A 42,538-nucleotide genomic window follows, 5' to 3' on the forward strand; every position below is an offset into this window, starting at 1 on the left:
ATCAAATACAGGCACAGCGCGCCAAAGGCGATCAATGCACCTTCCTTGAGCCGGTAGTGCAATTGCTGCCGCCAGAGCGGAACGGGGCTGGGTACTGCGGTGGATTTCTTCAAAACGCTTTTATTCCTGCGCTAGAGCGCGAACATCTGGTGATTGACTACCAACGACTGAATCTGCAAAACAATTTGCCATGCCATACAGCTTGAACGGCAGCTTGCAAAGCGCGCATTGTACGGATTTGTACGCCTGATGCCACGGTAGCATCCTGCCTTGTAAACGGCGTTCTGGCCGGGTAGTTTCGGATTGTGCTGTCGGACGAAGCCAGCCTTGGCTGATGGTCAAACGCCCGCTGCTCGCCAAACATTAGTCTGGCGTGGACATGGCCCATCTTCAAGCCCCGCCGCAAACGTTGAATTTGAGCATGCATTCTCTTTTGTGACAAAGACTTATGCCGTATTTTTTAACCGAACGATCAATTGTCCATACGGCTTCACGTATAAAGGAGCACGCGCAAGACGCTTGCGTGCGACAGACGACCGATTATGACCACGACTGCCGTATGGAGTTGCAATCGCGCTGGTTCCCCCGCCCTCCCCTTCCGTAAAGTGCTGCCCTATGCTGACCTGGCTAAAACGTGACAACCTGATTTTTCCGCCGCTGGAAAAAGCCTTGCGTGAACCCGATGGCCTGCTCGCAGCAGGGGGCGATCTGTCTGCCGACCGACTGGTGCAGGCTTATCGTCATGGCTGCTTTCCCTGGTTTCAGGATGGGCAGCCCATTCTCTGGTGGTCACCCGATCCAAGAACCGTGATCTTCCCTGATGAACTCCATGTTTCACGCAGCCTTGCCAAACTGATACGTCAGGAGCGCTATCGCGTGACCTTCGATCAGAATTTCGCGGAGGTGATACGGGCGTGCGCCGGACCACGTGCCTACGCTGACGGCACCTGGATTACCGGCTCAATACAGGCCGCTTATCTGGAATTGCACCAACGCGGCTACGCCCACAGTGTCGAAGTGTGGGAAAACGACGTGCTGGTTGGCGGGCTTTATGGACTGGCGATGGGGCAGCTGTTTTTTGGCGAGTCGATGTTCAGTCGGGCTGACAATGCCTCCAAGGTTGGCTTTGCCACACTGGTGGAGCGCTTGAAAGCCTGGGGATTCGTGCTGATTGACTGCCAGATGCATACCAGTCACCTGCAAAGCTTCGGTGCCAGGCCCATTTCACGCAAAGCGTTTTCCGATTTCCTGACTCGGCATCTGGATCAGCCTAATAACGCCGACTGGCTGCCTAGGCGAGTTCAGCAGGCTGACATACACTCTTGATAACGATTTATTTTTTGCGGCGGGGGCAATCATGACAGAGCTGGCACGGCTGAAGTTTTATGCCACTCAACCCCACTCGTGCAGCTATTTGCCGGAAGAGCAAGCCACCACGCTGTTTCTGGACCCCAGCCAGCCGATGGACGTGGAAGTTTACGCCGATCTTTCGGACATGGGCTTTCGCCGTAGCGGCGACCATCTTTATCGACCCCATTGTCAAAACTGCAGTGCTTGCGTGCCTGCGCGCATCCCGGTCGATCTTTTTTCGCCTGACCGGCAACAAAAGCGTATTTTCAAACGCAACGCCGACATTGAAGTGCGCTGCACTAAACCGCGTTTTACTGAAGAATATTTCGACCTCTACCAACGCTACATCGAACAGCGCCATGCTGACGGCGACATGTTTCCACCTAGCCGCGATCAATTTTCGACTTTTTTAGTACGCGACCTGCCGTTCTGCAGATTCTATGAATTTCGCCTGGATAATCGCCTGCTGGCAGTCGCTGTTACCGACGTACTGCCCAACGGCCTTTCTGCGGTTTATACCTTCTACGAACCCACTGAAGAACGCCGCAGTCTGGGGCGCTACGCCATTTTGTGGCAAATCGCCGAAGCTGCACGCCAGCAGCTGCATGCGGTGTACCTGGGCTACTGGATAAAGAACTGCCAAAAGATGAATTACAAGACCCAATATCGGCCCATCGAGCTGCTGACAAACCAAAGATGGATCACTCTTTATTGAAGACCTTGGCTTAACCGGCATTTTTCGGGCACAATGCACGCCGCTTTTGCCTGGCGCCACTTGCACCGGGCCACTCATTAGATACCGAGGGCTTTACTGCATGTCGAAAGAAGACAGCTTCGAAATGGAAGGCACTGTCGTCGACACCCTGCCCAACACCATGTTTCGTGTGGAGTTGGAAAACGGGCACGTCGTAACCGCGCATATCTCCGGCAAGATGCGCAAGAATTACATCCGTATTCTTACCGGTGACAAGGTGCGTGTTGAACTGACGCCCTACGACTTGAGCAAAGGGCGCATTACTTACCGCGCTCGATAAGCAAGTCTTAACAAAAACGCCCGGCTTCTGCCGGGCGTTTTTGTGTGCCCGGTTTTTATGGAAAAACTCGTCATCCTGTAGGAGCTGCCGAATACTGCGAAGCGTTCATTCTGAAACCTCGCAATCGCAGCCTTCGGCAGCTCCTACAGTTCTGTGTTGGCTGCAACACAGCGCAGCGCCAACAACACCGTCAATCTGTACACAACAAAAAACCCCGCACCTCTTTCGAGATGCGGGGCTTTGGTGGGCCGGTAAGACCTAGGCCATTTCTGCTGTGGTTTCGTAGTCGAAGGTGATCTCGCCGTCCCTGAAGTCGATGTGTACCACACCGCCATGGTCGGCCAGCTCGCCAAACAGGATCTCCTCGGCCAACGGACGCTTGATCTTGTCCTGGATCAAACGCGCCATTGGACGGGCACCCATTGCGGCATCGTAACCACCTTGTGCCAGATAGCTTCTCGCCGCCTCGGTCACCTCAAGCAGCACACGCTTGTCTTCCAGCTGCGCCTGAAGCTCGGTGAGGAACTTGTCCACCACGCTTTTGATGACCTCATGACTGAGGCGACCAAATTGAATGATGGTGTCCAGACGGTTGCGGAACTCAGGCGTGAAGCTCTTCTTGATGACTTCCATCGCATCAGACGAATGGTCCTGATGAGTGAAGCCAATCGAAGCCCGGGCCGCCGATTCAGCACCAGCGTTGGTGGTCATGATCACGATCACATTACGGAAGTCCGCTTTGCGCCCGTTGTTATCGGTCAGCGTCCCGTGGTCCATCACCTGCAAGAGCAGGTTGAAAACTTCCGGATGCGCCTTCTCGATTTCATCGAGCAGCAGCACGCAATGCGGCTGCTTGGTGATCGCTTCGGTCAGAAGACCGCCCTGATCAAAACCGACATAACCTGGCGGAGCGCCGATCAAGCGAGAAACAGTGTGCCGCTCCATGTACTCGGACATGTCGAAACGCACCAGCTCGATACCAAGCGCCTTGGCCAACTGACGAGCGGCTTCGGTCTTGCCGACACCGGTAGGACCGGCGAACAGGAACGAACCCACTGGTTTGTCAGGTGACTTCAGGCCGGCACGAGACAACTTGATCGCCGTGGACAGTGAATCGATCGCCGCATCCTGACCAAATACGGTCAGCTTCAGGTCTCGCTCAAGATTCCTCAGCAACTCCTTGTCGGAGCTGTTGACGTGTTTAGGCGGAATTCGTGCGATTTTCGCGACGATGTCTTCAACCTGCTCCACTTCGATACGTTTCACGCGCTTCTCGACCGGTTGCAAGCGCTGGTAAGCCCCTGCCTCGTCGATCACGTCGATCGCTTTATCGGGCATGTGACGGTCATTGATATAGCGCGATGCCAGTTCAGCAGCGGCACGCAACGCCTCATCGCTGTACTCGATGTCGTGATGCGACTCGAAACGCCCTTTGAGGCCTCTCAGGATGCCGATGGTGTCTTCAACCGACGGCTCCGAGACGTCGACCTTCTGGAAGCGCCGGGCCAAAGCCCGATCTTTTTCAAAGATGCCACGGAATTCCTGGAAGGTCGTCGAGCCGATACAGCGAATATCACCTGACGAAAGCAGCGGCTTGAGCAGGTTAGACGCATCCATCACACCACCGGACGCAGCACCTGCGCCAATGATCGTGTGAATTTCATCGATAAACAGGATCGCGTGAGGACGCTTTTTCAGCTCGCCGAGCAACGCCTTGAAGCGCTTCTCGAAATCACCGCGATATTTGGTGCCCGCCAGCAGTGCTCCCAGATCAAGGGAATACACCACACTATTGGCCAGTAGATCAGGCACCTGATTGTCCACAATGCGCTTGGCCAGACCTTCAGCAATAGCGGTTTTGCCGACACCAGCCTCGCCTACCAGAAGCGGGTTGTTCTTGCGCCGACGCGCCAGAATCTGCGCGACTCGCTCGACTTCCTGCTCACGGCCGACCAGAGGGTCAATACGCCCCTGACGCGCTAATTCGTTAAGGTTGCTGGCATACGCATCCAGCGGATTACCTGAAGCAGAAGACTCACCACCCTCGTCGTCCTGCATATCTTGCTCACCTTCAGAGTGATCGCCCTGCCCAGGCACTTTGGATATGCCGTGGGCAATATAGTTGACGACATCTATGCGAGCCACGCTCTGCTGCTTGAGCAGAAACACTGCCTGGCTTTCCTGCTCACTGAAAATTGCAACCAGCACGTTTGCGCCGGTGACTTCACGCTTGCCCGAGCTCTGTACATGGAATACAGCACGTTGCAGGACGCGTTGGAAGCCCAGGGTTGGCTGGGTCTCGCGATCCTCGTCATGGACGGGAATCAGCGGCGTGGTGGAGTCGATGAACTCCTGCAAATCATGCTTGAGCTTATCGAGGTTTGCGCCGCAGGCACGCAGAACAGTGGCGGCAGCCTCATTGTCCAATAAAGCCAGCAGAAGGTGCTCGACAGTCATGAATTCATGACGTTTCGAACGAGCCTCCTTGAAGGCCAGATTGAGGGTGACTTCGAGCTCACGGTTTAACATAGCTTCACCTCATACCCAAGTGGTCGGCGATTAACCGTCCTTCTCGATCTCACAGAGTAGCGGATGCTGGCTTTCCCTGGCGTATTGGTTGACCTGCATTGCCTTGGTCTCGGCGATGTCGCGGGTAAACAATCCACATACTGCCCGCCCCTCTGTATGGACGGCCAGCATGACCTTGGTTGCCAGCTCACGATTCAGGTTGAAGAACACCTCGAGCACTTCGACAACGAAATCCATCGGGGTGTAATCATCATTAAATAAAACCACCTTGTACATCGGCGGCGCCTGTAATGTCGGCTTGGCATCCTGAACCGCGATGCCAGCCGCGTCATCCTCATGGGAATCCGGACTGTCCTGATTTGATATTAGTCGAATCTTGCTGATTGCATGCATGGAAAGAAAAGTTCGTAAAGGGCGGATTGAATAATGAGTCGCAGTCTGACCGGTTTTCAAATGGACCGCCGCGTGACCTTGACTATCGGCTAATCAGTGTTACAAACAATAGAACCCACATTGGGTAAAAAGGGTCCGCGCAGTCAACCAAAATTTTTTTCGGTCCGGCGGATGAGGTTGATGATACTCCCAACGGAGTCCTTTGCAGAAGGATATGACTATGTATAGCGGTAAGGTCAAATGGTTCAATAATGCGAAAGGCTATGGCTTTATCGTGGAGGACGGGAAGACCGAAGACCTGTTCGCCCACTATTCTGCTATCAAAATGGACGGTTACAAGACCCTCAAGGCAGGTCAGCCCGTCAACTTTGAAATCATCCAGGGCCCCAAGGGAATGCATGCTACAGAGATCAAGGCAGCAGTCACAAATGAGCCAGCAGGGTCGCCCAGCCCTGTCACCACCCGGGCAGGAGTGCAGGAGAAGGTCACCGCCTGATCCGAAAACCTGCCAGATACGCCAATCCTGAAAAATCGGCCGGTTCCGTTATCTGAACCGGCCGATTTCGTTTGTAACGCCTGTTTACAGATGCTCTGCGCGTGTACCGCGAGCCCGCGCTTCCCGCCTACCTCGACCAACGGCCAATACCTTGTGCGACATGGAGCGCTTAGCATTAATGCTTAGCGCCAAGGGTTTGATATACTCCCGCCGTGACTAACGGGTCATAGGGGCGAACCAGTCTGGAAAGAGACTTTGCGCCCTTGTATGCGTTGGGCAGCAACTGCCGTCCGACCGCTTGACGCTCGACTGATGCACCTACCATCATCATCGCGAATAAACCTCGACTCAGGCTCAAGAAAAAGAGACTGCGAGCAAAGTGCATACCCTGCGCGCATCGAGATTTTGTGCATGCTCAGCAAAACAGAGAGTTCATACGAAATGTCCAACCGTTCGAAGATCATCTACACCTTTACCGACGAAGCTCCAGCACTCGCCACCTACTCGCTTCTTCCTATCATCGAAGCCTTCACTGCCTCCTCTGATATCGACGTTGAAACGCGAGACATCTCTCTGGCGGGCCGCATTCTTTCCAGCTTCCCTGAATCCCTGAGCGCTGATCAGCAAATCGGCGACCACCTCGCCGAGCTGGGCAAGCTGGCTACCACACCAGAAGCCAACATCATCAAGCTGCCAAACATCAGCGCCTCGGTCCCTCAACTCAAGGCGACCATCAAAGAACTGCAAGACCTGGGCTTCAAGATCCCTGACTACCCTGAGTCGCCAAGCACAGACGCGGAAAAAGACGTCCGTGCACGCTACGACAAGACCAAAGGCAGCGCCGTGAACCCGGTTCTGCGTGAAGGCAACTCGGACCGCCGCGCACCGTTGTCGGTCAAGAACTACGCTCGCAAGCACCCGCATAAAATGGGCGCCTGGGCTGCAGACTCGAAATCCCACATTGCCCACATGAGCAATGGCGACTTCTACGGCAGTGAAAAGGCCGTTCTGATCGGCGCTGCCGATAACGTCAAAATCGAATTGATCGCTCAAGACGGCACAGCCACCGCTCTGAAAGAAAAGACCGCCGTGAAAGAAGGCGAGATCATCGATTCTTCGGTCATGAGCACCAAAGCGCTGCGCAGCTTCATCGCCTCGGCTATCGAAGATGCCAAGGCACAAGGCGTGCTGCTGTCGGTTCACTTGAAAGCCACCATGATGAAGGTCTCTGACCCGATCATGTTCGGCCAGATCGTCGCTGAGTACTACAAGGACGCGCTGACCAAGCACGCCGATGCACTCAAGCAGGCCGGCTTCAATCTGAACAACGGTATCGGCGATCTGTACGACCGTATCAGCGCGCTGCCTGCCGAAAAACAGGCTGAAATCAAGGCTGACATCCAGGCCGTGTACGCCTCACGCGCCCCACTGGCAATGGTCAACTCGGACAAAGGCATCACCAACCTGCACGTGCCAAGCGACGTGATCGTCGACGCATCGATGCCGGCAATGATCCGTGACTCGGGCAAAATGTGGAACGCTGCTGGCGAACTGCAGGACACCAAGGCCGTGATCCCGGATCGTTGCTACGCAACCATCTACCAGGCTGTGATCGACGACTGCAAGAAAAACGGCGCTTTCGATCCGACCACCATGGGCAGCGTGCCAAACGTTGGCCTGATGGCGCAAAAAGCTGAAGAGTACGGCTCCCACGACAAGACCTTCCAGATCGCCACTGCTGGCGTTGTCCGTGTATCGGACAGCAGCGGTAAGGTGCTGATGGAACAGAACGTCGAAGAAGGCGATATCTGGCGCATGTGCCAGGTCAAGGACGCGCCGATCCAGGACTGGGTCAAACTGGCCGTCAACCGCGCTCGCGCCAGCGACACCCCTGCCGTGTTCTGGCTGGACCCGGCTCGTGCTCACGACGCCGAGATGATCAAGAAAGTCCAGAAGTATCTGGCCGATCACGACACTGCAGGTCTGGATATCCGTGTGATGTCGCCGGTAGAAGCCATGGCGTTCACCCTGGAGCGCACACGCGCTGGCAAGGACACCATTTCGGTCACCGGTAACGTACTGCGCGACTACCTGACTGACCTGTTCCCGATCATGGAACTGGGCACAAGCGCCAAGATGCTGTCCATCGTGCCGCTGATGAACGGCGGTGGTCTGTTCGAAACCGGCGCGGGTGGTTCGGCTCCGAAGCACGTTCAGCAACTGGTTGAAGAAAACTTCCTGCGCTGGGATTCCTTGGGTGAGTTCCTGGCTCTGGCCGCTTCCCTGGAGCACCTGGGCAATACCTACAACAACCCGAAAGCCCTGGTTCTGTCGAAGACTCTGGATCAGGCAACCGGTGAGTTCCTGGACCGCAACAAGTCGCCTTCGCGCAAAGTCGGCAACATCGACAACCGCGGCAGCCACTTCTACCTGGCGCTGTTCTGGGCTCAAGCCCTGGCTGCCCAGAATGACGACGCAGCCCTCAAGGCACAGTTCAGCCCAGTGGCGAAAACCCTGGCCGACAACGAAGAAAAAATCGTTGCCGAACTGAACGCTGTACAAGGCAAGCCAGCGGAAATCGGCGGTTACTACTATCCGAACCCTGAGCTGACCAGCAAAGTCATGCGCCCAAGCGCAACCCTGAACGCAGCGATTGCTTCGCTGAACTAAGGTTTTTGCTGCACACAAACCCCGGCCTTGTGCCGGGGTTTGTGTTTGCGCGACACCCGATTTTCTGTAGGAGTGAGCTTGCTCGCGATAGCGTTCTGTCATTCAAAGCATTCATTGCCTGACAGAACGCTATCGCGAGCAAGCTCACTCCTACAGGAAAGCATTACAACTCCACCACCCGAGGAGCAACCACCCATGAACTGGCAAGCCCACGTCACCGTCGCCACGATCGTCGAAGATCAAGGCAAATTCCTTTTTGTAGAAGAACTCAAGGGCGGCAAGGCAGTACTCAACCAGCCTGCCGGGCATCTTGATCCAGACGAATCCCTGCAGCGCGCCGCGGTACGCGAAACCCTCGAAGAAACCGGCTGGGACGTCGAACTGACCAGCGTCATCGGCATTTATCTCTATACCGCGCCGAGCAACGGTGTGACCTATCAGCGCATCTGCTTTGCCGCCAAACCGCTGCGCCACAATCCAGAGTATCAACTGGACGACGGCATCCTCGGCCCGCTGTGGCTGACCCGGGATGAACTCGTGGCCCAACAGGAGCGCTGGCGCAGCGAGCTGGTGCTGCGTTGCGTGGACGATTACCTGAACGGCGAACACTTCAGTCTCGACCTGCTACGCGACAAGGCGTGAGACTCCCGCCGCCGGGCCTGTTAGAATCGCGTCCTTTTCGAAGCTACCCATTGAATTCCTATGCCTGATTCAACCCTTTCCGATACTGCACAGAAGCGCGTCATCGTCGGCATGTCCGGCGGCGTAGACTCTTCGGTTTCTGCCGTTCTGCTCATGGAGCAGGGCTATCAGGTGGAAGGCCTGTTCATGAAGAACTGGGAAGAAGACGATGGAACGGAATACTGCACCGCCCGTGAAGACCTGGCCGACGCCCAGGCCGTGTGCGACAAGATCGGCATCAAACTGCATACCGCCAACTTCGCTGCTGAATACTGGGACAACGTGTTCGAGCACTTCCTGGCCGAATACAAGGCCGGTCGCACGCCGAACCCGGACATCCTGTGTAACCGCGAAATCAAGTTCAAGGCGTTCCTCGATTACGCCCTGATGCTTGGCGCCGACCTGATTGCAACCGGTCATTACGTGCGCCGCCGGGATATCGATGGCCGCACCGAATTGCTCAAGGGTCTGGACCCGAACAAAGACCAGAGCTACTTCCTGCATGCCGTGGGTGGCGACCAGATCGCCCGGACCCTGTTCCCGGTCGGCGAACTGGAAAAGCCAGAAGTACGTGCCATCGCTGAGAAACACGGTCTGGCGACGGCAAAAAAGAAAGACTCAACCGGCATCTGCTTCATTGGCGAACGCCGTTTCACCGATTTCCTGCGCCAGTATCTGCCCGCTCAACCCGGCGAGATCAAGACCACCGAGGGTGAAGTCATCGGTCGCCACAGCGGCTTGATGTACCACACCATCGGCCAGCGCCAGGGCCTGGGCATTGGCGGTCTGAAAGACGCCAGCGATGACCCGTGGTACGTGCTGGTCAAGGACCTTGAGAACAACGAGCTGATCGTGGGTCAGGGCAACGATCACCCCTGGCTGTTCTCCCGGGCCCTCGTGGCTTCGCAGATCTACTGGGTCAACCCGATTGACCTGAGCACGCCGCGTCGCCTGACTGCTAAAGTGCGCTACCGCCAAAGCGATCAGCTCTGCACGCTGGAGCAGACCGCCGACGGCTATCGCGCCACCTTCGAAGAACCGCAACGCGCCGTTACACCGGGCCAGTCCGTGGTGTTTTATGACGGCGAAATCTGCCTGGGCGGCGGCGTGATTGAAATCGCCGAAGCCTGGCACAGCAAGGACAAGCGTTGATGACCCCGATTCAGGAGCAATTGGTCGCACTGGCTGGCGTATTTCAGGCCGCCGTACTGGTAGACCGCATAGCCAAGACCGGTCAGAGCAGCGAAGCAGTCCTGGGCTGCATGCTCGGCAGCCTGCTGGTGCAGGATCCCAAAGACACGCTGGACGTTTACGGTGGCGACGACCTGAACCTGCGCGAAGGCTACCGCGCCCTCGCCAGCGCACTGGAACGCGATCCGTCGACGCTGCAGCGCGAACCTCTGCGTTACGCCCTGTCGATGCTGGGCCTGGAAAGACAACTGGCCAAGCGCGACGACATGCTGCAAACCGTAGGCAACCGTCTGCCGCAAATCCAGTCTCAGGTTGAACACTTCGGCATCGCCCACGAAAACGTTATCGCGGCCTGTGGCGCTTTGTATCAGGACACCCTGAGTACCCTGCGCCAGCGCATTCAGGTGCATGGCGACATGCGCAACCTGCAACAGCCGAGCAATGCCTCGAAAATCCGCGCCCTGCTGTTGGCAGGTATTCGCTCTGCTCGCCTGTGGCGACAAAATGGCGGCCATCGCTGGCAACTGGTCGTAAGCCGTCGCAAGTTATTGAAAGAACTGTACCCATTGATGCATGGCTGATTCGCCACGCATTTGCAGAAACTGCTGACAAACATCGCGTGACATACGCTGGTCAGGCCGACCCGATCCAGCCTGGTTTTCATGTATGATACGCGCCCCTTTTCGTTGCCTGACTGTCCGAGAGCACCCTATGCAGCTTTCTTCGCTCACTGCGGTTTCCCCTGTTGACGGCCGCTACGCCGGTAAAACCGAGGCCTTGCGCCCAATTTTCAGCGAATACGGTCTGATCCGTTTTCGCGTCATGGTTGAAGTACGCTGGCTCCAGCGTCTGGCCGCACACCCTGAAATCACTGAAGTCCCAGCGTTTTCAGCTGAAGCCAACGCCATCCTCAACACGCTGGCGGAAGACTTCTCGATCACCCACGCCGAGCGCGTGAAAGAAATCGAGCGCACCACCAACCACGACGTCAAGGCCGTGGAATACCTGCTCAAGGAACAGGCTGCCAAGCTCCCTGAACTGGACAAAGTGAGTGAGTTCATCCACTTCGCCTGCACCAGCGAGGACATCAACAACCTGTCCCACGCCCTGATGCTGCGCGAAGGCCGCGACAATGTGATGCTGCCCCTGATGCGCAAGATCGCTGATTCGATCCGCGAGCTGGCCATCCGTTTTGCTGACGTTCCAATGCTGTCGCGCACCCACGGTCAACCAGCCTCCCCGACCACTCTGGGTAAAGAACTGGCCAACGTTGTTTACCGTCTGGAGCGTCAGATCGCCCAGATCGCTGCGGTACCGCTGCTGGGCAAGATCAACGGTGCAGTCGGCAACTACAACGCACACATCTCGGCTTATCCGTCCATCGACTGGGAAGCCAACGCGCGCGCCTTCATCGAAGACGAGCTGGGTCTGGGCTTCAACCCTTACACCACCCAGATCGAACCGCACGACTACATTGCCGAGCTGTTCGACGCCATTGCGCGCTTCAACACCATCCTGATCGACTTTGACCGCGATATCTGGGGCTACATCTCTCTGGGTTACTTCAAACAGCGCACGATTGCTGGCGAAATCGGTTCGTCGACCATGCCGCACAAGGTCAACCCGATCGACTTCGAAAACTCCGAAGGCAACCTGGGTATCGCCAACGCACTGTTCCAGCACCTGGCGAGCAAGCTGCCTATCTCCCGCTGGCAGCGCGACCTGACCGACTCCACCGTGCTGCGCAATCTGGGCGTCGGCTTTGCTCATAGCGTTATCGCTTACGAAGCCACTCTCAAGGGCATCAGCAAGCTGGAGCTCAACGAGCAGAAAATCGCCGCCGATCTGGACGCTTGCTGGGAAGTCCTGGCTGAGCCGATTCAGACCGTCATGCGTCGCTACAACATCGAAAACCCGTATGAGAAGCTGAAAGAACTGACACGCGGCAAGGGCATCAGCCCTGAAGCCCTGCAGACGTTCATCGATACGCTGGACATGCCTGCCGAGGCCAAGGCCGAGTTGAACAAACTCACCCCGGCCAATTACATCGGCAATGCGGTAGCTCAAGCCAAGCGCATCTGATCTGCGGAAACCATTGCACACGCCCGGCGATGCCGGGCGTTTTTATTGCAGTCTCGAAAAGACAAACTTTCAATAGGTTACACATGAATCCTGATATTCCTCTTCAACTTCTGGGCGGCATCAGCGCGCGCGTTTTCCTGCGTGACTACTGGCAGAAAAAGCCACTCCTGATCCGTCAGGCCCTGCCGGACTTTCAGAGCCCGATCGATCCTGACGAGCTGGCTGGCCTGGCCCTGGAAGAAGAGGTCGAATCGCGACTGGTCATCGAGAACGGTGAGCGCCCATGGGAACTGCGTCGCGGCCCGTTCGCGGAAGACGAGTTCAGCAAGCTGCCGGAAAAAGACTGGACGCTGCTGGTTCAGGCGGTTGACCAGTTCGTGCCGGAAGTCAGCGAACTGCTGGAAAACTTCCGCTTCCTGCCAAGCTGGCGCATCGATGACGTCATGGTCAGCTTCGCCGCACCGGGTGGCGGTGTCGGCCCGCATTTCGACAACTACGACGTGTTCCTGCTACAGGGCCACGGCAAGCGTCACTGGCAGATCGGCCAGATGTGCGACTCCGATAGCCCGCTGCTGCAACACGCCGACCTGCGAATCCTGTCTGACTTCCAGATGACTGAAGAGTGGACGCTGGAACCGGGCGACATGCTTTACCTGCCGCCGCGCCTCGCCCACTGCGGCGTCGCCGTTGATGACTGCCTGACGTACTCGGTCGGCTTCCGCGCCCCGAGCGCTGCCGAAGTGCTGACCCACTTCACCGACTTCCTCAGCCAGTTCACGCCTGATGAAGAGCGCTACACGGATGCAGATGCCCAACCGGCCAACGATCCTCATCAGATCCAGCACGACGCGCTCGACCGCCTGAAAGCCTTGCTGGCTGAACACATGGGCGACGAGCGCCTGCTGCTGACCTGGTTCGGCCAGTTCATGACAGAACCACGCTACCCGGAACTGGTAACAGGTCCGGAGCTGGAAGAAGAAGACCTGCTGAGCAGTCTCGAACAGGGCGCAGTTCTCATTCGCAACCCAAGCGCACGTCTGGCGTGGTCCGAAGTTGATGACGACCTGCTACTGTTCGCCAGTGGTCAAAGCCGTCTGCTGCCGGGCAGCCTGCGGGAACTGCTGAAAATGATCTGCGCTGCCGATGCCCTGCACAGTGACAACCTCGGCCAATGGTTGGCCGATGAAGAAGGACGCAACCTGCTCTGTGAGCTGGTAAAACAAGGAAGCCTGGGGTTTGCCGATGAATAGAACCAACGTGCGTGTTGCCGACTGGCACAAAGACAACGCTGACATCCGCCGTGTACGCGATGCTGTGTTTGTTGCTGAGCAGTCGGTGCCGCCGGAGCTGGAATGGGATGCTGAAGACATCGACGCTATTCACTTTCTGGCACTGGAGGGTGACTTTGCCATTGGCACAGCCCGCCTGTTGCCGGACGGTGAAATAGGTCGGCTGTCAGTGCTCAAGGACTGGCGCGGCATGAACGTCGGTGAAGCGCTGCTCAGCGCCGTCATCAACGAAGCCGAGCGACGTGATCTGAGGCAACAAAAACTCAGTGGTCAGGTACAAGCCGTGGAGTTTTACGAACGCTTCGGCTTTACCGTCGTCAGTGAAGAGTTTCTTGAGGCAGGACTGCCTCACGTGAATATGACCCGCCACTCAGGCTGAAAGACCTGAATTGACGCCCTGCCCGCCTGCGCCAGCTGTCTATGCTGGTAAAGGTCGGCAGGGCGTTTTGCGTTTGAAGATTCAACTTGCGCGTCCACAGGCCGACAAACTGGCAAACTCAGGTCTTTTAGACGTTCCAGGAGATTGGATTTATGTTCCTGCGCCCCCTGCTTACCTCGCTGCTGCTGATATGTAGTGTCGGTGTCATGGCCGCTACCGAAGTGGTTCCCCTCAACTACCGGACCAGCGATGACCTGCTGCCAGTGGCCAAATCCTTCCTCGGCCCGGACGGTACGGTCAGCGCTTATAACAACCAGCTGATCGTCAATGCCGAGCCCCGCAAAATCGAAGAACTGCGCGCGTTGCTCTCACAACTTGATGTCGCCGCCAAACGCTTGCTGATCAGCGTCGACACCAGCGATAGCGCTTCACGTAGCAGCAATGGCATCAATCAGAACCGCGTCATCAACTATGGCACTGCCAGCCGCGAAGGTGGCGTGCAACAGGTGCAAGCCAGCGAAGGCACGCCAGCGTTGATTCAGGTGGGTCAGAGCGTGCCCGTTACAACGTCACGGACCGACAATTACGGCTATGCCCAGAGCAACACCGAATATCGCAACGTGACTCAGGGCTTCTACGTTACAGCCAGCGTGACCGGCGACATCGTGCACCTGAACATCAGCACCAATCGGGATCGCGTCAGCCAGGAACGGTCCGACACCTTCAAGGTGCAAAGTACCGACAGCCAGGTCAGCGGCCGCCTCGGTGAATGGATCACTCTGGCGGGCGTGAGCGATCAGTCAGTTGCTGACCGCCAAGGCAATACGCAGCAGTATTCAACCCAGGGTCGAGAGGACATGACATTGCGCGTCATGGTGCAAACCCTTGAGTGAGAAGGCTCCCGCAAAATCGGGCACTACAGGGCCTTTTACTGACTGACCAGTCGCACCGGAGCAAATATGTAGTGATAACAAAAAAGCACTACAAAACGTTTGACGGGTCAAAAATGGCGAGGCATGATTGCCTCGCTCCCGCTAATCAGAGGCCCTGAAGAGAGCCTTCGGGTCGCGCTCAAATCCTACGAGCCGATTCGTGTCTGTATCGCCCACAAGGCAGTTTGACGAGGTTGCGACTGGAACGAAGTTGTCCTGAGGGACGGAAGCGTATTACGGTCCATCGGCAAAGCTGCTGAGTGACGAAATCGGGCGTCCCAGATGTCCGACTGCACGCCACAGCTACGCCCTGAACTCGCCTTTCCCGCCTCGAACGACCTCTTCCCGCCGCCACCGCGCAAATCAGGCTCATAGCCAGACATCTGATCAGCGAGCAGCCATCCATGTGCCTTCGATATCCGGGGCGTTTTGGCGGAGCAGGACATTCCAACAAAACCTATGTGAAAGGGGTTTCGCTCATGGCACTGACACGCGAACAACAAATAACAGCTCTCGAGAAAGACTGGGCTGAAAATCCGCGCTGGAAAAATGTGACCCGTACGTATTCCGCCGCTGACGTCGTCCGCCTGCGTGGCTCGGTTCAACCTGAACACACGTTCGCCAGGAATGGCGCAGAGAAGCTCTGGAATCTGGTCACCCAAGGTGCCAAGCCTTCCTTCCGTCCTGACAAGGACTTCGTTAACTGTATGGGCGCTCTTACTGGCGGTCAGGCGGTACAACAGGTCAAGGCCGGTATTCAGGCGATTTATCTGTCTGGTTGGCAGGTAGCCGCCGACAATAATTCGGCCGAATCGATGTACCCCGATCAATCGCTGTACCCCGTGGACTCGGTGCCGACCGTAGTCAAGCGCATCAATAACTCCTTCCGCCGTGCCGACCAGATTCAGTGGAAAGCAGGGAAAGGTCCGGGCGATGAAGGCTACATCGATTACTTCGCGCCCATCGTAGCGGATGCCGAAGCCGGGTTTGGCGGCGTACTCAACGCTTACGAACTGATGAAGAGCATGATCGAAGCGGGTGCCGCGGGCGTGCACTTCGAAGACCAACTGGCATCGGTCAAGAAATGCGGCCACATGGGCGGCAAGGTTCTGGTACCCACTCAGGAAGCCGTACAAAAACTGGTGGCAGCTCGCCTGGCAGCGGACGTTGCCGGTGTACCGACGATTATCCTGGCGCGTACCGACGCAAACGCTGCTGACCTGCTGACGTCTGACTGCGATCCGTATGACAAACCTTTCGTAACCGGCACCCGAACGCACGAAGGCTTCTACAAGGTACGCGCCGGGCTGGATCAGGCCATCGCTCGTGGCCTGGCGTACGCGCCTTATGCCGATCTGATCTGGTGTGAAACCGCCAAGCCGGATCTGGACGAAGCCCGTCGTTTTGCCGAGGCGATCAAGAAGGAGTACCCGGATCAGTTGCTCTCCTACAACTGTTCACCGTCCTTCAACTGGAAGAAGAATCTGGACGACGCGACCATTGCCAAATTCCAGCGCGAGCTTTCGGCCATGGGTTACAAGCACCAGTTCATTACCTTGGCGGGTATTCACAACATGTGGCACAGCATGTTCAACCTGGCGCACGACTACGCCCGCAACGACATGACCGCCTACGTGAAACTGCAGGAGCAGGAGTTCGCCGATGCCGCCAAAGGCTATACCTTCGTGGCGCACCAGCAGGAAGTGGGCACCGGCTATTTCGATGACGTGACTACCGTGATTCAGGGGGGCGTGTCTTCGGTGACGGCGCTGACGGGTTCGACAGAGGAAGAGCAGTTTCACTGATTGAAATGTGCGGCGCCCTTATCGCGGGCAAGCACCGCTCCCACAGGAAAAACTTGATCCCCTGTGGGAGCGGTGCTTGGTCTGGGCGGCATTCCGACGATAAGATCAATAGAGAATTATCAGAAAACCGCCTAAAGCAGCAACTACCTCACATTTAAAGCTATTAACCTCGCCCAACAACAAATGATACTTATTATCATTTAGAAAACAGTCCTTCTTCCGTAACTTTTTAGAACGAAACATAATTAGCTTAAACCCCGCCAAGCCCCGCCCCGCCTGCTCCAAACCCTCAACTCAGGGCTGTAAGTGATTAATTGCACAAATTAATTTGATATAGAAAATTTACTTGCCCTGTTTTTGCACATAAAATCATCGAAATTGATTTCGCTGCGACATATCGTCGCTGCATATACTATTTTCAAGCTCAGAGACCATTGATCTCTGTCAAGGAATGCCAGCATGTCCGAATCGACAGGTTTGATTGCCCACAACTGGGGCTTCGCCATTTTCCTTTTGGGTGTAGTCGGCCTGTGCGCCTTCATGCTCGGTGTTTCCAGCCTCTTGGGTAGCAAAGCCTGGGGCCGCAGCAAAAACGAACCGTTTGAATCCGGCATGCTGCCTACCGGCAGCGCCCGCCTTCGCCTTTCGGCAAAATTCTATCTGGTCGCGATGCTCTTCGTGATCTTCGACATTGAAGCCCTATATCTCTTTGCCTGGTCTGTGTCCGTCCGCGAAAGCGGCTGGACCGGATTCGTCGAAGCACTCGTTTTCATAGCAATTCTGTTGGCAGGTCTTGTCTACCTATGGCGGGTTGGAGCGCTGGATTGGGCTCCTGAAGGTCGCCGTAATCGGCAAGCGAAGCTAAAACAATGAGGCTTTGGCGATGCAATACAATCTCACCAGGATCGACCCGGATGCTCCAAATGACGAGTATCCAATCGGCAAACGGGAAACTGTTTCCGACCCGCTAGAAGATCAAGTCCACAAAAACATCTACATGGGCAAGCTGGAAGACGTGCTGAGTGGCGCGGTCAACTGGGGGCGTAAAAACTCCCTGTGGCCGTACAACTTCGGCTTGTCGTGCTGCTATGTGGAAATGACAACCGCCTTCACGGCGCCCCACGACATCGCCCGCTTCGGCGCCGAGGTTATCCGGGCATCGCCGCGTCAGGCGGATTTCATGGTTATTGCCGGTACTTGCTTCATCAAGATGGCGCCGATCATTCAGCGTCTCTACGAGCAAATGCTCGAACCTAAATGGGTTATTTCCATGGGTTCGTGCGCCAACTCCGGTGGTATGTACGACATTTATTCCGTGGTTCAGGGCGTGGACAAGTTCCTTCCTGTGGATGTCTATGTGCCCGGCTGCCCGCCCCGCCCCGAAGCATTTCTGCAAGGCTTGATGCTGTTGCAGGAATCCATCGGCCAGGAGCGTCGCCCTCTTTCCTGGGTCGTCGGTGACCAAGGCGTATATCGCGCCGAGATGCCGTCGCAAAAGGAACAGCGCCGCGAACAGCGAATTGCAGTCACCAATCTGCGCAGCCCCGACGAAGTCTGATCCAGAACTGTTCCTTTTAAAGAACGAATAGCTGGCTTCATTCTTTACGTTGACCGAAAGCGATAAAAAACCATGACTACAGGCAGTGCTCTGTACATCCCGCCTTACAAGGCAGACGACCAAGACGTCGTCGTAGAATTGAACAACCGTTTTGGCGCCGAGGCGTTCACCGCCCAATCGACCCGCACTGGCATGCCTGTGCTGTGGGTCGAGCGTGCGCGCCTGATCGAGGTGCTGACCTTCCTGCGTCAGCTGCCCAAACCTTACGTCATGCTGTACGACCTGCATGGCGTGGACGAGCGTCTGCGTACCAAGCGCCATGGCTTGCCGGGTGCTGACTTCAGCGTGTTCTACCACTTGCTGTCGATCGAACGTAACAGCGACGTGATGATCAAGGTAGCGCTGTCCGAAAGTGATCTAAGCCTGCCGACCGTAACCCGCATCTGGCCCAACGCCAACTGGTACGAGCGTGAAGTCTGGGACATGTTCGGTATCGACTTCCCAGGTCACCCGCACCTGAGCCGCATCATGATGCCGCCGACCTGGGAAGGTCACCCGCTGCGCAAGGACTTCCCGGCGCGCGCCACCGAATTCGATCCGTTCAGCCTGACGCTGGCCAAGCAGCAGCTTGAAGAAGAAGCCGCGCGCTTCAATCCGGAAGACTGGGGCATGAAGCGCTCCGGCACGAACGAGGACTACATGTTCCTCAACCTGGGCCCGAACCACCCTTCGGCTCACGGTGCGTTCCGTATCATCCTGCAGCTGGACGGTGAAGAAATCGTCGATTGCGTTCCGGACATTGGCTACCACCACCGTGGTGCCGAGAAAATGGCCGAGCGTCAGTCGTGGCACAGCTTCATTCCGTACACCGACCGGATCGATTATCTGGGCGGCGTGATGAACAACCTGCCGTACGTGCTCTCAGTCGAGAAACTGGCTGGCATCAAGGTGCCTGAGAAAGTCGACACCATCCGAATCATGATGGCCGAGTTCTTCCGGATCACCAGCCACTTGCTGTTCCTGGGTACTTACATTCAGGACGTGGGCGCCATGACTCCGGTGTTCTTCACCTTCACCGACCGGCAGAAAGCCTACACGGTGATCGAAGCCATCACCGGTTTCCGTCTGCACCCGGCCTGGTATCGCATCGGTGGCGTTGCCCACGACCTGCCACGCGGTTGGGAAAAACTGGTCAAGGATTTCGTTGACTGGCTGCCGAAGCGTCTCGACGAATACACCAAAGCGGCTCTGCAAAACAGCATCCTCAAAGGCCGGACCATTGGTGTCGCTGCCTATAACACCAAAGAGGCCCTCGAATGGGGTGTCACCGGTGCAGGCCTGCGTTCCACCGGTTGCGATTTCGACTTGCGTAAAGCGCGTCCTTACTCCGGCTACGAGAACTTCGAGTTTGAAGTACCGCTGGCGGCCAATGGTGATGCCTACGACCGCTGCATGGTTCGCGTCGAAGAAATGCGCCAGAGCATCAAGATTATCGACCAGTGCATGCGCAACATGCCGGAAGGCCCGTACAAGGCGGATCACCCGCTGACCACGCCGCCGCCGAAAGAGCGCACGCTGCAGCACATCGAGACCTTGATCACGCACTTCCTGCAAGTTTCGTGGGGCCCGGTCATGCCAGCCAACGAATCCTTCCAGATGATTGAAGCGACCAAGGGCATCAACAGTTACTACCTGACGAGCGACGGCGGCACCATGAGCTACCGTACCCGGATCCGCACCCCAAGCTTCCCGCATCTGCAACAGATCCCTTCGGTGATCAAAGGCAGCATGGTCGCGGACTTGATCGCGTACCTGGGTAGTATCGATTTCGTTATGGCCGACGTGGACCGCTAAGCATGAGCATGAACAGCACGCTTATCCAGACAGACCGTTTCGCCCTGAGCGAAACCGAGCGCTCGGCCATCGAGCACGAGCTGCATCACTACGAGGACCCGCGCGCGGCGTCCATCGAAGCCCTGAAGATCGTTCAGAAGGAACGCGGCTGGGTGCCGGACGGCGCGATCTACGCCATCGGCGAACTTATTGGCATCCCTGCCAGCGACGTTGAAGGTGTGGCGACGTTCTACAGCCAGATCTTCCGCCAGCCGGTTGGCCGACACATCATCCGTGTCTGCAACAGCATGGTCTGCTTTATTGCCGGCCATGAATCAGTGGTCGAAGAAATCCAGAGCTCGCTGGGCATCGCCCCGGGCCAGACCACGGCCGACGGCCGCTTCACCCTGCTGCCGGTCTGCTGCCTGGGCAACTGCGACAAAGCCCCGGCCGTGATGGTCGACGATGACACCTTTGGCGACGTGCAACCCGGCACCGTGGCCAAGATGCTGGAGGGTTACCCATGACCATCACTTCCTTCGGCCCTGCCAACCGCATCGCGCGCACGGCAGAAACCCATCCGCTGACCTGGCGTCTGCGTGACGATGGCGAGCCGGTCTGGCTCGACGAATATCAGGCCAAAGACGGTTATGCGGCGGCGCGCAAGGCGCTCACCCAGCAATCGCCTGACGACATCGTCCAGTCCGTCAAAGACTCCGGCCTTAAAGGTCGCGGCGGCGCGGGCTTCCCCACTGGCGTGAAGTGGGGCCTGATGCCCAAAGACGAATCCATGAACATCCGCTACCTGCTGTGCAACGCGGATGAAATGGAGCCCAACACCTGGAAAGACCGGATGTTGATGGAGCAGCTGCCACACCTGTTGGTGGAAGGCATGCTGATCAGCGCTCGTGCGCTGAAAGCCTATCGCGGTTACATCTTCCTGCGCGGCGAATACGTCACTGCGGCCAAGCACCTCAATCGTGCCGTGGCAGAAGCCAAAGCAGCCGGTCTGCTGGGCAAGAACATTCTGGGCACCGGCTTTGATTTCGAGCTGTTTGTGCACACCGGCGCCGGGCGTTACATCTGCGGTGAAGAAACCGCACTGATCAACTCCCTGGAAGGCCGTCGCGCCAACCCGCGCTCCAAGCCGCCCTTCCCTGCCGCCGTTGGTGTGTGGGGCAAACCGACTTGCGTGAACAACGTCGAGACGCTGTGCAACGTGCCGGCCATCGTTGGCAACGGTAACGACTGGTACAAATCCATCGCCCGCGAAGGCAGCGAAGACCACGGCACCAAGCTGATGGGGTTCTCCGGCAAGGTGAAAAACCCTGGCCTGTGGGAACTGCCTTTCGGCGTGCAGGCCCGTGAGTTGTTCGAAGACTACGCAGGCGGCATGCGCGACGGTTACAAGCTCAAGTGCTGGCAGCCAGGCGGCGCCGGTACTGGCTTCCTGCTGCCAGAACACCTGGAAGCGCAAATGTATGCCGGTGGCATCGCCAAGGTCGGCACCCGGATGGGTACCGGTCTGGCCATGGCCGTTGACGACAAGGTCAACATGGTCTCGCTGCTGCGCAACATGGAAGAGTTCTTCGCTCAGGAATCCTGCGGTTTCTGCACCCCTTGCCGTGACGGTTTGCCATGGAGCGTGAAGATTTTGCGTGCCCTGGAAAAAGGTGTGGGCCAGACGGGTGATATTGAAACCCTGCTGGGACTCGTTGGCTTCCTTGGCCCGGGCAAGACCTTCTGTGCTCACGCACCGGGTGCCGTGGAGCCGCTGGGCAGTGCGATCAAATATTTCCGCCCGGAGTTCGAGGCCGGTATCGCGCCCACCAGCGCAGCCGTTCCCCCTCTGGCAAGACCGATCATCGTCGGCGCGTAACCGTTTGCAAGGCCGGGGGACATCCCCCGGTTCATCGCACGATGACGCCTTAAAGGCTGTTTAGAGTCGTGCGAATAACAAGATTCCATTAGCCACGCCCGCTGACACCGGGCCAACGAAGACCTTTGAACCATGGCCACTATCCACGTAGACGGCAAAGCGCTCGAAGTCGATGGGGCAGACAACCTGTTACAGGCATGTCTGTCGCTAGGCCTCGACATCCCGTATTTCTGCTGGCATCCCGCCCTTGGCAGCGTTGGCGCCTGTCGCCAATGTGCGGTCAAGCAGTACACAGACGAAAACGACACCCGTGGTCGTATCGTCATGTCCTGCATGACTCCAGCCACCGATAACACCTGGATTTCCATCGAAGATGACGAATCCAAGGCCTTCCGGGCCAGTGTCGTCGAATGGCTGATGACCAACCACCCCCACGACTGCCCGGTCTGTGAGGAAGGCGGTCACTGCCACCTGCAAGACATGACCGTGATGACTGGCCACAACGAGCGCCGTTATCGCTTCACTAAACGCACCCACCAGAACCAGGAACTCGGCCCGTTCATCGCTCACGAGATGAACCGCTGCATCGCCTGCTACCGTTGCGTGCGTTTCTACAAAGATTACGCAGGCGGCACTGACCTCGGTGTATTCGGCGCTCACGACAACGTGTATTTCGGTCGCGTTGAAGACGGCGTTCTGGAAAGCGAGTTCTCCGGCAACCTCACCGAGGTCTGCCCGACCGGTGTGTTCACCGACAAGACTCACTCCGAGCGCTACAACCGTAAGTGGGACATGCAGTTCTCGCCAAGCATCTGCCATGGCTGCTCCAGCGGTTGCAACATCAGCCCGGGCGAGCGCTACGGTGAAATCCGTCGCATCGAGAACCGCTACAACGGTTCGGTGAACCAGTATTTCCTGTGCGACCGTGGCCGTTTCGGTTATGGCTACACCAACCGCGAAGACCGTCCACGTCAGCCGCATCTGGCCGATGGCAGCAAACTGAGCCTGGATCAGGCACTGGATAACGCTGCTGATCTGCTGCGCGGTCGCAACATCGTCGGTATCGGTTCGCCGCGTGCCAGCCTGGAAAGCAACTACGCCCTGCGCGAGCTGGTAGGTGCCGAGCACTTCTATTCAGGTATCGAAGCCTCAGAGCTTGAGCGTATTCGTCTGGTCGCTCAGGTGTTGAAAGACAGCCCGCTGCCGATCCCTACCCTGCGTGACATCGAAGACCACGACGCTATTTTCGTCCTTGGTGAAGACCTGACCCAGACCGCTGCTCGTCTGGCTCTGGGTCTGCGCCAAGCGGTGAAAGGCAAAGCCGAGGACATGGCCGCGGCGATGAAAGTCCAGCCATGGCTCGACGCGGCAGTGAAGAACATCGGTCAGCACGAGCTGAACCCGCTGTTCATCGCCAGCCTGGCCGAAACCAAACTGGATGATGTTGCCGAAGAATGCGTCCACGCAGCACCGGACGATCTGGCGCGTATCGGTTTCGCGGTCGCTCATGCGCTGGATGCCACTGCGCCAGCCGTTGAAGGCCTTGAGCCTGAAGCCCTTGAACTGGCCCAACGTATTGCCGATGCCCTGCTGGCCGCCAAGCGCCCACTGATCATCGCGGGTACTTCGCTGGGTTCCAAAGCGCTGATCGAAGCCGCCGCAAACATTGCCAAAGCGCTGAAGCTGCGCGACAAGGCAGGCTCAATCAGCCTGATCGTGCCGGAAGCCAACAGCCTCGGCCTGGCACTGCTGGGTGGCGACTCTGTCGATGCCGCGCTGCAAGCAGTAATCGACGGCAAGGCCGACGCTATCGTCGTGCTGGAAAACGATCTGTACACCCGCACCGATGCTGCCAAGGTCGATGCAGCCCTGAGCGCGGCGAAAGTCGTGATCGTGGCTGATCATCAGAAAACCCCGACCGGTGATCGTGCTCATCTGGTGCTGCCTGCTGCCAGTTTTGCTGAGGGCGACGGTACGCTGGTCAGCCAGGAAGGCCGTGCTCAGCGCTTCTTCCAGGTGTTCGACCCGACTTATCTGGACGCCAGCATTCTGGTTCACGAAGGCTGGCGCTGGCTGCACGCCCTGCGCGCCACCCTGCTGAACAAACCGGTGGACTGGACGTTGCTGGACCACGTGACGGCTGCCTGCGCTGCAAGCAATCCGCAACTGGCCGCCATCGTCAACGCTGCGCCATCGGCTGCGTTCCGTATCAAAGGCTTGAAGCTGGCTCGCGAACCGCTGCGTTACAGCGGCCGTACCGCCATGCGCGCCAACATCAGCGTGCACGAACCGCGTACTTCGCAAGACAACGACACCGCGTTCTCCTTCTCTATGGAAGGTTACTCGGGTTCGGTTGAGCCACGTCAGCAAGTACCATTTGCCTGGTCACCGGGCTGGAACTCGCCACAAGCCTGGAACAAGTTCCAGGACGAAGTCGGCGGTCACTTGCGTGCCGGTGATCCGGGTACCCGTCTGATCGAAACCCAGGGCGATAACCTGAGCTGGTTCACCAGCGCACCTCGCGCCTTCTCCCCGGCCCAAGGGACCTGGCAAGTGGTACCGTTCTATCACCTGTTCGGCAGCGAAGAGAACTCGTCGAAAGCCGCTCCGGTTCAAGAACGCATTCCTGCGCCGTATGTGGCTCTGGCCAAGTCGGAAGCTGATCGCCTGGGCGTCAATGAAGGTGCGCTACTTTCCTTGAACGTTGCTGGTCAGACCCTGCGTCTACCGCTGCGTATCAACGAAGAGCTGGGCGCGGGTCTCGTGGCGTTGCCTGCCGGTCTGGCCGGTATTCCGCCGGCGATTTTCGGCAAGTCCGTTGACGGTCTGCAGGAGGCAGCGCAATGAGTTGGTTCACCCCTGATGTGATCGACGCGATCATTGCGGTCGTCAAGGCCATCGTTGTGCTGCTGGCCGTTGTGGTCTGCGGCGCACTGCTGAGCTTTGTGGAACGTCGTCTGCTGGGCTGGTGGCAGGACCGTTACGGTCCGAACCGCGTCGGCCCGTTCGGCATGTTCCAGATTGCTGCCGACATGTTGAAAATGTTCTTCAAGGAAGACTGGACCCCGCCGTTTGCCGACAAGGTGATCTTCACCCTGGCCCCGGTAGTTGCCATGAGCGCCTTGCTGATCGCGTTCTCGATTATCCCGATCACCCCAAGCTGGGGCGTGGCGGACCTGAATATCGGTCTGCTGTTCTTCTTCGCCATGGCCGGGCTGTCGGTTTACGCCGTTCTGTTTGCCGGTTGGTCGAGTAACAACAAGTTCGCCCTGCTCGGCGCGCTGCGTGCCTCGGCACAAACCGTGTCCTATGAAGTGTTCATGGGCCTGGCGTTGATGGGCATCGTGGTGCAGGTTGGCTCGTTCAACATGCGCGACATCGTTGAATATCAGGCGCAGAACCTGTGGTTCATCATTCCGCAGTTCTTTGGCTTCTGTACTTTCTTCATTGCTGGCGTCGCCGTGACTCACCGTCACCCGTTCGACCAGCCGGAAGCAGAACAGGAACTGGCTGACGGTTACCACATTGAATATGCAGGCATGAAGTGGGGCATGTTCTTCGTTGGCGAATACATCGGCATCATTCTGATCTCGGCATTGCTGGTAACGCTGTTCTTCGGTGGCTGGCACGGTCCGTTCGATATCCTGTCTTCGCTGTCGTTCTTCTGGTTCGCCATCAAAACTGCGTTCTTCATCATGCTGTTCATCCTGCTGCGTGCATCCATTCCGCGCCCACGCTATGACCAGGTCATGGATTTCAGCTGGAAATTCTGTCTGCCGCTGACCCTGATCAATTTGCTGGTGACTGCTGCGGTTGTGCTGTTGAACACACCAGCCGGCTCGGTTCAGTGAGGATTTGACCCATGTTCAAATATATTGGCGACATCGTTAAGGGTACTGGTACCCAGTTGCGAAGCCTGGTGATGGTATTCGGTCACGGCTTCCGCAAACGCGACACCCTGCAATATCCGGAAGAAGCGGTGTACCTGCCGCCGCGCTATCGCGGTCGTATCGTACTGACCCGCGATCCTGATGGTGAAGAACGCTGCGTAGCCTGCAACCTGTGCGCCGTGGCCTGCCCGGTTGGTTGCATCTCGCTGCAGAAAGCCGAAACCGATGACGGCCGTTGGTACCCAGAGTTCTTCCGCATCAACTTCTCGCGTTGCATTTTCTGCGGCCTGTGCGAAGAAGCCTGCCCGACCACGGCGATCCAGCTGACACCGGATTTCGAAATGGCCGAGTTCAAGCGTCAGGATCTGGTTTACGAGAAAGAAGATCTGCTGATCTCCGGCCCCGGCAAGAACCCTGACTACAACTTCTATCGCGTCGCCGGTATGGCCGTCGCTGGCAAGCCCAAGGGCTCTGCACAGAACGAAGCCGAACCGATCAACGTCAAGAGCTTGCTGCCTTAAGGAAGTAAAGATGGAATTCGCTTTCTATTTCGCATCCGGCATCGCTGTAGTGTCCACCCTGCGGGTGATCACCAACACGAACCCGGTGCATGCCCTGCTCTACCTGATCATTTCGCTGATCGCCGTGGCGATGACTTTTTTCAGCCTTGGCGCTCCGTTCGCCGGGGTTCTGGAAGTCATCGCTTATGCGGGCGCGATCATGGTCCTGTTCGTTTTTGTGGTGATGATGCTCAACCTGGGCCCTGCCTCGGTTCAGCAGGAACGCACCTGGCTCACACCCGGTATCTGGGTTGGCCCGGTGATTCTGGGCGCGCTGCTGCTGGCTGAATTGCTGTACGTGCTGTTCGCCAACCAGACAGGCGCCGCTATCGGTCACACCACCGTCGACGCCAAGGCAGTCGGCATCAGCCTGTTCGGGCCTTACCTGCTGGTCGTCGAGCTGGCCTCGATGCTTCTGCTGGCTGCTGCAGTGACGGCATTCCATCTGGGCCGCAACGAAGCGAAGGAGCCAAGCCAATGAATGCTATCCCTCTGGAGCACGGTCTGGCGGTTGCCGGGGTCCTGTTCGTTCTCGGCCTGGTCGGTCTGATAGTGCGCCGTAATATTCTTTTTGTGTTGATGAGCCTGGAGATCATGATGAACGCATCGGCTCTGGCGTTCGTCGTTGCCGGTAGCCGCTGGGCTCAGCCGGATGGACAGGTCATGTTCATCCTGGTGATCACCCTCGCGGCGGCCGAGGCCAGTATTGGCCTGGCGATCCTGATGCAGCTGTATCGCCGCTTCCACACTCTCGATATCGACGCTGCCAGCGAGATGCGCGGATGAACCTACTCTTTCTGACTTTCGTATTTCCCCTGATCGGTTTTCTGCTGCTGTCGTTCTCCCGTGGACGTATCTCGGAAAACCTTGCGGCATTGATCGGCGTCGGCTCTATCGGCCTGTCAGCCATCGTTACTGCATGGGTTATCTGGCAATTCAACGTCGCTCCGCCTGAAGGCGGTCACTACACTCAGGTGTTGTGGCGCTGGATGGCCGTGGACGGCTTCGAGCCCAACTTCGCCCTGTATCTGGACGGCCTGTCCGTGACGATGCTGGGTGTCGTGGTTGGCGTCGGCTTTCTGATCCACCTGTTTGCTTCCTGGTACATGCGTGGTGAGGCCGGTTACTCGCGCTTCTTCGCGTACACCAACCTGTTTATCGCCAGCATGCTGTTCCTGGTACTCGGCGATAACCTGTTGTTCCTGTACTTCGGTTGGGAAGGTGTAGGTCTGTGCAGTTACTTGTTGATCGGTTTCTACTACAGCAACCGCAACAACGGTAACGCGGCACTCAAAGCCTTCATCGTGACCCGTATCGGCGACGTGTTCATGGCCATCGGCCTGTTCATCCTGTTCCAGCAACTGGGTACGCTGAATATCCAGGAGTTGCTGGTGCGTGCGCCTGAGCACTTCAAGGTAGGCGACTTCTGGATCGTGCTGGCCACTCTGCTGCTGCTCGGCGGTGCTGTCGGTAAATCCGCGCAACTGCCGCTGCAAACCTGGCTGGCAGACGCAATGGCTGGCCCGACGCCGGTTTCGGCACTGATCCACGCCGCAACCATGGTGACCGCAGGTGTTTACCTGATCGCCCGGACTCACGGTCTGTTTGCTCTGGCTCCGGACATTCTGCATCTGGTAGGTATCGTCGGCGGCGTGACACTGGTTTTGGCAGGTTTCGCAGCACTGGTACAGACCGACATCAAACGTATCCTCGCCTACTCGACCATGAGCCAGATCGGCTACATGTTCCTGGCACTGGGCGTCGGTGCCTGGGAAGGCGCGATCTTCCACCTGATGACTCACGCCTTCTTCAAGGCGCTGCTGTTCCTCGCCTCCGGTGCGGTGATCGTTGCCTGCCACCACGAGCAGAACATCTTCAAGATGGGCGGCCTGTGGAAGAAACTGCCTCTGGCCTACGCCAGCTTCATCGTCGGCGGCTCGGCCCTTGCGGCCTTGCCATTGCTGACGGCGGGTTTCTACTCCAAAGACGAAATTCTCTGGGAGGCTTTCGCCAGCGGCAACAACGGTCTGCTGTATGCAGGTCTGGTCGGCGCATTCATGACTTCCCTGTACACCTTCCGCCTGATCTTCATCACCTTCCACGGTGAAGCGAAAACGGAAGCGCACGCAGGTCACGGTATTGCCCACTGGTTGCCATTGAGTGTGCTGATCGTGCTGTCGACTTTCATCGGCGCGCTGATCACCCCACCGTTGGCGGGTGTGCTGCCGCAAAGCGTCGGCCATGCCGGTGGCGATGCCAAGCACAGCCTGGAAATCGCCTCGGGTGCTATCGCTCTCGCCGGTATCCTGCTCGCAGCGTTGCTGTTCCTGGGCAAGCGCCGCTTGGTCACTTCCATCGCCAACAGCGCACCGGGCCGTTTCCTGTCGGCCTGGTGGTTCGCGGCATGGGGCTTCGATTGGGTGTACGACAAGCTGTTCGTCAAGCCGTATCTGGCTATCTGCCAGTTGCTGCGTAGCGACCCACTGGACCACACCATTGGTTTGATCCCACGTCTGGTCAAGGCAGGTCATGGCAGCATGACCCGTACCGAAACCGGTCAACTGCGCTGGTATGCCGCTTCGATCGCTGTAGGTGCCGTACTGGTACTCGGCGCCGTCGTCGTGGTTGCGGTCTGACATGAACCTTGCGAATTTGCGAAAGGAATTGAGCCCGTCATGATTCTGCCTTGGCTAATCCTGATCCCCTTTATCGGTGGCCTGCTGTGCTGGCAAGGTGAGCGCTTCGGCCCTACCCTGCCGCGCTGGATCGCGCTGCTGACCATGTCCCTCGAACTGGCCCTGGGCCTCTGGTTGTGGAGTACTGGCAACTACAGTTACGCACCAGCGCCCGGCGTCGACCCAACCTGGGCTATCGAATTCAAGCACTTGTGGATCGCTCGCTTCGGCATCAGCGTCCACCTGGCCCTTGATGGTCTTTCGTTGCTGATGATCCTGCTGACCGGCCTGCTCGGTGTGCTGTCGGTGTTGTGTTCGTGGAAAGAGATCCAGCGTAACGTTGGTTTCTTCCACCTCAACCTGATGTGGATCCTCGGTGGCGTGATTGGCGTGTTCCTGGCCATCGACCTGTTCATGTTCTTCTTCTTCTGGGAAATGATGCTGGTGCCGATGTATTTCCTCATCGCGCTCTGGGGTCACAGCTCGGCGGACGGCAAGAAGACACGAATCTACGCCGCGACCAAGTTCTTCATCTTCACTCAGGCCAGCGGCCTTATCATGTTGGTGGCGATCCTCGGTCTGGTCCTGGTCAACTTCAATCAGACCGGAGTGATCACGTTCGATTACGCCACACTGCTGAAGACCCAACTGGCACCGGGCACCGAATACATCCTGATGCTGGGCTTCTTCATTGCCTTCGCGGTGAAGCTGCCAGTGGTGCCCTTCCACTCCTGGCTGCCGGATGCTCACGCCCAGGCACCAACCGCGGGTTCGGTCGACCTGGCCGGTATCCTGTTGAAAACTGCAGCTTATGGCTTGCTGCGTTTTGCACTGCCGCTGTTCCCGAACGCGTCTGCAGAGTTCGCGCCTATCGCGATGATTCTGGGTCTGATCGGCATTTTCTACGGCGCTTTCCTCGCGTTCGCACAGACCGACATCAAGCGCCTGATCGCGTTTTCCAGCGTCTCGCACATGGGCTTCGTGCTGATCGGGATCTATTCCGGCAGCCAGCAAGCGCTGCAAGGCGCTGTGATTCAGATGCTTGCTCACGGTCTGTCGGCTGCCGCACTGTTTATCCTCAGCGGTCAGCTGTACGAGCGGCTGCATACGCGTGACATGCGTGAAATGGGTGGTTTGTGGTCGCGCATCGCCTACCTGCCAGCGATCAGCCTGTTCTTCGCGGCGGCCTCTCTGGGTCTGCCGGGTACCGGTAACTTTGTGGGTGAGTTCCTGATCCTGCTGGGCAGCTTTGTCAGTGCGCCATGGATCACCGCAATTGCCACGTCCGGTCTGGTGTTTGGCTCTGTCTACTCGCTGATCATGATCCACCGCGCCTACTTCGGCCCGGCGAAATCCGACGAGCCTCTCAAGGGCATGGACGGGCGGGAAATGATCATGGTGCTCGGTCTGGCCGTATTGCTGGTACTGGTCGGGGTTTACCCGCAGCCATTCCTCGATACGTCTGCAGCGACCATGCACGGCGTGCAGCAATGGCTCGGCACTGCCTTCACTCAACTCGCTTCGGCCCGGTAAGAGCGCTATGGACCTGACGACTCAACATTTTATTGCGCTTGCCCCACTGCTGATTACCAGCCTTACCATTGTTGTGGTGATGCTGGCGATCGCATGGCGCCGCAATCACTCGCAAACCTTCCTGCTCAGCGTGGGGGGGCTTAACCTTGCCCTGCTGTCGATCTACCCGGCATTGAAAGTCGCTCCGCTGGTAGTGACGCCCCTGCTGCAGATCGACAGCTTCGCCTGCCTGTACATGGCGCTGATCCTCGCCTCGACTCTGGCCTGTGTGACCATGGCTCACGCCTATCTCGGCGATGGCAAAGCTGGCTATCCTGGAAATCGTGAAGAGCTTTACCTGCTGATCCTGCTCGCCGCTGCTGGCGGTCTGGTACTGGTCAGCGCGCAACACCTGGCAGGCCTGTTTATCGGTCTGGAGCTGTTGTCGGTGCCGGTCTACGGTCTGGTCGCTTATGCATTCTTCAACAAGCGCTCGCTGGAAGCCGGTATCAAATACATGGTGCTCTCGGCAGCCGGTTCGGCGTTCCTGCTGTTCGGCATGGCGCTGCTGTATGCCGAAGCTGGCACGCTGGGCTTTGAAGGCATTGGTAAGGCGCTGGCTGCAAGCGGTCTGCCAAGCCCGATCGCCAGCCTGGGTCTGGGCATGATGCTGGTAGGTCTGGCATTCAAGCTGTCGCTGGTGCCTTTCCACCTGTGGACTCCGGACGTCTACGAGGGCGCGCCTGCCCCGGTAGCGGCTTTCCTGGCCACTGCCAGCAAGGTTGCTGTGTTCGCAGTGCTGGTGCGTCTGTTCCAGATCTCCCCCGCGGCCAACAGCGGTGTACTGCATGACGTACTGGCGGTCATCGCCGTGGCGTCGATCATCGTCGGCAACCTGCTGGCACTGATGCAGAACAACTTGAAGCGTTTGCTGGGTTACTCGTCCATCGCCCACTTCGGCTATCTGATGATTGCCCTGGTGGCGAGCAAAGGCATGGCGGTTGAGGCTATCGGCGTGTATCTGGTCACTTATGTACTGACCAGCCTGGGCAGCTTCGGTGTGATCACCATGATGTCGTCGCCGTACAGCGGCCGTGATACCGATGCGATGTTCGAATACCGCGGTCTGTTCTGGCGTCGTCCATACCTGACAGCGGTAATGACCCTGATGATGCTGTCCCTGGCGGGCATCCCGCTGACGGCTGGCTTCATCGGCAAGTTCTACATCATCGCAACAGGCGTTGAGTCGAAGCTGTGGTGGTTGCTCGGTGCGCTGATCATCGGTAGCGCTATCGGCGTCTTCTACTACCTGCGCGTGATGGTCACGCTGTATCTGGTGGACTCCAAGCTGCCACGCCACGATGCGGCCTTCAACTGGGCGCAACGTACCGGTGGCGTGATGCTGCTGGCGATCGCCATTCTGACCTTCGTACTGGGTGTCTATCCGCAGCCGCTGCTGGAACTGGTCAAGCATGCGGGTCTGATGGGCTGATCTCTCAAGGATCAGGCATAACGGGACGCATAAAAAAACCTGCTCGATTGAGCAGGTTTTTTTTCGCTTGGAAGTTTACCCAGGCAAACGCACCGTCTTCTTGGCGCTGACAAACAAACCCCAGGTGGACATGAACAGCGCTGCGACCATCGGGCCGATCACGAAACCGTTAAGACCGAACACAGACATCCCGCCCAGGGTAGAGATCAGAATCAGGTAATCGGGCATCTTGGTATCTTTGCCAACCAGAATAGGTCGCAGCACGTTGTCGACCAGTCCAATCACGAACACGCCGAACAGCGCGAGTACTACGCCCTGCCAGATCATGCCGCTTAACAGGAAATAAACTGCCACTGGCGCCCAGACGATCCCTGCGCCCACGGCTGGCAGCAGCGACAGAAACGCCATGATGACCGCCCAGAGCAGAGCGCTGGGAATGTCGAGACACCAGAAGATAAAGCCTCCGAGTGCACCCTGGGTAATCGCGACCACAATGTTGCCCTTGACCGTGGCGCGTACGACGCGAGTGAACTTCAGTTGCAGGCGACGTTTCTGGGGTTCAGCCAGAGGCACTGCGATACGCATCTTGCGCACCAGTTCCTGGCCGTCGCGCAGGAAGAAAAACAGCAGGTACAACATGATGAAAAAGCCCACGACGAAGTCGAAGGTGCCCTGACCAAAGCTGAATGCCTGCGTTGCCAGGTACTGACTGCCCTGCATCGCGCCTTTGGCGATCTTGTCGCGCAGACCATCGAGATCGCCCATGCCCAGTCGATCCAGCCAGCCCTGAACGTAATGCGGCAACAAGCCTTTGAACTCGGCCAGATAGCTGGCGATATCGAGCTGTCCGCTTTCGACGTTCTTGTAAAGCGTGGCACCTTCCTGAACCAGCAAGGCACTGATCACGATAACCGGCAAAATCGCTATGACCAGACAGATTACCAGGGTACAGAGCGACGTCAGATTACGTGTCCAGCCAAAGCGCAGCAGCAAGCGACGCTGGACCGGGGCGAAGATGATGCCGAGGATCACCGCCCAGAAAACCGCGCCGTAGAACGGCAACAGAATCCATATGAACGCGATGGTCACCAGCACCAACAGCATGATCAGGGTTTTGTATTGCAGCGTGGTTTCGTTCATGTCCTTTCCATGTCAGTAGGCAAGCAACTCGCTTGACCTGATCCTTAGTCAGCCAATCGACGGACGAGTGCGATCATTCTGCGGTCGGGCAGATGAAGGCTCTGGAAAGGGTATTACAGCAGAGAATGCTTCTGGCCGCAGGGTTTGCAGGAGATCGCACAGTGTCGCTAACATCGCGCTGTCATGCGCGAGTGCGGTCTCTGTAGGAGCTCACGAGCAACGCGAGGCAGCGATAGCGGCGTGCCTGACACTCCGCCATCGCTGGCCTCGTAACCTCGGTGAGCTCCTACAGGTCAAACGTGGAAAGGTACGCATCTCACGCGGGTTAAACGCGAAACTGCCCAACCAATGCACCAAGTCGCTGACCAAGGTCATTCAGGCTGCGGGAGGTCTGCGCGCTTTGCCGGGTTTCGTCTGCCACGGTGTCAACGGCAGAAGCAATCTGATGCACGCTGCGGTTGATTTCCTCGGCAACTGCCGTTTGCTCTTCAGCGGCGCTGGCGATTTGCGCGTTCATGGTGTTGATGGTAGTGATCAGCTCGCCAATGGCATCCAGCGAAGACCCCGCCTGATTGGCCTGCACGGAGGTACCATCACCGGCTTCGCTGGAGCGACGCATGGCGTCAACAGCCGTCTGCGTGCCTTTCTGCAAGCGATCGATCATGCCCTGGATTTCCTGAGTGCTCTGCTGGGTACGACTGGCCAGCGCACGCACCTCATCGGCCACCACCGCGAAACCGCGACCCGCCTCCCCCGCACGCGCTGCTTCGATAGCGGCGTTGAGGGCCAGCAGGTTGGTCTGCTCAGCGATAGAGCGAATCACCCCGAGTACGCTCACAATCGAAGACACATCTTTCTGGAGGCTATCCAGAGACGAGCCACTGTTTCGAATATCTTCAACCAGCGCGTGAATCAATTTGATGCTGCCATCGACGACGCGTTTGGCCGACTGCCCCTCTTCGTCGGTCTTCTGTGCAGCAACCGAGGCACCCTGGGCACTCTTCGCCACTTCCTGAGCCGCAGCGGACATCTCGTTGATTGCGGTGGCAACCTGATCAGTCTCTTGGCGCTGACGCTCCATGGCTTGCTCTGAGCGCTGTGCCTGGCTCGACACTTCGCCTACCAGACCGGTCAATTGTCCGGTCATGCCGGATATCTGACTGACAAGACTATGGATCTTGTCGACAAAACGGTTAAAGGAACTGGCCAGGTCACCCAACTCATCCTGACTGGTAACTGCCAAACGGCGAGTCAGGTCCCCCTCGCCTGCGGCGATGTCATCGAGGTTGTTTTTCATCAGGCGCAGTGGGCGCAGCAGGGTGCCTGCGAGCACGACACCGACAATGCTGATAATGACAAGAACAAGTAAGGCAACCCCGACGATGCTCAGCAGCATTTCCTGCAGACGTGCTTCAACGTCCCGCTCGACCAATGCAACCTGAGCGTCGATACCATCAAGATTGACGGATGAACCGATCGCCATGTCCCATTTTGGCAAATATTCGGTGTAGCCCAGCTTGGGCAGCAGCTCGGTTTTGCCAGGCAGCGGTGAGGAGTACAGCAGATAGTGCGTACCCGCTTTGGCTACAGCCACCAGTTCATTGTTGACATAGACGCCGTTGGGGTCGCGTGCTTCTTTGAAGCTCTTCCCTACGCCATCAGGACTGTTTGCCTTGAACAAGCGTATTGATTGCGAATCGTAGCCGAAGAAGTAGCCGTCCTTGCCATAGGAAATGCCGGAAAGCAGTTTTATAGCCTGTGCCCTTGCGGTCTCATCGCCAGCCGGCGCGGCGTCGTAGATCGGTTTGATAGCTGTCATACCGATGGCGACATAATTTTGCAGCGTAGCCTTGGCTTCATTCAGCAGCCGTTCGCGGGTTTGGCTGACTTCCTGCTTTGCCTGCTCGCGCAGCATTACAATCGTCGTCACGCTGATGATCAACGCGAATATCAGCACTGGCAGGATCGCCAGTGAAAGTACTTTGGCTTTCAGGCTAATGCGCATAGGACCCCAAGCATCAATTTGTTGTTTTTAAATTTTGATCTTGGGCCTGTATCGGCAATCTGGCTGAAAAGTTGAGAGGCTTCTGAAGTGCTCGTAAGTAAAGCCCGTATTGAACGCAGGAATATTGAGCGATAGTTGCCAGGTTAATGACGTGCCTAATGGCTTACTGAGCAAGTCAATCGATCGCTGAACGATCAGGCAGGTCAATCCGTACTCGAAGCCCACCTGAGTGGCTGGCTTCAAGTTGCAGATGGCCGCCCCACACCTGAACGATATCGCGCACGATACCGAGGCCCAGTCCATGACCGGTGATTTGCTCATCCAGACGCGCACCACGGCTGAAGACTTCCTCGCGCATGGCTTCAGGGATACCGGGACCGTCGTCTTCGATCACAATACTGAAGCTCGCTTCCTCCCTACTAATCGTCAGCAATACTTCGCTGTCCGCCCATTTGCAGGCGTTGTCCAGCAAGTTGCCCAGCAGTTCCAGAATATCCTCACGATCCCAAGGTAGAGACAGACCTGGCTTGACGTGCATCTCAAGGTTTAAGTGCTCGCCATGGATCATGCGCAAGGTGGCGAACAGTCCGCTCAATTCGGCATCACAATCAAAATGCGCACCGGGCAACGCATCGCCGGATAGCCGCGCACGATTCAGCTCACGCGCCAGGCGTTGCTGAATCTGTTCCAGTTGCTCACGCAGAATATTACGCAGGGCGGGATGGGCATCGAATTTGGGGCTGGCAATGGCGCTGAACAGGACTGCCAGTGGCGTTTTCAATGCATGACCCAGGTTGCCGAGCGCGTTGCGCGAGCGTCTCAGGCTGTCTTCGGTATGCTCCAGCAAATGGTTGATTTGCGACACAAGAGGTTCGAGTTCTACGGGTACCTCTTCATCCAGTTGGGAACGCTTGCCTTGCTGGAGCTGAACAAGCTGTTCACGGGCCCGATCCAGTGGACGCAAGGCACGACGCACCGTTACCCGCTGCAGAGCCAGAATCAGCAGGAGAGCGGCAAGTCCCAGCCCGAGGCCAATTTGTTGTACCCGAAGAAAGCTCGCCCTGACCGGTGTGTAGTCCTGGGCAACGGTAATTGACAGGTCCTGACCGAATTTCCGGTAATCGGCCTTGTGCAGTAGCAAGGACTGGCCTGTCTGACCTAACTCGTAGCTCGCATGTAACCCACTCGAACCTGGATCGGGAATTTCCAGATCCCATAACGATCTGGAGCGCCAGTGGCCCTCCGGAAAATCAATTCGAAAATAGTGCCCGGAATAAGGCCGCTGATAGGCAGGCGACAGTCGATGCTCATCCAGTTGCACGCCATTCTGGCCGCGCACCAAGGCAACCAGCAGGCTTTCGCTTTCGTTGCGCAATCCGGCTTCCAGATAACGCTGCAAACCTAACTCAAACAGCCACAAGCTGGTTTGAGCCAACACAACGCACACTAGAACCATCACGCTGATGAGCCCGATGCTCAAGCGACGTTGAATAGACTTCAAGCAGCAGGCTCCCCGCCAAAACGATAGCCCTGACCGCGCCGGGTTTCGACCACGGCTTTACCCAGCTTGCGTCTGAGGTGATTCACATGCACTTCAATGACGTTGGAATCACGCTCGTTTTCACCGTCATAAAGGTGCTCAGCCAAATGGCTTTTTGAAAGGATCTGCTCGGGGTGCAGCATGAAGTAACGCAGCAATCTGAATTCAGCGGAGGTCAGCTGAATGTCTACTCCGCCTTGATTAACGCATTGACGCCCTTCGTCCAGGTGCAAACCAGCGGATTCAAGACGAGGCTGATTGGCCAGTCCTTTGGAGCGGCGCAACAACGCCTGAATACGCAGCTGCAGCTCTTCGGGATGAAAAGGCTTGGTCAGGTAATCGTCAGCACCGGCCTTCAGCCCTTCTATACGTTCAGACCAGGAGCCTCGCGCCGTGAGTACCAGAACCGGCGTTGCCAGACCTGCGGTACGCCATTGTTCGAGCACTTCCAGACCTGGAAGCCCTGGCAAGCCAAGGTCGAGAATAATCAAATCATAGGGCTCGGTTACGCCTTGGTGCACCGCATCACGCCCGTCCGCAAGCCAGTCAACGGCATAGCCCTGTCTGCCCAGACCAGAAAGCAGCTCATCAGCCAGCGGGACATGGTCTTCTACCAGTAACAGGCGCATCAGTCTTCCTCATCCTTCAATAGTCGACTGTCCCGAGCGTCATATTTCAGCTCGCGGACGACCCCTTCCGAGGTCAGAATCTCAAACTCATAAACGTAAACGCCATGCTTCTCTTCAAGTTCCGCCTCTAATAACTTGGCGCCCGGATGACGGGCCATGGCCAAATCCATCAACTGCTCAAGCGGAAGAATAGTGCCCTTCTGACGCAAGCTCAGCGCTTCATCCTGATCCAGGTCCCTCGCTTGCACAGAGATGCAGACCAGCACAAGGCAAACAAGAGTGCCACGACGCTTAGGTAACTTCATTATCGGTCCTGATGATTTTTGAGCACCTTCCCGGTCGCGGCATCGATATCTACGTCCCAGTGGATACCTCGAGGGTCGGTAAGCTCAACCTCATAAACATGCTTGCCGTATTTTTCATCAAGCTCGGTGTCATTGATGGTCGCGCCAGGGTGCCTGGCCAACGCTACTGCGTTAAGCTGCTCCGCGCTTTTAATGCTGCCAGCGGCGCGCAATGTAGCAGCTTCGTCAGGGGAAATGTCGCGAGCGCTGACTGCACCGCTGGTAAATACCAGAAGGGCAGAAGCCAAAAGCGCAGTCAGGGTTTTCACTATCAGGCTCCATCGAGAATGTTTATTCCTATGCATTTAGAATAAACGTCCCAACTTAATTCAACCTGAATCTATCTGGCTAGGTGCCATCAGTGCGGATGAACTACCGCGTTTTAGCGCAAAGCCCAAACCAATGCTGATAAACTCTTGGCCTGCATGCGTCGCTGCGACGATCGCCATTTTTAGAGTTGAACATTTTGGAAATTTTTAAAGAGTTTACGTTCGAGTCGGCCCACTTCCTGCCTCACGTGCCCGAAGGTCATAAATGCGGACGGCTGCATGGGCACTCCTTCCGCATCGCTATCCATCTGGAAGGTGAAGTCGATCCGCACATCGGCTGGATCCGCGATTTCTCTGAAATCAAGGCGATCTTCAAGCCGCTTTATGAACGCCTCGACCACCACTATTTGAATGACATACCCGGGCTTGAAAACCCAACCAGCGAGAACCTCGCCAAATGGATCTTTGCTGAGCTCAAGCCGCTGTTGCCGGAGCTGTCTGCTATACGTATTCACGAAACGTGCACCAGTGGTTGTATCTACCGCGGTGAGTAATCGCTGGTACTGAGAAAGCCCTCCTTGTTCGCAAGGGGGGCTTTTTTGTGGCTGGAGGGAATGATGTTGCAGGCGTGCACGATATCAATGGGCAGTTGCACTGGTAGGAGCGAACTTGTTCGCGAGGGGGCGGTATATCCGCAGCTTATGTATCGCCTGACAGACAGCCTTCCCGATGAATTCGGTCCTACCGAGGTTCGCGCATGGACGGTAGGAGCGAACTTGTTCGCGAAGGGGTTTGTACATCCGCAACTTATGTAACGCCTGACATATAGCCTTCCCGAATGAATTCGGTCCTACCGAGCTTGGCGCATGGACGGTAGGAGCGAACTTGTTCGCGAGGGGGCGGTACATCCGCAGCTTATGTAACGCCTGACATATAGCTTTCCCGAATGAATTCGGTCCTACCGAGGTTCGCGCATGGACGGTAGGAGCGAACTTGTTCGCGAGGGGGCGGTACATCCGCAGCTTATGTATCGCCTGACAGACAGCCTTCCCGAATGAATTCGGTCCTACCGATCGCGGTGAACCTGTAGGCGCTGCAGAAGGCTGCGAGGCGGTGTGCCAGATAGAGCGCGTGGTTGTCCATCGCGGGCAAGCGCGCTCCTACGGCTAATCCTTTTTCTTCGCGCACAAACAAAACCCCTGAACGCGTAAGCGATCAGGGGTTCTGGAATTTAATCTTGACGATGACCTACTCTCACATGGGGAAACCCCACACTACCATCGGCGATACATCGTTTCACTACTGAGTTCGGGATGGGATCAGGTGGTTCCAATGCTCTATGGTCGTCAAGAAATTCGGTTGCCGGTGCGTTGGCCCTTGCGGGTTACGTGCCAGCGAATGGGTATGTGATAGCTCAGGTTCAGTGTGCGAACAAACTTTCGGTTCGTGTCGTCTTCACAGTCACCGCAATCTGGCTCTGCCTTCACTTATCAAGGCATGTCGCAGATTGCTTGGGTGTTATATGGTCAAGCCTCACGGGCAATTAGTATGGGTTAGCTCAACGCCTCACAGCGCTTACACACCCCACCTATCAACGTCGTAGTCTTCGACGGCCCTTCAGGGAACTCAAGGTTCCAGTGAGATCTCATCTTGAGGCAAGTTTCCCGCTTAGATGCTTTCAGCGGTTATCTTTTCCGAACATAGCTACCCGGCAATGCCACTGGCGTGACAACCGGAACACCAGAGGTTCGTCCACTCCGGTCCTCTCGTACTAGGAGCAGCCCCTCTCAAATCTCAAACGTCCACGGCAGATAGGGACCGAACTGTCTCACGACGTTCTAAACCCAGCTCGCGTACCACTTTAAATGGCGAACAGCCATACCCTTGGGACCGGCTTCAGCCCCAGGATGTGATGAGCCGACATCGAGGTGCCAAACACCGCCGTCGATATGAACTCTTGGGCGGTATCAGCCTGTTATCCCCGGAGTACCTTTTATCCGTTGAGCGATGGCCCTTCCATACAGAACCACCGGATCACTAAGACCTACTTTCGTACCTGCTCGACGTGTCTGTCTCGCAGTCAAGCGCGCTTTTGCCTTTATACTCTACGACCGATTTCCGACCGGTCTGAGCGCACCTTCGTACTCCTCCGTTACTCTTTAGGAGGAGACCGCCCCAGTCAAACTACCCACCATACACTGTCCTCGATCCGGATAACGGACCTGAGTTAGAACCTCAAAGTTGCCAGGGTGGTATTTCAAGGTTGGCTCCACGCAGACTGGCGTCCACGCTTCAAAGCCTCCCACCTATCCTACACAAGCAAATTCAAAGTCCAGTGCAAAGCTATAGTAAAGGTTCACGGGGTCTTTCCGTCTAGCCGCGGATACACTGCATCTTCACAGCGATTTCAATTTCACTGAGTCTCGGGTGGAGACAGCGCCGCCATCGTTACGCCATTCGTGCAGGTCGGAACTTACCCGACAAGGAATTTCGCTACCTTAGGACCGTTATAGTTACGGCCGCCGTTTACCGGGGCTTCGATCAAGAGCTTCGCGTTAGCTAACCCCATCAATTAACCTTCCGGCACCGGGCAGGCGTCACACCCTATACGTCCACTTTCGTGTTTGCAGAGTGCTGTGTTTTTAATAAACAGTCGCAGCGGCCTGGTATCTTCGACCGGCAGGGGCTTACGCAGTAAATGCTTCACCTCCACCGGCGCACCTTCTCCCGAAGTTACGGTGCCATTTTGCCTAGTTCCTTCACCCGAGTTCTCTCAAGCGCCTTGGTATTCTCTACCCAACCACCTGTGTCGGTTTGGGGTACGGTTCCTGGTTACCTGAAGCTTAGAAGCTTTTCTTGGAAGCATGGCATCAACCACTTCGTGTTCTAAAAGAACACTCGTCATCAGCTCTCGGCCTTAAGATCCCGGATTTACCTAAGATCTCAGCCTACCACCTTAAACTTGGACAACCAACGCCAAGCTGGCCTAGCCTTCTCCGTCCCTCCATCGCAATAACCAGAAGTACAGGAATATTAACCTGTTTTCCATCGACTACGCTTTTCAGCCTCGCCTTAGGGACCGACTAACCCTGCGTCGATTAACGTTGCGCAGGAAACCTTGGTCTTTCGGCGTGGGTGTTTTTCACACCCATTGTCGTTACTCATGTCAGCATTCGCACTTCTGATACCTCCAGCAAGCTTCTCAACTCACCTTCACAGGCTTACAGAACGCTCCTCTACCGCATCATCCTAAGATGATACCCGTAGCTTCGGTACCTGGTTTGAGCCCCGTTACATCTTCCGCGCAGGCCGACTCGACTAGTGAGCTATTACGCTTTCTTTAAAGGGTGGCTGCTTCTAAGCCAACCTCCTAGCTGTCTAAGCCTTCCCACATCGTTTCCCACTTAACCAGGATTTTGGGACCTTAGCTGACGGTCTGGGTTGTTTCCCTTTTCACGACGGACGTTAGCACCCGCCGTGTGTCTCCCATGCTCGGCACTTGTAGGTATTCGGAGTTTGCATCGGTTTGGTAAGTCGGGATGACCCCCTAGCCGAAACAGTGCTCTACCCCCTACAGTGATACATGAGGCGCTACCTAAATAGCTTTCGAGGAGAACCAGCTATCTCCGAGCTTGATTAGCCTTTCACTCCGATCCACAGGTCATCCGCTAACTTTTCAACGGTAGTCGGTTCGGTCCTCCAGTTAGTGTTACCCAACCTTCAACCTGCCCATGGATAGATCGCCCGGTTTCGGGTCTATTCCCAGCGACTAGACGCCCTATTAAGACTCGCTTTCGCTACGCCTCCCCTATTCGGTTAAGCTCGCCACTGAAAATAAGTCGCTGACCCATTATACAAAAGGTACGCAGTCACCCAACAAAGTGGGCTCCCACTGCTTGTACGCATACGGTTTCAGGATCTATTTCACTCCCCTCTCCGGGGTTCTTTTCGCCTTTCCCTCACGGTACTAGTTCACTATCGGTCAGTCAGTAGTATTTAGCCTTGGAGGATGGTCCCCCCATGTTCAGACAAGGTTTCTCGTGCCCCGTCCTACTCGATTTCATTGCAAAGAGATTTTCGCGTACAGGGCTATCACCCACTATGGCCGCACTTTCCAGAGCGTTCCGCTAATCTCTAAACAACTTAAGGGCTGGTCCCCGTTCGCTCGCCACTACTAAGGGAATCTCGGTTGATTTCTTTTCCTCAGGGTACTTAGATGTTTCAGTTCCCCTGGTTCGCTCCATACACCTATGTATTCAGTGTAAGGTAACTGTCTTATGACAGCTGGGTTCCCCCATTCAGACATCTCCGGATCACAGTCTGTTTGCCGACTCCCCGAAGCTTTTCGCAGGCTACCACGTCTTTCATCGCCTCTGACTGC

General features: G+C 56.8%; 36 protein-coding genes, 2 rRNA genes and 1 pseudogene (2 of these 39 cut by a window edge). 27 read left to right on the plus strand and 12 right to left on the minus strand.

What is annotated here, in order from left to right; genetic code table 11:
- Positions 1-113: the 5' portion of a DNA translocase FtsK gene (gene ftsK, locus K3169_RS19960; RefSeq protein ID WP_263267643.1), read on the minus strand. Its footprint begins 2,290 nt before the window's first position; 113 of the gene's 2,403 nt are visible here — the first part of the coding sequence; the start codon lies at positions 111-113; its stop codon lies beyond the left edge, outside the window.
- Between the two features lie 502 nt (positions 114-615).
- On the opposite strand from ftsK, the gene aat reads away from it, so the two are divergent.
- The 3 genes from aat to infA all read left to right on the plus strand — a co-directional run bounded on the left by aat (position 616) and on the right by infA (position 2,384).
- Positions 616-1,326, plus strand: coding sequence for a leucyl/phenylalanyl-tRNA--protein transferase (aat, locus tag K3169_RS19965; protein WP_263267644.1), 711 nt, complete (start codon positions 616-618; stop codon positions 1,324-1,326).
- A gap of 31 nt (positions 1,327-1,357) precedes the next feature.
- The gene (locus tag K3169_RS19970; RefSeq protein ID WP_027899223.1) at positions 1,358-2,065 is read left to right on the plus strand and encodes an arginyltransferase; all 708 of its coding nucleotides are present in this window, start codon (positions 1,358-1,360) and stop codon (positions 2,063-2,065) included.
- A gap of 100 nt (positions 2,066-2,165) precedes the next feature.
- On the plus strand, positions 2,166-2,384 hold the full coding sequence (infA, locus tag K3169_RS19975; RefSeq protein WP_002553999.1) for a translation initiation factor IF-1: 219 nt from the start codon (positions 2,166-2,168) through the stop codon (positions 2,382-2,384).
- A gap of 258 nt (positions 2,385-2,642) precedes the next feature.
- Here the strand turns inward: infA and clpA are convergent, their stop codons facing one another.
- Positions 2,643-4,913 (minus strand): ATP-dependent Clp protease ATP-binding subunit ClpA, encoded by a 2,271-nt coding sequence (gene clpA / locus K3169_RS19980; protein WP_263267646.1) that lies wholly within the window; start codon positions 4,911-4,913, stop codon positions 2,643-2,645.
- A gap of 30 nt (positions 4,914-4,943) precedes the next feature.
- Positions 4,944-5,306 (minus strand): ATP-dependent Clp protease adapter ClpS, encoded by a 363-nt coding sequence (clpS, locus tag K3169_RS19985; RefSeq protein ID WP_027899409.1) that lies wholly within the window; start codon positions 5,304-5,306, stop codon positions 4,944-4,946.
- Positions 5,307-5,520: 214 nt separating this feature from the next.
- Between clpS and cspD the strand changes: the two genes are divergently transcribed.
- From cspD to nuoN, 23 genes are all read left to right on the plus strand, one after another.
- Positions 5,521-5,802, plus strand: coding sequence for a cold shock domain-containing protein CspD (gene cspD / locus K3169_RS19990; protein WP_027899408.1), 282 nt, complete (start codon positions 5,521-5,523; stop codon positions 5,800-5,802).
- Positions 5,803-6,243: 441 nt separating this feature from the next.
- Complete coding sequence (locus K3169_RS19995) at positions 6,244-8,472, plus strand: NADP-dependent isocitrate dehydrogenase (RefSeq protein ID WP_263267649.1); 2,229 nt, start codon at positions 6,244-6,246, stop codon at positions 8,470-8,472.
- Between the two features lie 195 nt (positions 8,473-8,667).
- Complete coding sequence (locus K3169_RS20000; protein WP_263267651.1) at positions 8,668-9,114, plus strand: NUDIX hydrolase; 447 nt, start codon at positions 8,668-8,670, stop codon at positions 9,112-9,114.
- 60 nt (positions 9,115-9,174) lie between these two features.
- Positions 9,175-10,305, plus strand: coding sequence for a tRNA 2-thiouridine(34) synthase MnmA (gene mnmA / locus K3169_RS20005; protein WP_263267653.1), 1,131 nt, complete (start codon positions 9,175-9,177; stop codon positions 10,303-10,305).
- Entirely contained in the window at positions 10,305-10,925 is a 621-nt protein-coding gene (gene hflD / locus K3169_RS20010) for a high frequency lysogenization protein HflD (RefSeq protein ID WP_027899404.1), read from the plus strand. Before mnmA ends, hflD begins: the two co-directional genes overlap by 1 nt.
- A gap of 130 nt (positions 10,926-11,055) precedes the next feature.
- The gene (gene purB, locus K3169_RS20015) at positions 11,056-12,426 is read left to right on the plus strand and encodes an adenylosuccinate lyase (RefSeq protein WP_027899403.1); all 1,371 of its coding nucleotides are present in this window, start codon (positions 11,056-11,058) and stop codon (positions 12,424-12,426) included.
- Between the two features lie 83 nt (positions 12,427-12,509).
- Positions 12,510-13,676, plus strand: a complete 1,167-nt coding sequence (locus K3169_RS20020) for a cupin domain-containing protein (protein WP_099271219.1) — start codon at positions 12,510-12,512, stop codon at positions 13,674-13,676.
- On the plus strand, positions 13,669-14,094 hold the full coding sequence (locus K3169_RS20025; RefSeq protein ID WP_027899401.1) for a GNAT family N-acetyltransferase: 426 nt from the start codon (positions 13,669-13,671) through the stop codon (positions 14,092-14,094). The genes K3169_RS20020 and K3169_RS20025 overlap by 8 nt, the downstream gene beginning before the upstream one ends.
- Positions 14,095-14,246: 152 nt before the next feature.
- Complete coding sequence (locus tag K3169_RS20030) at positions 14,247-14,987, plus strand: secretin N-terminal domain-containing protein (RefSeq protein WP_027899400.1); 741 nt, start codon at positions 14,247-14,249, stop codon at positions 14,985-14,987.
- A gap of 518 nt (positions 14,988-15,505) precedes the next feature.
- Positions 15,506-16,831, plus strand: coding sequence for an isocitrate lyase (gene aceA / locus K3169_RS20035; RefSeq protein WP_263267657.1), 1,326 nt, complete (start codon positions 15,506-15,508; stop codon positions 16,829-16,831).
- Between the two features lie 459 nt (positions 16,832-17,290).
- Complete coding sequence (locus K3169_RS20040; protein ID WP_027899398.1) at positions 17,291-17,704, plus strand: NADH-quinone oxidoreductase subunit A; 414 nt, start codon at positions 17,291-17,293, stop codon at positions 17,702-17,704.
- Positions 17,705-17,714: 10 nt separating this feature from the next.
- Entirely contained in the window at positions 17,715-18,389 is a 675-nt protein-coding gene (locus K3169_RS20045; protein ID WP_027899397.1) for a NuoB/complex I 20 kDa subunit family protein, read from the plus strand.
- 72 nt (positions 18,390-18,461) lie between these two features.
- Positions 18,462-20,243: an NADH-quinone oxidoreductase subunit C/D gene (nuoC, locus tag K3169_RS20050; protein ID WP_027899396.1), complete on the plus strand. Its 1,782-nt coding sequence runs from the start codon at positions 18,462-18,464 to the stop codon at positions 20,241-20,243.
- 8 nt (positions 20,244-20,251) lie between these two features.
- Complete coding sequence (nuoE, locus tag K3169_RS20055) at positions 20,252-20,749, plus strand: NADH-quinone oxidoreductase subunit NuoE (RefSeq protein WP_032627860.1); 498 nt, start codon at positions 20,252-20,254, stop codon at positions 20,747-20,749.
- Positions 20,746-22,101 carry an NADH-quinone oxidoreductase subunit NuoF gene (gene nuoF / locus K3169_RS20060; protein ID WP_122394831.1) on the plus strand — a complete coding sequence of 452 codons (1,356 nt, stop codon included), beginning with the start codon at positions 20,746-20,748 and terminating at the stop codon, positions 22,099-22,101. Before nuoE ends, nuoF begins: the two co-directional genes overlap by 4 nt.
- Before the next feature lie 132 nt (positions 22,102-22,233).
- The gene (nuoG, locus tag K3169_RS20065) at positions 22,234-24,948 is read left to right on the plus strand and encodes an NADH-quinone oxidoreductase subunit NuoG (protein ID WP_263267663.1); all 2,715 of its coding nucleotides are present in this window, start codon (positions 22,234-22,236) and stop codon (positions 24,946-24,948) included.
- Entirely contained in the window at positions 24,945-25,952 is a 1,008-nt protein-coding gene (gene nuoH, locus K3169_RS20070) for an NADH-quinone oxidoreductase subunit NuoH (protein ID WP_263267665.1), read from the plus strand. The genes nuoG and nuoH overlap by 4 nt, the downstream gene beginning before the upstream one ends.
- Positions 25,953-25,963: 11 nt before the next feature.
- A complete protein-coding gene (nuoI, locus tag K3169_RS20075) occupies positions 25,964-26,512 on the plus strand; it encodes an NADH-quinone oxidoreductase subunit NuoI (protein WP_017123831.1) in 549 nt (182 codons plus the stop codon).
- 10 nt (positions 26,513-26,522) lie between these two features.
- The gene (nuoJ, locus tag K3169_RS20080) at positions 26,523-27,032 is read left to right on the plus strand and encodes an NADH-quinone oxidoreductase subunit J (protein ID WP_027899391.1); all 510 of its coding nucleotides are present in this window, start codon (positions 26,523-26,525) and stop codon (positions 27,030-27,032) included.
- Positions 27,029-27,337 carry an NADH-quinone oxidoreductase subunit NuoK gene (gene nuoK, locus K3169_RS20085; protein ID WP_027899390.1) on the plus strand — a complete coding sequence of 103 codons (309 nt, stop codon included), beginning with the start codon at positions 27,029-27,031 and terminating at the stop codon, positions 27,335-27,337. The genes nuoJ and nuoK overlap by 4 nt, the downstream gene beginning before the upstream one ends.
- Entirely contained in the window at positions 27,334-29,187 is a 1,854-nt protein-coding gene (gene nuoL, locus K3169_RS20090) for an NADH-quinone oxidoreductase subunit L (protein WP_099271222.1), read from the plus strand. The genes nuoK and nuoL overlap by 4 nt, the downstream gene beginning before the upstream one ends.
- A gap of 39 nt (positions 29,188-29,226) precedes the next feature.
- Positions 29,227-30,759: an NADH-quinone oxidoreductase subunit M gene (gene nuoM / locus K3169_RS20095; protein WP_263267669.1), complete on the plus strand. Its 1,533-nt coding sequence runs from the start codon at positions 29,227-29,229 to the stop codon at positions 30,757-30,759.
- Between the two features lie 7 nt (positions 30,760-30,766).
- Entirely contained in the window at positions 30,767-32,230 is a 1,464-nt protein-coding gene (nuoN, locus tag K3169_RS20100; protein WP_122394834.1) for an NADH-quinone oxidoreductase subunit NuoN, read from the plus strand.
- A 75-nt stretch (positions 32,231-32,305) separates the two neighbouring features.
- Here the strand turns inward: nuoN and K3169_RS20105 are convergent, their stop codons facing one another.
- The 7 genes and pseudogenes from K3169_RS20105 to K3169_RS20130 form a co-directional block, all read right to left on the minus strand.
- Positions 32,306-33,370: an AI-2E family transporter gene (locus K3169_RS20105; protein WP_027899386.1), complete on the minus strand. Its 1,065-nt coding sequence runs from the start codon at positions 33,368-33,370 to the stop codon at positions 32,306-32,308.
- Positions 33,371-33,695: 325 nt separating this feature from the next.
- Positions 33,696-34,517, minus strand: coding sequence for a methyl-accepting chemotaxis protein (locus tag K3169_RS29845; protein ID WP_406645289.1), 822 nt, complete (start codon positions 34,515-34,517; stop codon positions 33,696-33,698).
- 36 nt (positions 34,518-34,553) lie between these two features.
- Positions 34,554-35,375 (minus strand): annotated as a pseudogene (locus K3169_RS29850) (cache domain-containing protein); the annotation flags it as partial.
- A 175-nt stretch (positions 35,376-35,550) separates the two neighbouring features.
- Positions 35,551-36,876: a sensor histidine kinase gene (locus K3169_RS20115; RefSeq protein WP_099271227.1), complete on the minus strand. Its 1,326-nt coding sequence runs from the start codon at positions 36,874-36,876 to the stop codon at positions 35,551-35,553.
- Positions 36,873-37,544: a response regulator transcription factor gene (locus K3169_RS20120; RefSeq protein ID WP_122394837.1), complete on the minus strand. Its 672-nt coding sequence runs from the start codon at positions 37,542-37,544 to the stop codon at positions 36,873-36,875. Before K3169_RS20120 ends, K3169_RS20115 begins: the two co-directional genes overlap by 4 nt.
- Positions 37,544-37,849 carry a PepSY domain-containing protein gene (locus K3169_RS20125; protein ID WP_099271228.1) on the minus strand — a complete coding sequence of 102 codons (306 nt, stop codon included), beginning with the start codon at positions 37,847-37,849 and terminating at the stop codon, positions 37,544-37,546. Before K3169_RS20125 ends, K3169_RS20120 begins: the two co-directional genes overlap by 1 nt.
- Entirely contained in the window at positions 37,849-38,157 is a 309-nt protein-coding gene (locus K3169_RS20130) for a PepSY domain-containing protein (RefSeq protein ID WP_027899382.1), read from the minus strand. The genes K3169_RS20125 and K3169_RS20130 overlap by 1 nt, the downstream gene beginning before the upstream one ends.
- 197 nt (positions 38,158-38,354) lie before the next feature.
- Between K3169_RS20130 and queD the strand changes: the two genes are divergently transcribed.
- Positions 38,355-38,711 (plus strand): 6-carboxytetrahydropterin synthase QueD, encoded by a 357-nt coding sequence (gene queD, locus K3169_RS20135; RefSeq protein ID WP_080238016.1) that lies wholly within the window; start codon positions 38,355-38,357, stop codon positions 38,709-38,711.
- Between the two features lie 681 nt (positions 38,712-39,392).
- Here queD and rrf read toward each other — a convergent pair.
- Both rrf and K3169_RS20145 read right to left on the minus strand, forming a co-directional pair.
- Positions 39,393-39,508: ribosomal RNA gene (gene rrf, locus K3169_RS20140) — 5S ribosomal RNA — on the minus strand.
- A gap of 171 nt (positions 39,509-39,679) precedes the next feature.
- Positions 39,680-42,538, minus strand: a 23S ribosomal RNA gene (locus K3169_RS20145) (it continues 35 nt past the right edge of the window).

Source organism: Pseudomonas phytophila, from assembly GCF_025643095.1.
Lineage (GTDB): Bacteria > Pseudomonadota > Gammaproteobacteria > Pseudomonadales > Pseudomonadaceae > Aquipseudomonas > Aquipseudomonas quasicaspiana.

Excerpts from the sequence above, each read along its gene's own strand:
- aat (WP_263267644.1), top strand. The coding sequence starts at position 616 with ATGCTGACCTGGCTAAAACGTGACAACCTGATTTTTCCGCCGCTGGAA.
- K3169_RS19970 (WP_027899223.1), top strand. The coding sequence starts at position 1,358 with ATGACAGAGCTGGCACGGCTGAAGTTTTATGCCACTCAACCCCACTCG.
- infA (WP_002553999.1), top strand. The coding sequence starts at position 2,166 with ATGTCGAAAGAAGACAGCTTCGAAATGGAAGGCACTGTCGTCGACACC.
- clpA (WP_263267646.1), bottom strand. The coding sequence starts at position 4,913 with ATGTTAAACCGTGAGCTCGAAGTCACCCTCAATCTGGCCTTCAAGGAG.
- clpS (WP_027899409.1), bottom strand. The coding sequence starts at position 5,306 with ATGCATGCAATCAGCAAGATTCGACTAATATCAAATCAGGACAGTCCG.
- cspD (WP_027899408.1), top strand. The coding sequence starts at position 5,521 with ATGACTATGTATAGCGGTAAGGTCAAATGGTTCAATAATGCGAAAGGC.
- K3169_RS19995 (WP_263267649.1), top strand. The coding sequence starts at position 6,244 with ATGTCCAACCGTTCGAAGATCATCTACACCTTTACCGACGAAGCTCCA.
- K3169_RS20000 (WP_263267651.1), top strand. The coding sequence starts at position 8,668 with ATGAACTGGCAAGCCCACGTCACCGTCGCCACGATCGTCGAAGATCAA.
- mnmA (WP_263267653.1), top strand. The coding sequence starts at position 9,175 with ATGCCTGATTCAACCCTTTCCGATACTGCACAGAAGCGCGTCATCGTC.
- hflD (WP_027899404.1), top strand. The coding sequence starts at position 10,305 with ATGACCCCGATTCAGGAGCAATTGGTCGCACTGGCTGGCGTATTTCAG.
- purB (WP_027899403.1), top strand. The coding sequence starts at position 11,056 with ATGCAGCTTTCTTCGCTCACTGCGGTTTCCCCTGTTGACGGCCGCTAC.
- K3169_RS20020 (WP_099271219.1), top strand. The coding sequence starts at position 12,510 with ATGAATCCTGATATTCCTCTTCAACTTCTGGGCGGCATCAGCGCGCGC.
- K3169_RS20025 (WP_027899401.1), top strand. The coding sequence starts at position 13,669 with ATGAATAGAACCAACGTGCGTGTTGCCGACTGGCACAAAGACAACGCT.
- K3169_RS20030 (WP_027899400.1), top strand. The coding sequence starts at position 14,247 with ATGTTCCTGCGCCCCCTGCTTACCTCGCTGCTGCTGATATGTAGTGTC.
- aceA (WP_263267657.1), top strand. The coding sequence starts at position 15,506 with ATGGCACTGACACGCGAACAACAAATAACAGCTCTCGAGAAAGACTGG.
- K3169_RS20040 (WP_027899398.1), top strand. The coding sequence starts at position 17,291 with ATGTCCGAATCGACAGGTTTGATTGCCCACAACTGGGGCTTCGCCATT.
- K3169_RS20045 (WP_027899397.1), top strand. The coding sequence starts at position 17,715 with ATGCAATACAATCTCACCAGGATCGACCCGGATGCTCCAAATGACGAG.
- nuoC (WP_027899396.1), top strand. The coding sequence starts at position 18,462 with ATGACTACAGGCAGTGCTCTGTACATCCCGCCTTACAAGGCAGACGAC.
- nuoE (WP_032627860.1), top strand. The coding sequence starts at position 20,252 with ATGAACAGCACGCTTATCCAGACAGACCGTTTCGCCCTGAGCGAAACC.
- nuoF (WP_122394831.1), top strand. The coding sequence starts at position 20,746 with ATGACCATCACTTCCTTCGGCCCTGCCAACCGCATCGCGCGCACGGCA.
- nuoG (WP_263267663.1), top strand. The coding sequence starts at position 22,234 with ATGGCCACTATCCACGTAGACGGCAAAGCGCTCGAAGTCGATGGGGCA.
- nuoH (WP_263267665.1), top strand. The coding sequence starts at position 24,945 with ATGAGTTGGTTCACCCCTGATGTGATCGACGCGATCATTGCGGTCGTC.
- nuoI (WP_017123831.1), top strand. The coding sequence starts at position 25,964 with ATGTTCAAATATATTGGCGACATCGTTAAGGGTACTGGTACCCAGTTG.
- nuoJ (WP_027899391.1), top strand. The coding sequence starts at position 26,523 with ATGGAATTCGCTTTCTATTTCGCATCCGGCATCGCTGTAGTGTCCACC.
- nuoK (WP_027899390.1), top strand. The coding sequence starts at position 27,029 with ATGAATGCTATCCCTCTGGAGCACGGTCTGGCGGTTGCCGGGGTCCTG.
- nuoL (WP_099271222.1), top strand. The coding sequence starts at position 27,334 with ATGAACCTACTCTTTCTGACTTTCGTATTTCCCCTGATCGGTTTTCTG.
- nuoM (WP_263267669.1), top strand. The coding sequence starts at position 29,227 with ATGATTCTGCCTTGGCTAATCCTGATCCCCTTTATCGGTGGCCTGCTG.
- nuoN (WP_122394834.1), top strand. The coding sequence starts at position 30,767 with ATGGACCTGACGACTCAACATTTTATTGCGCTTGCCCCACTGCTGATT.
- K3169_RS20105 (WP_027899386.1), bottom strand. The coding sequence starts at position 33,370 with ATGAACGAAACCACGCTGCAATACAAAACCCTGATCATGCTGTTGGTG.
- K3169_RS29845 (WP_406645289.1), bottom strand. The coding sequence starts at position 34,517 with ATGACCGGACAATTGACCGGTCTGGTAGGCGAAGTGTCGAGCCAGGCA.
- K3169_RS20120 (WP_122394837.1), bottom strand. The coding sequence starts at position 37,544 with ATGCGCCTGTTACTGGTAGAAGACCATGTCCCGCTGGCTGATGAGCTG.
- K3169_RS20125 (WP_099271228.1), bottom strand. The coding sequence starts at position 37,849 with ATGAAGTTACCTAAGCGTCGTGGCACTCTTGTTTGCCTTGTGCTGGTC.